A 50,104-nucleotide genomic window follows, 5' to 3' on the forward strand; every position below is an offset into this window, starting at 1 on the left:
GACCTGGCCACGGCGACGGAGCTGTCGCACCTGGTGGCGGGCACCAGCAAGAGCAACGAGCTGCGCATGTCGCTGGAGAACTACGTGCTGGCCGCCCGCTTGGAGCAGGTCGCGGCGGCGGCGGGCGCGCGCCTGCGGATCATGTCCGGCGGCCGGTACACCCTGGAGCACACCGACGCCCGCGTCCGCGGCAACGCCCGCTCCGGCCTGGGTCTCCAGGTCCTCGACTCCTGGACGGGCCTGTACCGCGACACCGCGACCCTCTCGGGCGGCGAGTCCTTCTTCGCCTCCCTCGCGCTGGCCCTCGGCCTCGCGGACGTCGTCACGGACGAGGCGGGCGGCATGCCGCTGGACACCCTCTTCATCGACGAGGGCTTCGGCGCTCTCGACCCGGACACCCTGGAGGAGGTCATGTCCGTCCTGGACTCCCTGCGCGAGCGCGACCGGGCGGTCGGCATCGTCAGCCACGTCGCGGAGCTGCGCGACCGCATCCCCCAGCAACTCACCGTCCGCAAGACCCGTTCCGGCTCCAGCCTCCGCCAGGAGCGGTGACAGCCGTTATCGTTCCCGAGGGGAGAACGCAGACGGGGGCGGAGTGATGGACGCGATCAGCATCGCGGTGGTGGTCATGGCGGGTGGCTACGCCGTCAACGGCGCGCTGGACCGGGTGCGCCGGATTCGGAAGGACCGACGCGAGGCGCAGGACCGCGCGCTGCGCGGCCCGGAGCCCCTCTGCGGCTGCGGGCACCACCTCGCCTACCACGACCTCCACGACGGCCGTTGCTACGCGGAGGTCAAGCGCAAGGGCGGCAGCGGCGAGGGCAAGCCGAAGGACGCGTCGCCCGCCCAGTGCACCTGCCGCCGCTATGCGGGGCCGGAGCCGCTGGCCACCCTCTACGCCCCGCCGCTGAACGCCGGCGCGAGCGCCGAGCCGCGCCCTGAGCGTCCTGAGCGCCCCGAACTGCCCGAACTGCCCGAGGGCTGAGCGCCGTTCGGGCCTAGCGTGCCGCGTAGCGGGTGCGGGTCAGGTCCAGGGCGGTGCGGGTCATCCGGTCGAACGGGGCGACGGAGCCCTCGGCGCGGCAGAGGACCTGGGCGCCTTCGAGCAGGGCGAGCAGGGTGGTGGCGAGGTCCGTCGCCGCGTCCGGGGCGAGGCCGGAGACCCTGAGGCGGGCGGCGAGGGCGTCGGTCCAGGAGGCGAAGGCCGTGGCCGCGACCTCGCGCAGGGAGGCGTTCTCCGCAGGTTCGCCGGAGGCGATGGTGACGGCGGCGACCGCGCAGCCCGAGCCGGTGGCGGAGCACTCGACGACGGGCCGGATCAGGGCGAGGAAGGACTCGACGAGGGCCAGCGGGTCGTCCGCCGGGAGCGCGGCGAGGTTCGCCCGCACGTCCCGCCCGTTCCTGCTCGCCGCCTCGGCGACCAACTGGCCCTTGCCGCCCGGGAAGTGGTGGTAGATCGCACCGCGCGCCGCGCCGCTGTCGCGCAGCACCTCGGTGAAGGACATGCCGGCCACGCCGCGCCGCCGCAGCGCCTCGACGGTCGCGTCGATCATCCGGTCCCTGGTGTCCCCGGCCATGGACGCCCCACCCTCCTCACGAAGGACTTGACTAGTACGGCCATCCTAGCGCAGGCTGGAGCCGTGGCTAGGACGTACGTACTAGCTAGCCAGCGGACGCATCGAAGGGACTCCTCATGCCCATCACCGTCACCGCCCCGCGCGGCGTGCTCACGCCCGCCGGGGAGCGAGAGATTCTGCCCCGCCTGACCGACGCCCTGGTCGAGGCCTCCGGGCTCACCGGGAACAAGACCTTCCTGTCCTTCGTCGGGGGAACCGTCCACGTCCTGCCGCCCGAGGACGTCTACGCCGGCGGCGTGAACCGGCCGGTCGTCATGGTCGAGCTGAAGCTGCCCAACATCGGCCTGCCCACCCCCGAGGCCCGCGCGGCGTTCGTCCACGCCGCGACCGCCGTCGTCGAGGAGCTGACCGGCCCGGGCCACGAACGGGAGAACACCTGGGTCAACATCCTCAACGCGCCCGACGGCGGCTGGGGCGTCGGCGGCGACGCCCTCACCGGCGAGCAGCTGGTCGAGCGGATCAGCGGCGCCGCCTGAGAGGCGCCTGAGAGGCAGCCGAGAGGGGACGACGGCCGAGCGGACGTCCCCTGGGCGAGGGGTGGCCCGGCCGCGACGGGTGGGGCATGGTGGAGGACGTGCCGACTTACGAGGACGCCCAGGGCAAGGCCACCCCGTGGTGGCGAAGCGCCGTCATCTACCAGGTCTATCCGCGCAGTTTCGCCGACGGGAACGGGGACGGGACCGGCGACATCGCCGGGTTGAGGGGGCGACTCGGACATCTGGCCGGGCTCGGCGTGGACGCGCTGTGGCTCTCCCCCTGGTACGTCTCGCCGCTCGCCGACGGCGGCTACGACGTCGCCGACTACCGCGACATCGACCCCGCCTTCGGGACCCTGGACGAGGCCGAGGCGCTGATCCGCGAGGCCCACTCGCTGGGCCTGCGGATCGTCGTCGACCTGGTGCCGAACCACTGCTCCGAGCAGCACCCCTGGTTCCAGGCCGCGTTGACGGCCGGGCCGGGCTCACCGGAGCGCGAGCTGTTCCACTTCCGGACCGGACGCGGCGAGGACGGGGAGCTGCCGCCCAACGACTGGCCCTCGCACTTCGGCGGTCCGGCCTGGAGCCGGACCGCCGACGGCTCGTGGTACCTGCACATGTTCGCGCCCGAGCAGCCGGACTGGAACTGGGAGAACCCCGAGGTCCGCGCCGAGTTCCTGTCCGTCCTGCGGTTCTGGCTCGACCTCGGCGTGGACGGCTTCCGGATCGACGTCACCGACCATCTGGTCAAGGAGGACGGCCTGCCCGACGCGGCCGGCCACCACCACCGGCCGCATCCCTGGCGCGACCAGGAGGGCGTCCACGAGATCTACCGCTCCTGGCGCAAGGTGCTGGACACCTACCCCGACGACCGCGCCTTCGTCGCGGAGCTGTGGGAGCAGGACCCCGGGCGCTTCGCCCGCTACCTGCGCCCGGACGAGCTGCACACCGCGTTCAACTTCCCGCTGCTGCGCTCGCCCTGGGACGCCCGCTCGTTCCGCGAGGTCATCAACGCCACGCTGCACGCGCATGCGCTGGTCGGCGCGCCCGCGACGTGGGTGCTGTCCAACCACGACACGACCCGGCACGTGACCCGCTACGGCCGCGCCGACACCTCCTACGGCTTCGATCGCGCGGCGCGGCACGGCCAGCCCGTCGACCTCGCCCTCGGCACCCGCCGGGCGCGCGCCGCCGCGCTGCTGATGCTGGCGCTGCCAGGCAGCGCGTACGTGTACCAGGGCGACGAGCTCGGCCTCTGGGAGGTCGAGGACATCCCGGACCACCTGCGGCAGGACCCGACGTGGCTGCGCAGCGGCGGCCTGGACCGGGGCCGCGACGGCTGCCGGGTGCCGCTGCCGTGGGAGGGCGAGGAGCGGCCGTTCGGCTTCAGCCCCGAACGCGCCTCGGCCGCGCCGTGGCTGGACGTCCAGCCGGACGGCTGGCGGGAGTTGACGGTCGCCGCACAGGCCGGCGACCCGGCGTCGCACCTGGAGCTCTACCGGGAGGCGCTGCGCCTGCGGCGGACCCTACGGGGACTGGGTGACGGCCCGATGCACTGGCACGCCTCCACGCCGGACGTCCTGGACTTCACCCGCCCCGGTGCGTTCCGCTGCGTCGTCAACCTCGGCCAGGAGCCGACGTCGCTGCCGACGGAGACGACGGTGCTGCTCGCAAGCGCGGAGCTGGTGGACCACGCGCTGCCGCCGGACGCGGCGGTCTGGCTGCGGGAGCACTGAAGCTCCGCAGAAAGGAGGCCCCTGCCGCACGGGGGGGACGGGAGGGGCCTCACGCATCATCCTACGAGCTGGAGGACCGTCAATCCGCCGAATCGGCACCAGGGATCACTGAGCCATCGATCACTGGCAAGGTTGACGGTTCCACCCGATCCCGCTACTTCGCCAGGCCCGCGCGACGCAAGGCGTCGGCCATGGCGCTGTTGACCGCGCCGCCGTCACGCGGCGCAGGAGGCCGCCGGTCGCCGCCGCGCTGGCCCTGACCACCGCCCTGGCCACCGCGCTGACCGCCCCCGCCCTGGCCGCCCTGGCCCCGCTGCTGGCCGCCACGCTGGCCGCCCTGGCCGCCGCGCTCCCCACGGTCACCGCGCTCACGACGGGGACCACGCTCGCCGCGCTCGCCACCACCGCCGACGGAGCCCGCCTGGGCGTCGTCGTCCAGACGCAGCGTCAGCGAGATGCGCTTGCGCGGGATGTCCACGTCCAGCACCTTCACCCGGACGATGTCGCCGGACTTCACGACCTCGCGCGGGTCCTTGACGAAGGTCTTCGACAGCGCCGAGACATGGACCAGACCGTCCTGGTGCACGCCGATGTCGACGAACGCGCCGAACGCGGCCACGTTGGTGACCGTGCCCTCCAGGACCATGCCGGGCTCGAGGTCGGCCAGCTTCTCGACGCCCTCCCGGAACTCCGCCGTACGGAACGCCGGACGCGGGTCCCGGCCGGGCTTCTCCAGCTCGGCCAGGATGTCCTTCACCGTCGGCACGCCGAAGGTGTCGTCGGCGAAGTCGGCGGGCTTGAGCGTGCGCAGCTTCGCGCTGTCGCCGATCAGGGTCTTCAGCTCGCCGCCGGTGGCGGTGAGGATGCGACGGACGACCGGGTAGGCCTCGGGGTGGACGCTGGAGGCGTCCAGCGGGTCGTCACCGCCGGGGATGCGCAGGAAGCCCGCGCACTGCTCGAACGCCTTGGGGCCGAGCCGCGCGACGTTCTTCAGCTCCTTGCGGCTGCGGAACGGGCCGTTGGCGTCGCGGTGGGCGACGATGTTGTCGGCCAGTCCGGCGCCGATGCCGGAGACGCGGGTCAGCAGCGGCGCGGAGGCGGTGTTCACGTCCACGCCGACGCCGTTGACGCAGTCCTCGACCACCGCGTCGAGCGAGCGCGACAGCTTGGTCTCGGAGACGTCGTGCTGGTACTGGCCGACGCCGATCGACTTCGGGTCGATCTTCACCAGCTCGGCCAGCGGGTCCTGGAGCCGGCGGGCGATGGAGACCGCGCCGCGGATGACCACGTTGAGGTCCGGCAGCTCCTGCGAGGCGAAGGCGGAGGCCGAGTAGACGGAGGCGCCCGCCTCCGAGACCACGGCCTTGGTCAGCTTCAGCTCCGGGTGACGCTTGATCAGGTCCAGCGCGAGCTTGTCCGTCTCGCGGGAGGCGGTGCCGTTGCCGATGGCGATCAGCTCGACGTTGTGCCGGGCGCAGAGCTTGGCCAGCGTCGCGATCGACTCGTCCCACTTGTTGGCCGGGACGTGCGGGTGGATGGTGTCGTAGGCGACGACCTTGCCGGTCGCGTCGACGACGGCCACCTTGACGCCGGTGCGGTAGCCCGGGTCCAGACCGAGCGTGGCGCGGGCGCCGGCGGGCGCGGCGAGCAGCAGGTCGCGCAGGTTGGCGGCGAAGACGCGGACGGCCTCGTCCTCGGCCTCGGTGCGCAGGCGCAGCCGCAGGTCGATGCCGAGGTGCACCAGGATGCGCGTGCGCCAGGCCCAGCGGACGGTGTCCAGCAGCCACTTGTCGGCCGGACGCCCGCGGTCGGCCACCTCGAAGCGGTTGGCGATCCGGGCCTCGTAGCCGCCGGGGGCCTCGGCGTCGGCCTCGTCGGCGTAGGGCTCCATGGTCAGCTCGAGCACGTCCTCCTTCTCGCCGCGCAGCATCGCGAGGACGCGGTGCGAGGGGAGCTTGACGTAGGGCTCGGCGAAGTCGAAGTAGTCGGCGAACTTGGCGCCGTCCTGCTCCTTGCCCTCGCGCACCCTGGCCACCAGGCGGCCGCGGCCCCACATGCGCTCGCGCAGGTCGCCGATCAGGTCGGCGTCCTCCGCGAAGCGCTCGACCAGGATCGAGCGGGCGCCGTCCAGCGCGGCGGCGGCGTCGGCGACGTTCTCGCCCAGGTACGCGGCGGCCTCCGCCTGCGGGTCGCGCGTCGGGTCGGCGAGCAGCACGTCGGCGAGCGGCTCCAGGCCGTTCTCGCGGGCGATCTGCGCCTTGGTGCGGCGCTTCGGCTTGTACGGGAGGTAGATGTCCTCCAGCCGGGCCTTGGAGTCGGCGGCGCGGATCTGCGCCTCCAGGGCCTCGTCCAGCTTGCCCTGGCTGCGGATGGACTCCAGGATCGCGGCGCGGCGCTCCTCCATCTCCCGCAGGTAGCGCAGGCGCTCCTCCAGCGTGCGCAGCTGGGCGTCGTCCAGCGACCCCGTCGCCTCCTTGCGGTACCGGGCGATGAAGGGGACGGTCGCCCCTCCGTCGAGCAGTTCCACGGCGGACTGCACCTGTGCGGGACGGACGCCGAGCTCCTCGGCGATGGTCTGCTCAATCGACAGGGTCACTCTTGGTTACCGCTCTCTCGCTGGATACGTGCGGCGCCATTCTGTCCCGCCGACAGCGGGGAGGAAAACCACCGCGCGGTCGGGCGGGTCGTGGTGGCAGGATCGCGCCATGCAGATCCGCGAAGCCACGGACGCCGACTGGGCGTCGATCTGGCCGTTCTTCCACGAGATCACGGCAGCCGGCGAGACCTTCGCCTACCCGACCGACCTGGACGAGCCGACGGCGCGCGCGATGTGGATGGTCCGGCCGCCGGGCCACGTCGTGGTCGCGGTGAACCAGTCCGGACTGGTGCTGGGCACGGCGAACATGTACGCCAACAAGATGGGCCCGGGCGCCCACATCTCAAGCGGCAGCTTCATGGTCGACCCCGAGCACCAGGGCCGCGGTGTCGGCGGCGCCCTCTGCCGCTACCTCCTCGACTGGTCCCGCGAGCAGGGCTACCGGGGCGTCCAGTTCAACGCCGTCGCGGCGAGCAACACCCACGCGGTGAGGCTCTACGAGTCCCTCGGCTTCGAGATCATGACGACGATCCCGGAGGGCTTCCACCATCCGACGCAGGGGTACGTCGGGCTGCACATCATGTACCAGAAGTTGTAAGCCACCTGCGCGCGCCGGCCGGGGCTGGGGCTTTGCGGCCCAAGGTTTCAGCCTTGCCGACGAGTCCCGGCATGGTGACGGCCTTCGGGTCACTGGCGGAGCAAGAATTCTGAACCGGGTGTCCGATCGGAGCGGGGGCGTTCGTAGTAAGGGTGAGAGGTCGCCCGCGAGGGGTGGCCGGGCACGCGGGAGATGAGCCGAGATGCAGTACCTGCTCAACGTGATCCATGACAGCGCCGAGTTCGCCACCGAGGAGGAGCAGGCGGCGATCGCGGTCTTCAACCAGCAGATGAAGGCCGACGGCTACTGGGTCTTCGCCGGGGGTCTCGGGGTGACCGACAACGCGACGGTGGTCGACAACCGCGGTGAGGAGCCGCTGGTCACCGACGGGCCGTTCGTGGAGTCGAAGGAGTACGTGGTGGGCTTCTGGATCGTCGAGGCGCCCGACCTCGACGTGGCGCTGAAGCTGGCCATCGAGGGGTCGAAGGCGTGCCACCGCAAGGTCGAGGTCCGGCCGTTCCTGTGACCGCGCGGGAGGCGGTCGCCCGGGCCCACCGTGAGGAGTGGGCCCGGGTCGTCGCCGCGCTCACGCGCCGATTCGGGGATCTCGACATCGCCGAGGAGGCCGCCGCCGAGGCGTTCGCGACAGCGGTGGAGCGGTGGCCGGCGGACGGCGTGCCGCCGAATCCGGGGGCATGGCTGACGACGACCGCGCAGCGCAAGGCGATCGACCGACTCCGGCGTGAGAGCAGACGCGAGGCCAAGCAGCAGGAGGCCGCCATGCGGCAGGACGCACCGCCCGAGCCGGTCGGCGCCGTCGAGGACGAGCGCCTGCGGCTGGTCTTCGTGTGCGGTCACCCGGCGCTCGCCGCGGACGCACGGGTCGCACTGACGCTGCGCATGGTCGGCGGGCTGACCGTGGCCGAGATCGCGCGTGCGTTCCTGGTGCAGGAGAGCACGATGGCGCGGCGGATCACCCGCGCCAAGACGAAGATCAAGGCGGCGCGGATCCCCTACCGGGTCCCGGACGCAGCGGACCTTCCGGGACGCGTGTCCGGGGTGCTCGCCGTCCTCTACCTGGTCTTCAACGAGGGCTATCTGGCGACCGGCCCGGACGCCGACCCGGTCCGCCAGGACCTGACCGCAGAGGCGATCCGGCTCGCCCGCCTGCTCCGTGCGCTTCTGCCTCAGGACGGCGAGGTGGCGGGGCTGCTCGCGCTGATGCTGCTCACCGAGGCCCGCCGCACGGCGAGGGTCTCGCCTGACGGCGGGCTGGTCGCCCTCGACGAGCAGGACCGCACCACCTGGGACGCGCAGCTGATCGCCGAGGGTCACCGGCTCGTGCGGGAGCGGTTGGACTCCGGCGAGGCGCCGGGGCGGTACCAGCTCCTGGCGGCGGTCAACGCGGTGCACACCTCCGCCCGCGACTTCCGGGACACCGACTGGTCGCAGGTCGTCGCCCTCTACGACCAGCTGGTGCGCCTCGACCGCTCGCCGGTCGTGGCTCTCAACCGGGCCATCGCGCTCGCCGAACTCGACGGCCCGGCGGTGGCGTTGGCGTCCGTCGACCGGCTCGCCGAACCGCTCGACGGCTACCACGCGCTCCACGCGGCCCGCGCCGAGCTCCTGCGTCGGCTGGACCGCACGGCGGAGTCGCGCGCGGCCTACGACCGGGCGATCGAGCTGGCGGGCAACGCCGCGGAGACCGCCGCGCTGACCCGCCGCCGGGATCAGCTGCGCTGATCAGCGCGGGACGACCGCGAGCTGGCGGGACTGGGCGACCAGGCGGTCGTTCGAGTCCCAGATCTCGCAGTCCTCCTCCAGGAAGCCGCCGGCGAGGTTGCGGGTGGAGTGCACGACGCGCAGCCAGCCCGGGGCCGGGACGGCACGGACGTGGACGGTGAGCTCCACCGTCGGCGTCCAGCCGAAGAGGCCGAGGTCGAAGGTGACCGGGGGCAGGGCGTCGACGGCGAAGAGCAGCAGCAGCGGGTCGGGCTCGTGGCCGTCGGCCATCCGGAGCCAGCCCTGGATGCGCCCCTCGCCGGAGGGCTTGCCCAGCGCCCAGCCCACGTAGGCCGGGTCGAGGCGCAGGTCCAGGCGCTGCAGCAGCTCCGCGGAGGCCAGGAACTGCGGCGGGGCCGCGTCCGTGCCGACGCACTGCTCGATCGGCGGGAGCTGCGGCGGCTTGGCGCTGGTGCGCACGTCCTCGTCCGCGCGGGCGAGGTCGCCGTAGCTGGCCAGCACCCGCAGGCGCTCGACGCTGCTGCCGTCGTCAGCGGTCTGGCGCAGGGTGGCCGCGCCGGTGGAGAGGGTGCGGCCGCTGCGGATCTGCTCGACGTGGACCTCGGCGGGGCCGGGGCGGGACGGCGAGACGTAGTAGCCGCTGACCGAGACGGGCTGGGGGTGGCCACCGGCCTCGCCGAGGTGGTCGCCGAGAGCCCGGCCGACGAGGGAGAGCAGCAGGCCGCCGTTGATGCCGCCGCCGATGCGCCAGCTCGCGTCCAGCTCGGCGTCGTAGACGCCGGGAACGCCCGCACGGCGCACCACGGCTGTCCCCTGCTCGAACTCGGTCATGCTGCGCTCCTGACTCTGACCACTGTCATAAGTTACTTAACGGTAGTTAAGCGCAGCGCTTCTTCCAACGTCAAGGTGCATCTGCTACCACCGCGACATGGTTGCCTTCGAAGCCTATGCACTCGACAAGCGGATCGCCGTCGTCACCGGCGCGGGCAGCGGCATCGGGCGCGCGACCGCGCGCGTCCTGGCCGACGCGGGCGCCCGCGTGGTCTGCGCCGACGTCGACGGCAGCGCCGCCGAGCGCGTCGCCGCCGAGATCGACGGCGTCCCCGCGCACGTCGACGTCGCCCGGCGCGAGCAGATCGTCGGGTTGGTCGAGGGGACGGCCGCGCGGTTCGGGCGGCTGGACATTCTCTGCAACATCGCCGGGATCATCCGCACCGGGCTGGTCGTGGACGTGCCGGAGGAGGACCTGGACGCGGTCTGGGCGGTGAACTTCAAGGGCACCTTCCACGCCTGCCAGGCCGCGGCGCGGATCATGTGCGCGCAGGGGAGCGGAGCGATCGTCAACACCGCGTCCGGCGCGGTGGACAGCGCGACGCCGGAGATCATGAGCTACAGCGTCTCGAAGGCCGCGGTGGTCCAGCTGACCAAGAACCTCGCGGCCGAGGTCGGCCGCTTCGGGGTGCGGGTCAACGCGGTGGCACCCGGCCTGGTGCGCACCGCGATGACCGCGCGTCACTACCTGCTGCCCGACGGCAGCATCGACGAAGCCGCTCGCGCGGCGGCGGAGAAGCCGCTGAAGCGGCTCTCCCCGCTCGGGATGATCGGCGAGCCCGAGGACATCGCGCACGCCGTCCACTACCTGGTCAGCGATGCCGCCCGGTTCGTGACCGGACAGATCCTGCGTCCCAACGGCGGCGTGGCGATGCCCTGGTGAGTCGGCGTCCCGCCTCCCGGATTACCGGCCGCGCAGCTCGCGGTAGCGGACGGCGAGACCGGCGGTCGAGGAGTCGAGCGCGTCGAGGCCCGTGCCCTCGACGAGCGACGGCTCGATCCGCTTGGCCAGCACCTTGCCCAGCTCGACGCCCCACTGGTCGAAGGAGTTGATGTTCCAGATCGCGCCCTGGACGAACACCTTGTGCTCGTAGAGCGCGACGAGCTGGCCCAGCACGGACGGGGTCAGCTCGCCGGCCAGGATCGTCGTGGTCGGGTGGTTGCCCTTGAAGGTCTTGTGCGGCACCAGCTCCTCGGCGACGCCCTCGGCGCGCACCTCCTCCGGCGTCTTGCCGAAGGCCAGCGCCTGGCCCTGGGCGAAGAGGTTCGCCATCAGCAGGTCGTGCTGCGCGACCAGGCCCGGGGCGAGGTCCGCGACCGGGCGGGCGAAGCCGATCAGGTCGGCCGGGATCACCTTGGTGCCCTGGTGCAGCAGCTGGTAGTAGGCGTGCTGGCCGTTGGTGCCCGGGGTGCCCCAGACGACCGGACCGGTCTGCCACTCGACCGGCTGCCCGTCCCGCTGCACGGACTTGCCGTTCGACTCCATGTCCAGCTGCTGCAGGTAGGCGGTGAACTTCGACAGGTAGTGCGAGTACGGCAGCACGGCGTGCGTCTGCGCGTCGAAGAACGCGCCGTACCAGACGCCCAGCAGGCCGAGCAGCAGCGGCACGTTCTGCTCCGGCGGCGCGGTGCGGAAGTGCTCGTCGACCAGGCGGAAGCCGGCCAGCATCTCCTCGAACGCCTCCGGGCCGATGGCGATCATCAGCGAGAGCCCGATCGCGGAGTCGTAGGAGTAGCGACCGCCGACCCAGTCCCAGAACTCGAACATGTTGGCCGTGTCGATGCCGAACTTCTCCACCTCGGAGGCGTTCGTCGACAGCGCGACGAAGTGCTTGGCCACCGCCTCCTGACCGGCGCCGAGCTGCTCCAGCAGCCAGCTGCGGGCGCTGGTGGCGTTGGTGACGGTCTCGATGGTGGTGAAGGTCTTCGACGCGACGATGAACAGCGTCTCGGCGGCGTCCAGGTCGCGCACCGCCTCGTGCAGGTCCGCGCCGTCGACGTTGGAGACGAAACGCACCGTCAGGTCGCGGTCGCTGAAGCTGCGCAGCACCTCGTAGGCCATCGCCGGGCCCAGGTCCGAGCCGCCGATGCCGATGTTGACGACGTTGCGGATCCGCTTGCCGGTGTGACCGGTCCACTCGCCGGACCGGATCCGGCGGGAGAAGCCCGCCATCTTGTCGAGCACGGCGTGCACCTCGGACACGACGTTGACGCCGTCCACCTCGATCACAGCGCCTCGGGGCGCGCGCAGCGCGGTGTGCAGCACGGCGCGGCTCTCGGTGACGTTGATCTTCTCACCGCGGAACATGGCGTCGCGCAGCGCCGCCACCCCCCGGACCTCGGCGAGCTGGCGCAGCAGGGTCAGCGTCTCCTCGGTGACCAGGTGCTTGGAGAAGTCGACGTACAGGTCTCCCACCTGGAGGTTGTACGCCTCGCCGCGCTTGGGGTCCTCGGCGAAGAGCGAACGCAGGTGCGTCTCCCCGAAGTCCGCGCGGTGCGCGGCGAGTGCGGCCCACTCGGGCAACTGGTCCAGACGGGTTCCTTGGGTCATCACGCGTCCTTCCAACACCGGCCCGCCCTCACGGGCCCTTTCGTCAGGGACGAGCCTATGCCCTTCGGGGAAACGGAAGGTTGCGGAACATCAGGGGCACGGCGAAGTCCCCCTGTTCAGAGGCCCGCGACCAGTTGCACTCTCCAGGGGCGCGAGGCTGTGCCGATCTGCGGCTCCGCCGCACGGGCGCGCTCAGTTGCGCTCCCCCGGGCGCGCGAGGAGCTGCGCGACAAGCCACCCACCAACGTGGCGCGCCGAACGAGCAGCGCCATCCGCATGCCGGTGGTTGCTCGCACAGAGCCTCGCGCCCCTAGGGAGTGCAACGAAAGGCGGAAGCGTCGCCGACCGCTCGCGCCCACGCGGCGAAGCCGCAGATCGGCACAGCCCCGCGCCCCCAGAGGAGTGCAACGAAAGGCGGAAGCGTCGCCGACCGCTCGCGCCCACGCGGCGGAGCCGCAGATCAGCGCAGCCCCGCACCCACAGAGGGGTGCAACGAAAGGCGGAAGCGTCGCCGACCGCTCGCGCCCACGCGGCGGAGCCGCAGATCAGCGCAGCCCCGCGCGCCCAGAGGAGTGCAACGAAAGGCGGAAGCGTCGCTGACCGCTCGCGCCCACGCGGCGGAGCCGCAGATCGGCACAGCCCCGCGCGCCCGGGTGCGCTACCGCGCGGCCGCGGTGAGGGGGAGGCTGAGGCGGATCTTGAAGCCGCCGTCCGCGGTGGGGCCGGCGGCGAGGGTGCCGCCGAGAAGGGCGGCGCGCTCGCGGAGGCCGACGATGCCGTGGCCGCCGCCGGGCAGCTGGAGCTGGGCGTCGTGGGGGGTCGGGGCCGCCGCCGGAGGCGCGGCGTTGGTGACCGCGACGCGCAGCGAGTCGTCGCGCAGCTCCACCCGGACGGTGGTCGCCGCGCCCGGCGCGTGCTTGCGCGCGTTGGTGAGCGCCTCCTGCACGGTGCGGTACGCGGCGCGCTCGATCGGCTCCGGCAGCAGCGGGAGGCCGTCGTCCCCGTAGCCGGCGATCTCCAGGGACGCGTCCGCCTCCGACTCCGCGACCAGGCGCGGCAGATCCGCGAGCCTGGGCTGCGGGGCCAGCTCCGTCGGCCCGGCCCCGGCCGCCCGCAGGACGAGGATCATGCTGCGCAGCTCCTCGAGCGTGGCGACGGCGAGGCCGCGCAGCGTGCCGGCGACCTCGCGGACGCCCGCGTCCTTCGCGGTGACCTGGAGCGCGCCGGCCTGAACGGCTATCAGCCCGGCCTGGTGGGAGACCACGTCGTGCATCTCGCGGGCGATCCGCGCGCGTTCGCGGGCGATGACCGTCTGCGCGTGCAGCTCCCGCTCGTGGTCGCGCAGCGTGGCCAGCTCGACGATGCGGGCCTGCAGCGCCTCGCGCGTCTGCAGCAGCAGGGCGAGCGCGGCGGGACCGATGGAGAGCATGACTGCGTAGATGAGCCGCTGTATGTGGTCGCTCGCGGACTCGGTCAGCTCCTTGCTGATCGGCCAGGGCAGGTAGAGGCCGACACCGACCACCGCCGCCGCGAACCAGGCCTGCCAGGCGACGCGACGCGACCGTGCGACGGTGTACAGCGCGACCATCGAGGCGACCAGCGCCGTTCCCGCGTACAGGCCGGGGAGCGTGCCGACCAGCACCAGCCGGGGGAAACGGCGACGGAAGAGCAGGACGGCGCAGGAGACCATGGACGCCCAGAAGGTCCAGTCCTTCGTGCCCGGGTAGTTCAGCCCGGCGTCCAGGAACGCCGCGGCCGTCAGCACGAGAGTGACGAAGGCGTTGCGGACGCGCTGAGGCAGGCGCGCCACGCGCATCCTCATCCAGCGGCAGAAACGGCCCGTCCGTCTGCCCGCTGCCGTGCCGATCCGCCGACCGATCCCTCGCCCCGGCCAGGACCTCACAGTTCGCTCTCCTCCAGCAGCCCGGCACGCTCCGCCAGGACCGCGGCCTGAATGCGGTTGGTGACGCCCAGCTTGGTCAGCACGGCGCTGACGTAGTCCTTCACCGTGGCGGCGCCGAGGTGCATGCGGGCGCCGATCTCGACGTTGGACAGGCCGCGGCCCAGGAAGGCCAGCACCTGACGCTCACGCTCGGTGAGGGTGTCGACGGCCGCGGCGGCGGGGTGGCCGCCGGCCCGGCGGTTCTGGCCGAGGCGCCGCAGGACGGGCGTGGAGAGGCAGCCCGCGCCGGTCGAGACGGCCCGCACCGAACGGGCGAGCACGTCCGGCTCGGTGTCCTTGAGCAAGAAGCCGCTGGCGCCGAGCCGCAGTGCCTGGTCGAGGTACTCGTCGGTGTCGAAGGTGGTGAGCATGGCCACGTACGGGGCGTCCGGCAGCTCGCGGATGCGGCGCAGCAGCGTGAGTCCGTCGACGTCGGGCATCCGGATGTCGAGCAGGACCACGTCGGGCAACAGGCGGCGCACCTCGGCGACGGCCTCGACCCCGGAACAGGTGCCGACGACGTCGATGTCCGGCGCGTTGCCGAGAATCATGGCCAGACCCGACCGGATCAGCGCCTCATCGTCGACGATCATGGCTCGGATCGGACCGCTCGCTTGCGTTGGAACCACGCGCCTGTTTCCTACCTGTGTGTTCCGGCATGCGCCACAGCGCACCTCGCGCGACCGTACCTCAGGGCACAACCTTATGAAAATCGAACCCCCGATCGGAGGTCTGCCAACCGCCTCATGGGGGTGCCGACTCCGGTTCGAGTACAACCATGATGGCCGGACCGCACGGCAACGTGCCTGGTGGCGGGCACTACGGGGGGGTGCCCGTTCACCGGAGGCCGTGACGGGGGACGCTACGGAAGCGAAATTTCCGAATTCTCCGCATTTGTAGGATCCGGTGGATCCGACTGCCTCCGCCCGAAGCGAAACCGCTCTCCGCCGGCGCCCGCAGCGCGCGGATCACCTTTCCGCCGGTCCGCCCCGCGCCCGGTCGGGCCGCACGGTGACGGCCGTGATGCAGAGCGTGTCCGGCGCGCCGGAGCTTAGCGGGTCGTGCAGGACGAAGGCAGGCCGGCCGCCCCGGAGCGCCTACCCGGCCCGCGCGTGGAGGTCGGGAAGGCGGGCGGTGGTGACGACCCGGGCATGGCGTCAGCCTTGCAGGCCCGCCAGGAAGTCCAGGAGCGCGGTGTTGACCTCGGCCGGGCGCTCCTGCTGGGTCCAGTGGCCGCAGCCCGGGAGGATGAGGGACGGCTGGAGGGTGGGGTACGCCTGCGGGAGAGCGCCCCTGACGTCGTCCATGCCGGGGAAGCTCATGACGAGGTCGCGGTCGCCGTGCACGTACAGGCCGGGGACGCGGAGCGGCAGGCGGTCCCAGGCGGCCGAAAGCTCCCAGTTGCGGTCGAGGTTCCGGTACCAGTTCAGGCCGCCGGTGAAGCCGTTCTTCGCGTACTCGGCGGCGAAGACGGCGATGTCGTCCTCCGTCGCCCAGGACGGGATCCGCTGGGTGTCGTCCAGTGAGCCGAGGAAGGTCCCGTCCGGCTGCGTGAGCGGCTGCGGCGGCCGGGGATCGTTGCGCGGGTTGTCCCCGCTCGCGCCGTAGAGGAAGGCGCGGAAGGTGCGCTCGGGATCCGCGGCGAACTCGGCGTCGGCCAGGCCGCGGCGGTTGAAGTAGTTCCAGTAGAAGCGCCCCTGGAAGAGCACGTCCATGACCGCGAGCGGCGGGGTGTCGCCCTGGCGCGGCAGCGGCGGCGCGACGCTGAGGCCGACGACCCCGCGGACCAGGTCGGGACGGAGCAGCGCGGTCAGCCACGCGACGGGCGCGCCCCAGTCGTGCCCGACGACGGCGAAGCGCGAGGCACCCAGCGCGCGGGTGAGGGTGACGACATCGCCGACCATGTGCGGCAGTGTGTAGGCCTCGACCGGCTCGGGCGCGTCGCTGCGGCCGAAGCCGCGCTGGTCGGGGGCGACGGCGCGGTAGCCGGCCGCGGCCAGGGCCGGGAGCTGGTGGCGCCAGGAGTACCAGCACTCGGGGAAGCCGTGCAGCAGCATGACCAGCGGCGCGTCGGGATCCCCCGCCGCCGCGTAGTGCAGCGTGATGCCGTTGACCCGGACGTCATGGTGCTCGATCGCGAACAAGGCCCGCCCCCTTGCGGCTGCTCTGAGTGCTCCGTCAATCCGCCTACACCTTAAGCGGATTGACGGAGCATGAGACAGCGGATCGGACGGATCGGGCGACGGATCAGGCCTGCCATCCGTACAGGTGCATCAGCCGGGCGGCGACGAGCGTGAAGCGGTCGAGATCGAGGGAGGCCGCCTCGCGGCGCATGCCGCCCGGGTGGACGCGGAAGACGCGCTCGAGGTTGACCCAGGAGTCGCGGGCGTCACGGTCCCAGGGGCCCTGGCCGAGGGCGACCCACTCGGCGACGTCGTCGCCGGTGCTGCGGTCGTGGCGCTTGCTGGTCAGCTCGACCGCCAGCAGCGTGCCGGCGTGCTCGCGGGCGACGATCAGCACCGGGCGGTCCTTGCCACGGCCGTCGCGTTCTTCGAAGGGCACCCAGGTCCAGACGATCTCGCCCGGGTCCGGGTCGCCGTCGTGCCGCGGCGCGTAGCTCATGTGCACGATGCGCAGACCGCGCGGCTCCACCTCGATCGTCGCGGTGGAGCCGTTGCGGCCGGGATTCTCTTCGTACTCGTGGTGGTGAGTGCCACTCAGACCGATCATTCGGACAGGCTATCGCCGACCGGGACCCCCGGCTTCGGCAGGCTCACCCCTTGATCGAACTCAGGCGTTCTTGTTCTTGACCAGCGAGATCTCGAACTCGAGCACGATCTTGTCGCTGACCAGGACGCCACCGGTCTCCAGCGCGGCGTTCCAGGTGATGCCGTAGTCCTTGCGGCTGATCGCGTACTGGCCCTCGAAGCCGAGGCGGTCGTTGCCGAACGGGTCGGTGGCCGCGCCCTCGAAGGAGAACGGGACGGTGACCCGCTGGGTGACGCCGCGCACCGTCAGGTCGCCGGTCAGCTCGAGCGTCTCGCCGTCGAAGGCGGCGTCGGTGGAGCGGAAGGTGATCGTCGGGTGGTTCGCGACGTCGAGGAAGTCGTTGGTGCGCAGGTGGCCGTCACGGTCGGCGTTGCGGGTGTCGATGCTGTCCACGTCGATGGTGAGCTCGACCGACGAGTCCTGGGGCTTCTCCGCGTCGACGGCGACCGCGCCGTCGAAGCTGTTGAACGAGCCGCGCACCTTGGTGACCATCGCGTGGCGGGCGACGAAGCCGATGCGGCTGTGCGCCTGGTCGATGGTGTAGCTGCCGTTCAGCGCGGGGGTGATGGTGGTGGTGCTCACGATGACCTCTTCCAAGTGGTTGATCCGTCATCTACAGAGTGCACCGATCTGGATGACATGTCAACCAAAGAGGTAGGATTTCTTTCATGACCAGCACATCCCGTCCTTCCCCCACCCCGACCGCCTCAGTCGACCCCACCGAACCGCGCTGGCTGACCCCCGCCGAGCAGCATCTGTGGCGCACCTTCATGCGGATGCGCCAGCAGCTCGACGCACAGCTCGCCCGCCAGATACAGGCGGAGTCCGACATCTCCATCGCCGACTTCTCGGTGCTGGTGGTCCTCACCGACGTGCCCGAAGGGCGAGTCCGGGTGCTGGAGCTGGCACGCAACCTCCAGTGGGAGAAGAGCCGGCTCTCGCACCACCTGGCCCGTATGGTCAAGCGCGGCCTGATCGAGCGCGCCGAGTGCACCGAGGACGGCCGCGGCTCCTTCGTCGTGATCACCGACGCCGGCCGCCGGGCCATCGAGGCGGCGGCGCCCCGCCACGTCGAGTTGGTCCGCACGCTCTTCTTCGACCCGCTGAGCGAGGAGCAGGTCACCCAGTTGACGCAGATCTCCGAGCGGATTCTCGGCGCGATGGAGGGTTGCCCCGAGGCCCTTTCGGAAAGCTGAACAGGAAGTCTCACAGCGGACGGACGGGACACGCGTGACCGGTGCCTCGACCGGGAAGATCCTGGAAGGGAGCGCGGACGATGGCGCAGAAGACGACGTCCCTGAAGTCGACGTCGCAGAAGTCGCAGAAGTCGGCCTCGCACAAGGCCCGCAGGACGACGGCACGCCGGCCTGCGGAGCCGGTCGGGCACGTCGAGCGGGAGCGCAAGTACGAGGGCGACGCGGCAGCGGCCCTCCCCTCGCTCACCGACGTCCCGCTGAGCGCCGGTGAGCACGGCGGACCGGGCGGCAAGACGGCCGCCGGGACGAACGGGCTGCTCACCGCCGTCTCGGCCGACTCCGAGAGCCTGCGGGCCGTCTACTACGACACGCCCGACCTGCGCCTGCTCGCCCGCCGGATCACACTGCGCCGCCGCACCGGCGGCCACGACGCCGGCTGGCACCTCAAGCTCCCGACCGCCGACGGCGCCCGACTGGAGCTGCACCTGCCCCTCGACGCGTCGACGTCCACCGCCGATCCGGACGCGCCGCCGCACGTCCCGGCGGAGTTCCTGGCCCGCGTCCGCGCCTACGTCCGCGACGGCCGCCTGGCGCCCGTCGCGCGGCTCGCCACCGAGCGACGGCGCACGCTGCTGACGGACGGCGCCGAGCGCACCCTGGTCGAGCTGGCCGACGACTCGGTCACCGCCCAGGCCCTGGACCCCGCCGGAGCCGTCCGGCACGCCGAGAGCTGGCACGAGGTCGAGGCCGAGCTCGTCGACGGCGACCTCCCGCTGCTCGACGCCGTCGAGCAGCGGCTGCTGGGGGCCGGTCTGCGGCGCAGCGCCAGCGCGTCCAAGCTCGCCCGCGCCCTCGGGCCGACGGCCCCGACGCAGCCGGAGGCGGGCCGGACGACGGACTCCTCGCCCGGCAGCATCGGCGCGCTGCTCACGGCCCTGCTCCGGCAGCAGGTCGGCCAGCTCCTCGCCCAGGACGCCGAGGTCCGCCGCGACGCGCCCGACGCCGTGCACCAGATGCGCGTCAGCGCCCGCCGTCTGCGCAGCACGCTGCGCGTGCACGAGCGCCTGCTGCGGGTGGACGAGGTGGCGACGCTGGAGGAGGAGCTGCGCTGGCTGGGGCACGCTCTCGGCACCGCCCGCGACCGCGAGGTGCTGGGCGAGCGGCTGCTGCGGGACCTGGACACCCTCGAGCGCACCGAGCACCCCGGCCCGATCCGCCGCCGGCTGCGGAACTGGTCCCGGCAGGGGTACCGCACGGCCTGGCGGCAGACCATGCGTGAGCTGGAGGGGCCGCGGTACTTCGCGCTGCTCGACACCCTGGACGCGCTGGCCGCCCACCCGCCGCTGCGCGGGCGCGCCGAGCGCCCGGCCGCAGGGGAGGTGCGGCGGCTGCTCACTCGCGAACAGCACCGTGCCTGCCACCGCGTCGCCGCGGCCCTGGACCTCACTCCTGGGACGGCGGAGCGGGACGACGCCATGCACGCCGCCCGCCGCGCCGCCAAGCGGGCCCGCTACGCGGGCGAGGGGGCGGCGCAGCCGCGCTTCGCCAAGGCCATGAAGGACCTGCAGACGGTGCTCGGCGAACGCCAGGACGCCTTCATGGCGGCGCAGGCCCTTCCGGGCCTGGCGGAGGCCGCGCACCTGGCGGGCGAGCCCGGCTTCGGCTACGGCGTCCTGTACGCCCGCCAGCGCGAGGCGATCACCGCCGCCGAGGCGGCCGTCCCCGCCCTTCAGGCAGCGGCGAGTGCCATCCGGGTGAAGTGACGGGAACCGACCTGACATGCTCCGCACCATCGGTGGAACTGCTGGTGAACTCCCGCGGGAACAGGCCTTTTCTGCCTTAGTGTCGCTTCACAGGCAGCGCACAAGCTGGCCCCCGTAGAGACACGGAGCCTCCCATGCTGGTGGATTCCTTCTCCTTCACCCACGACGAGACCGCCGCTTCCGTCGACTCCCAGGCGCATCTGCTGGTCGAGGCCGGCTGGCAGCTGCCGCGTCCGCGGCGGCAGGCCGCCAGGCCGTGCACCGGTCCGCACAGCTGCGGGCGGGTGCACGACGAGGACGAGCTGGTCTTCGACGACACCGAGCGCACCGGCTACTGAGCCCCGGCGGGTCCGCGTCCCGGCCCCGACGGTCTCCCGGCGTCTGCGTGGCGGCCCGCTATCGCGCGGGCGCGGTTGTGGTGTACACACACATGTCGACGGAGCTGCTCCGCTCCTAGGTTCCGGGTGGCCACTCCCCCACCCCAGGAGCCCGACATGTCCGCTCCGATGTCCCCCATGACGTCCGCCACGCGCAGACGGAGAACGCTGCTGGCGACGCTCGCCGCCGCCGTGCTCGCCGTCGTCGGCCTGATCGCCGTGCCCGGCGCCGCGACCGCGAACTCCGGCTCGCTCACGCAGGTCGGCTCGTTCGGCAGCAACCCCGGCAACCTCGCCATGTACGAGTACGCCCCGGCGGGCCTTGCGAGCGGCGCGCCGCTCGTCGTCGCCCTGCACGGCTGCACCCAGACGGCGACGAACTACTACGACGACTCCGGCTGGGCGCAGCTCGCCGACACCTACGGCTTCGCCGTCGTCTTCCCGCAGACCAACAGCACCAACAACGCGCTGTCCTGCTTCTCCTGGTTCGACTCGACCAAGGACACGCGCGGCAACGGCGAAGCCGCATCGGTCAAGGCGATGGTCGACTACGCGCTCGGCCAGTACCACTCCGACACCAAGCGGGTCTTCGTCACCGGCCTGTCCGCGGGCGCAGGTATGACCGCGGACCTCCTCGCCGACTACCCCGACGTCTTCGCCGGCGGCTCCGTCGACTCCGGTCTGGCCGCCCAGTGCGCCACCAGCCAGAGCGCGGCCTCCGGCTGCCAGCAGAACAACCAGAACCTCACCCCCGCCCAGTGGGGCGACAAGGTCCGCAGCTCCGACCCCGGCTGGACCGGCCCGTGGCCGCGCGTCGCAATCTGGCAGGGTACGGCGGACTACACCGTCTACCCCGTCAACTCGACGGAGCTGCGCGACCAGTGGACGAACGCCTGGGGCATCCCGCAGACGGCCTCCAGCACGCAGTCGCTGACCGGCGGCACCACGGAGAGCGTCTACGACGACGCGAACGGCAACCCCGCCGTGGAGCTGTACAGCATTTCCGGCATGGGCCACGGCCTCGCCGTCGACCCGGGAACGGGCAGCACGCAGTGCGGGCAGACAGGGGCGTACTTCCTCGGCTACATCTGCTCGTCGTACTACACGGCGCAGTTCTGGGGCATCACGGGCGCGGGCCCGTCGCCGTCACCCTCCGCGAGCGTCAGCGCGTCCGCGTCGCCGACGCCGACGCCGACTGCCACGTACACGCCGAGCTGCTACCCGGGGTCGAACTACGCCCAAGTGACCGCGGGACGCGCCCACGACGTGGGCGGCATCGCCTACGCCAACGGCTCCAACGCGAGCCTCGGCCTGGACAACGTCTTCTACACCCACACCCTGGAGGAGACGGCGCCCGGCTACTACGTCATCGCCGACTCCGGCTGCCCCGCCTGACCGCGCCTCTGAGCGGCCCACCGGCCTCGCGCACGGTCACCCCCAGCGCGACGGCGAGGGCCGGGGCGAGCTCCAGCAACTGCGTCGGCGTGACCGCCGCCCCGCGCAGCGAGTCGACGCCGTCGGCCAGTTCGAGCGCGACCGCCTCGCGCAGGTCCACCTCCGTCAGTCTCGCCTGGTGGAGGTGGACCTGCTCCAGACGGGAGCCGGGGAACGAACACTCCGTCAACGCGGCACCGGAGAGATCCAACTCCCGCAGGACGCAGTCGTGGAACACCACCTCGTGCAGCTTGGCCCCGCGCAGGTTCAGCGAGTCGAACTTGCAGCCGTGGAACACCACGCGGCGCAGGCCCGCCCCGTGGACCTCGAGCCCGGCGAAGACCCCGCCGACGGCCTCCACGTCCAGCCAGTTGCTCTCCGCGAGATCGCAGCCGACCATCCGCACACCCTGCATCCACACGTCGTTGAGCCGCGCCCGCCGCATCCGCACACCCTCGAACGAGGCGGCGGACAGCGCCGCCTCGACGAAGCTCGCCTCCTCGACCCGCTCGTCCGCGAAGTCGACTCCGTCGATGTGCACGGTGTCGAACGCACCCCCGCGCAGACGCCCGCCGGCGAACCGGCGCAGGTGCGGAGCGAAGGGCAGCTCGTCGAGCTCACGGGGTGCAGGGACCTGGGTAGCCATACCCGCAGGCTAACCCCAGCCACCGACAACCTCGGGGGCGCGCCCGGCGCCCTGCGCCCCTGGACAGTGCACCTATCCGTCGTTGCGCTTGCGGTACAGGACGAAGGACTCCAGCGGGGTGATCGAGCCGTCCGGCTGGCCGACGTTGTAGTAGGTCACGTGCATGCGGGTGGTGTCACCCGCATGGCGGCCGGGGTCGACGGTGAACGCCGCGAAGCCGTAGGCGTGCTCCGCGTCGCGGAACGCCGACCAGGGGGTCTGCTCGAAGACGTAGACCGGCGGACGCTTGCCGTTGGAGCCGACGGGGCCGACCCCGGTGAGGACCTTGGCCTTGTCCGGGGTGAACAGCTTGCCGTTGGACGGGGCGGAAGTGCCGCCACCGCCGAGCACCATGTGGACGGTGCCGAGCGAGGTGTCGATCGATTCGGTCGCGTCGGAGACGGGGTTCGGCGTGAGGGTCTCGGTCCCGCTGACGACGCCGCGCACCGCGAGCGAGCGCTCGTAGTGGTGCTCGTGGCCGCAGACGACGAGGTCGACGCCGTAGCGGTCGAACAGCGGGCCCCAGGCCTGACGCAGGCCGAGATCCGCGCCGTTGGCGTCGGCGGAGCTGATGATCACCTGGTGCATGCAGACGACGATCCAGTCGATGTCGCTGTCGGCCCGGGCGCGCCGCAGGTCCTTCTCCAGCCAGGCCGCCTGCGCGCCGCCGCTGTAGCCGTGGACGTAGTTGTCGCCGCCGTCCTGGTAGGCGACGTCATCGTTCTGCAGGACGACCACGTGCACGGAGCCGGCGGTGAAGGAGTACCAGAGGCCGGCCGTCTCCGGGTCGGTGGAGCCGTTGCGGGGCAGCGCGAAACGGGCCTGGTAGGCGGAGTAGCCGATCGGGCCGTTGGCGTGCTCGTCCTCGTGGTTGCCCGCGGCCGGCATCCAGGCGCGGAAGCGCGCGGAGCGGGAGTTGTTGGCGTGGAAGCCCTTCCAGGTGGCCAGCCGGTCGGCGCTGATGTTGGCGTAGCAGAGGTCGCCGTTGAGGAGGTGGAACAGCGGGTCCACCTGCTCGACGCCGCCCACGATGTCGGCGGCGGCCGGGGAGCCGATGCCGGCGTCGACGACCTTGAACCCGCCGTTGCCGTCTGGCTGCCAGACGGTGTTCGGGACGGCCTGGTCGCCGAAGCTGGTGAAGGTGAGGGGCCGTCGGCCGCGCGGGGCGGTGCGGAAGGTGCCCGCGTCGGGGCGGGCACCGCCGTGCATCGCGGCGTAGGTGTAGAAGGTGTCGGGGCGCAGCCCCTCCAGCCGGGCGTGGTGGACGTACACCGTGCGGTTGCTGACGCCGTCGACGTAGGTGACGGTCTCGGCGGCGACGCCGCGGCCGAAGCCGCCCTCGAATGTGCCGTATTTCACCTGCGGGTCGCGGACCGGGCCCTCGCTGGTCCAACTGACCGTCATCTGCGTGGCCGGGTCCTCGCCGAAGGTCAGGTGCAGGCCCTCCACCGGCGGCGCGCCGAGCGTCTCGGGGGCGGTGAGCAGCATCGGGGAGCCCGCGGACGGCGTCGTCGCGGTCGCGGCGCGCGCGGCCGGCGCGCCGATCAGGCTCGCGCCGACGGCGAGTGCGCCACCTGCGCCGGCCAGGCGCAGAGCGGTGCGGCGGTCAATGACCGTTGACGTTGCGTCAGTCTGTGTTGACGATTCGTCGGCCGTACGGGGCATGGACGGTGTGGCGTCGTTCACCGGGACTCCTGTGGGCGCGTCGTGGACCGGCAGGACCCGCCCACGCTAGGGGCGGCACCTGCCCCGCGCCGGTACGCCGAGGCGACGTCCGGGTGAACGCCGCATGGCGCGCGACACGCGTGCAGCACACCGATAGCGCCTCGGCCGCCGAGCCCGAATGCCCGACACGCCGGGCCGAATGATGATCCGAGAGGTGGTACGTTGACGTTCCGCCTGACACTCCAAGCGCTTTGCCCTATGTGTCCAATTCGCTTGATTCGCCTGATATATTCCTCAGCGAGTTGGACGACGACACGGGCGGCCCTCGGGCGACACGGAAGGTCAAGGCCGGTGCCGGACAACGGGGGTGGACCGCCCGCCCCTCGCTGTTCGCGACACCTTCGGCGCCTCGCGATCACCGCGTCGACCCCAGGCCGCCCGCTGTTGTCGCACCGTCCGAGGCGGCCCTCCCCTAGCACGGCTGAGCTGGGACGTTAGGCTGATCCCATGCGACGCAGGCACCACGCTCCGCCCTCGCCGCTGCCGCAGCGCAAGGGCATCGACCCGGTCCGCATGCGGCTGCCGGTCGAGGGCGCCTGGCCGACCGTCCGCGCCTACCTCGCCGACCGCCTGCCCGCGGTCCCCGCGAGCCACTTCGACGCCATGCTGGCCGCCGGTGAGATCCACGGCGAGGCCGGCCCGCTCGCGCCCGACACGCCCTACCGGCCCGGCAGCTGGCTCTGGTTCCACCGCGAACTGGCCCCCGAGACAACGGTCCCGTTCGCGCTGGAGGTGCTCCACCGCGACGAGCGGATCCTCGTCGTCGACAAGCCGCACTTCCTGGCGACCACGCCGCGCGGCAGCCACGTCACCGAGACCGCGCTCGCCCGGCTCCGGCACGACCTCGACCTGCCGGAGCTCAGCCCGGCGCACCGGCTGGACCGGCTGACCGCCGGGCTCGCGCTGTTCGTCGTCCACCCGGCCCACCGCGGGGTCTACCAGAGCCTCTTCGCCGACCGCCTGGTCCGCAAGGAGTACCAGGCGGTCGCCCCCTACCGGCCGGAGCTCGCGCTCCCGACGACGGTCCGCAGTCATATCGTCAAGGAGCGCGGCGTCATCGCCGCCCACGAACTGACCGATGCCGCACCGAATGCGGAAAGCCGCGTCGAACTGCTGGAGCACGCGGGCGGCCTCGGCCGGTACCGGCTGCTGCCGGCCACCGGCCGGACCCACCAGTTGCGCCTGCACATGAGCGGGTTGGGCATTCCGATCCTCAACGACCCGGTCTACCCCGTCGTGCTGCCCGAAAGCGCCCCGGACGACTTCTCCGACCCGCTGCAACTGCTCGCCTCGGTGCTGGCGTTCACCGACCCCGTCAGCGGCGAGGAACTGCGCTTCACGACACGCCGGACGCTTGCGGCGTGGCCCCCTGCGGACGCGTGAGCCTGAGCTCTCCGAACGCCCCCGCCGGGACGGCCGGATGCCGCGGCCACGGCCACCGGGACGGCGAGGCCGACCGCCTGGCCGCCGCGTACCCGCACCTGACCGCCTTCCCACTGGGCATGGCCCTGATGACCGCCCGGGAGTTCCCGCTGCCGGTGCTGGGGCTGGTCCATCTGGCCAACCGGATCGAGCAGGTGGGCCCGGTCGCGCCCGACGCGTCGCTGGACCACCTCCTGCGCGGCACGGCCCCCGTCGGCACAGCAAGGGCCGGGTCTTCGAGGTCGTCGCCGAGGCCCGGCCGACCGGCTCCGCCGCCGCGCCGGTCTGGCGGCCCGTCAGCACCTACCTGCATCGCGGCCCCGGCGAGGGCCCGGCCGCGCGCAACGTGGCCGGGGAGCTGCCGCAGCCCGCCCGGCTCGACGAGGAGTGGTCCTCCCCGGCGACCTCGGCCGCCGCTACGGCGCGGTGATCCGCTGGAAGGTCGGCGCCGACGGGGACTGCTTGTCCGAGACCGCCATCGAGCAGGGCGTCTGCACCGTCACCGAGGGCCGCAGCGAGGCGACGCCCAAGGTGACGCTGGTACTGGGCGACACCGAGTTCCCGAACCTGGCCTCCGGCAACGCCAACCCAATCACGCTGTTCATCTCCCGCAGGCTCACGGTCGTCGGCGACCTGACCCTCGCGGCCCGGCTGACGCACTACTTCGACATCCCGAAGGCCGTAGTCCCTGTGCTCGGGGCGGCGCGGGACGACGCGTCCGCCCTGGCCCGCGGATTCGGGCGCGGACTCGGGCGCGGGGGCGGTCGCGGTGGGCGGCACGACGACGGCGAGCAGCGCCGGGTGCGCGTCCAGGACGGGGCGCAGCGCGGGCGGGCAGGCAGGATGCGTGATCACGGCCTTCGCGTCGATCTCGGCCACAATCGACGGGCTAGATAGATGTAGAGGACACGCATATAGTTGGAGCATGCAACAGACCGCCGAGGCGCACGGCAGCGCCAGTCCCTTCAAGCAGCCGAAGGCCGTCTTCGCCGTTGCCTTCGCCTGCGTCGTCTCCTTCATGGGCATCGGGCTGGTCGACCCGATCCTCCCCGCGATCTCCAACCAGCTGCACGCCAGCCCCAGCCAGGTCACCCTGCTCTTCACCAGCTACCTGGTCGTCACCGCCGTGGCGATGCTGGTCACCGGCTGGGTCTCCAGTCGGATCGGCGCCAAGAAGACGCTGATCGTCGGGCTGGCGATCATCGTCGTCTTCGCCGCGCTGGCCGGCTCGTCCCACAGCATCGGGCAGATCGTCGGCTTCCGGGCCGGCTGGGGCGTCGGCAACGCCCTGTTCATCGCGACCTCGCTGGCGGTGATCATCGCCAGCGCCAGCGGCGGCTTCGTCGGCGCGATCATCCTCTACGAGACCGCCCTCGGCCTCGGCATCGCCGTCGGCCCGCTGCTCGGCGGCCTCCTCGGCGAGGTCAGCTGGCGCGGCCCGTTCTACGGCGTCGCCGTGCTGATGGCGATAGCCCTGCTTGCCACCGTCACGCTGGTGCGCCCGATGCCGCTGCCGGAGCGGCGCACCGGCCTGCTCGAACCGCTCAAGGCCCTGCGCCACCGCGGCCTGCTGACCATCTCGCTGGCCGCGCTCTGCTACAACTGGGCCTTCTTCACCGTCCTCGGCTACGCCCCGTTCCCGATGCACCTCGGCGCGATCCAGCTCGGCTGGGTCTTCGCCGGCTGGGGAGTCCTCGTCGCGGTCTTCGCCGTCTTCGGCGCCCCGTGGGTCGAGCGCCGCCTCGGCACCGCGAGGACCCTCTACGCCAACCTGGCCCTGTTCGCGGTCATCGTCCTCGCCATCGGCATCTGGACCGACCACCCGACCGTCCTGGTCATCGCCGTCATCGCGGCGGGCATCCCGATCGGCATCAACAACACTGTCACCACCCAGGCCGTCATGAGCGTCTCCCCGGTCGAGCGCCCGATCGCCTCGGCGGCCTACGGCTTCGTCCGCTTCATCGGCGGCGGCCTCGCGCCCTTCGCGGCGGGCAAGCTGGTCGAGCACTACAACGTGCACGTGCCGTTCTACCTGGGCGCGGGCGTGCTCGTCGTCGGCATCGCGATCCTCTCGACCGCCCATGGCCTGCTCGACCGCGCCACGGCGGGCGAGCTGGAGGGCGAGTCCGACGGCGAGTACGGCCTGGAGCACCCGGCCGAGGTCGACGCGTAACGGGGCTCGCCGGACCGGCGGTTCGCCGGTCACCGATACTGGACCGGTGACCAGCGAACCCGCCCAGCCCTCGGCCGCCCAGCCTGCGAGCACCCAGCCCGCGACCGCCCAGCCCGCGAGCACCGGGCCCGCGTCGACCCGGCCCGCGTCGACCGAGCCCTCGGCAGCCCAGCCCGCGTCCACGCCGACGCCTTTCGCCGACCGCGCGGACGACCGCGACAGCGCACCGCAGTACGTACTGCCGCTGGTCATCCGCGTCGAGAAGGCCGACCCGCCGGGCCACACCGACGCGCTGGAGACCGCCGCGCGTGCCGTGCTGAGCTTCCTCAGCGACGAGCGCGTGACCGCGCCGGAAGGCGAGTGGGCGGCGGCCGTCGCCGCCTGGGAGGACGCCCGGATCCGCAAGGTCGTCCGTCGGGCCCGCGGCGCGGAGTGGCGCAAGGCGTCCGAGCTGCCGGGCCTGACGACGACCGGCAAGGCGGCGGAGGTGCGGGTCTTCCCGCCGATCCCGTTGGACGGGTGGCCGAAGGAGCTCTCCAAGCTCCAGGTCTCCGGCACCGAGCTGACCGACGACACCCCGCCCGCCCCGGCCGACCCGGTCACCCCCGTGCTGTGGCTCAACCCCGAGCTGGAGATGTCCACGGGCAAGTCCATGGCCCAGGTCGGCCACGCGGCGCAGCTGGCCTGGTGGGCGCTGGACGCCTCCGCCCGTGCGGCCTGGAAGGCGGACGGCTTCCCTCTCGCCGTCCGTCCGGCGGCGCCGGCCGCATGGGCCGAGCTGACGACCTCCGGCCTCCCGCTGGTCCGCGACGCGGGCTTCACCGAGATCGCCCCGGGCTCCTGCACCGTCGTCGCCGACCACCCGGCGCTACGGCGCCAGCAGCGCTAGCGGCGCGTAGCGCCCCGGGTGGGCGAGGCTGTACGGATCTGCGGCTCCACGGCGCGTGGGCGCGACAAGCCACCCTCCCTCGGACAAGCCACCCTCCCTCGCTTGAGGTCCCAGGCGAGCGGGGCCATCCGCACAGGGTGGGTACTGCTGCGACTTCTCGCGCGTCTGAACCGCTACCGCGGTTCGCCCGGGTAGGTGCCGAAGGACCAGCGGTTGCCCTCGGGGTCGCGGGCGGCGAAGTCGCGGGAGCCGTAGTCCGTCTCGTGGAGCTCGCTGGTGATCTCCGCGCCCGCCGCCTTCGCGCGGGCGTGGACCGCGTCGGGGTCGGCGGTGACGACGTACGCGCCGAACGAGCCTGGGCGCAGCGGCCAGGCGTCCGCGTCGGACTCCCGCGCGGAGCCGAGCATGATGCCGCCGCCCTCGGGCCAGGACAGCTGGGCGTGGTGGACCATGTCGCCCTCGCCGTAGACGACGGTCTCCTCGAAGCCGAAGGCGTCCACCAGGAAGCGGATCAGCGCACGGGCGTCCTCGGCCCGCAGCGTGGGCCAGACCTGGGGCGCGGGCGGGGCCTTCCGGACAGCGGGTTGGGTACTCATCGGAACTGCTCCTCGCTCTCTGACTGCGACGACTGAGCTGACTGCTGCCTCAACCCTCCGCCCGGCGGATGGTGACCGGCTTGGATGTTTCGGAACTCCTCCGCGAGCCACGCGGTCGGCGCGCACCCGGCCAGGGCGGTGAACTCGCGGTCCAGGTGGGACTGATCGGCGTAGCCGTGGTCCGCGGCGAGGCCCGCAAGGTCCGGAGCGGTCGCGCGCTGCGCCAGCCGTCGTCGCGCGAGGTCGAAGCGGATCACCCGGGCCGCCGCCTTCGGCGTCAGGCCGACTTCGGCCACGAACCTGTTGCGCAGGTGCCGCTCGCTCCAGCCGACTTCCCCGGCCACCGCCGCTACCCGCGCGCGTCCGCCGGAGGCCCGAAGCAGACGCCACGCCTCAGCGACCTCGGCCGGCAGCCGTACGCCCCGCAGGTCCGCGTCCCGCAACCGGCCGAGCAGCCAGGCGTCCAGGACGGCGAACCTGCCCGGCCAGTCCACCGCCTGCCGCAGTCGCTCCTGCGCGTATCGCGCGCCCGCGCCGAGGACGTCCTCCGCGTGGACGTCGATCCCGGCCAGACCGCCCGCCGGCAGGCCCAGCAGGGCGCGGGCCCCGAGCGGGCCGAGGGCCACCTGGACGCCCGACTGGCGGCCCGGCACCTCGATGAGCGCCGGGGCGGTGTGCAGGCCGCCGAGCAGGACGAGGTAGTCGCCGGGAGGATCCCGCAGATCGGGGTGCGCGGCGATGCTCAGCGGCTCGTCGAGGGTGAGGATCAGGGTCAGGTACGGGGACGGCAGGCCGCGGTGGCGTCTGCGCTCGACGCCGCGCTGGCGGTAGCCGGAGTACCAGGCGACCAGGCCGCGCAGCGGCGGCGCGGGCACGCCCCGCACCGCCTCGTCGAGCACGGCGGTCGCGTCCGCCACGCCTGCGTCCACCCTCACATTCTCGCGTCCTTGCCCGGGCCCGTCACTCGGGGAGAGGCTGTCCGCGGCAAGCAGCGCAGGCAACGGCAGGCAACCGCACCAGGGAGGCGATCGGCGCGATGACGCAGCAGTTCGGCGACTACCAGAACGAGATCTATTTCAACGGCCTCTTCGGGCGACTGCCCGCCCTGCCGATGGACTTCGCCGAACTCGCGCGCCGCGCCGAGGCCGCGCTGCCGCCGTCGGTCTGGTCCTACGTCGCGGGCGGGGCCGGCGACGAGCGGACCCAGGACGCGAACGTGGCCACGTTCGACGGCTGGGGCCTGGTCCCGCGCATGCTCGTCGGGGCGACGCAGCGGGACCTGGGCGTGGACCTGTTCGGCCTGCGCCTGCCCACGCCGCTGTTCATGGCGCCGGTCGGCGTGATCGGGCTCTGCGCCCAGGACGGTCATGGCGACCTCGCCACCGCCCGCGCCGCCGCGCGCACCGGCGTGCCGATGGTCGCCTCGACGCTGACGGTCGACCCGATGGAGGAGGTCGCCAAGGAGTCCGGCGACACGCCCGGCTTCTTCCAGCTCTACACCCCCACCGACCGCGAGCTCGCCGCGAGCCTGGTGCGGCGCGCCGAGGCGGCCGGCTACGCCGGGATCGTGGTCACCCTCGACACCTGGGTGACCGGCTGGCGTCCACGCGACCTGTCGACCGGCAACTTCCCCCAGCTGCGCGGCCACTGCCTGGCCAACTACTTCTCCGACCCGGTCTTCCGCTCCCTTCTGGCCAAGACCCCCGAGGAGGACCCGACCAGTGCCGTCCTCGCTTGGACCCAGATCTTCGGCAACCCGCTGACCTGGGACGACCTGGAGTGGCTGCGCTCGCTCACCCGGCTGCCGCTGATCCTCAAGGGCATCTCCCACCCCGACGACGCGCGCCGCGCCAAGGACGCGGGCGTCGACGGCCTGTACTGCTCCAACCACGGCGGCCGCCAGGCCAACGGCGGACTGCCCGCGCTCGACTGCCTGCCCGGCGTCGTCGAGGCGGCGGACGGCCTGCCCGTCCTGTTCGACTCCGGCGTTCGCTCCGGCGCGGACGCCGTCAAGGCGCTGGCCCTCGGCGCGACGGCGGTCGGCATCGGCCGCCCCTACGCGTACGGCCTGGCCCTGGGCGGAACGGAGGGCGTCGTCCACGTCCTGCGGACCCTCCTGGCCGAGGCCGACCTCATCATGGCCGTGGACGGCTACCCGACCCTGGCGGACCTGCGCGCCGAGGGCGCGCTGCGGCGGGTCGCGCAGTAGCTCGCGAGCTAGGGAATCCTGGACCGCGTAAGCGCGTTGACCCGATGCGGTGTGTGTCCGTCGTCACGGGGGTGGATGACGGCCGCGACCGTCCGCGCTGACGGCATGTCACCCACCGCCCGCGGTAACGGACATGCCGTCGGCGCGCGCCGCGCACTACGGGCGCGGCAGCACGATCACAGCGATTTCCGCGACGGTCACAGGCAGGTGACACGGCATCAATCCGCGTGCACTCCTCGGTGACACGGACTCAGAACCAGGCGTAGCCCGGGAGCGTGTGCAGGCCGATGGCCGCGCCGAGGGCGCGGGTGAGGTGGTCGGTGCCCAGTTCCTCGCGGGTGCCCACGAGGGTGGCCTCCGGGCGGTGCGCGGCGCGCGCCTGGGCCAGGCGCTCGCGTCCGTCGGCGATTCCGTGCTCGATGGCGAGCTCCGCCCCCGCCGGGAGGTCGCCCGGCTCGAACTCCCCCGGCCTGACGCCGATCCCGACGGCGGCAAGCCGCTCGCGCAGCACGGCCTCCAAGGGCAGCACGGGGCAGAAGCCGAGCAGGAAGTCGAGCACGGCGAAGAACTCGATCGTGTCGAGGGCTTCGTCGCGCCAGACCGGCCAGGTGGGCTCGGGGGCGGCGGGAGGCGCGGTCCGACCGAGGTGGTCGCTCAGGGCTTTCAGCCCGAAGCCGCCGCGGAAGGCGGCGAAGGCCGTCTCCGTCCCCGCCTCCACCGGGGCGGTCCGGCCGGTCACCCCCACCAGCGAGGTGTCGGCGCGCAGGACCTCGGCGATCCCGTCGGGCACGCGGCCCTGCCAGCCCGGTGCGGCGATCAGGTGGTGTCCCCCCTGGCCTGAGGTGGTGCGGGAGCCGACGAAGCCCACGTAGCTGGTGTCGAGGTCGTGCACGGCGAGGACGTAGGCGCGCTCGCTGCTCGGCACGGTCAGCACCCAGGGCTCGGCGCGCAGGTCCAGCCACGCCCACGCCGACGGCGGCCCCTCCGGCCCGGCGGGCGCCTTCTCGAACTGGAACGCCCCGAACGGCGCTCCTCCCTCGACGACCTGGTCGTAGAGCACGTGGTAGTTCTGCAGCAGGGCATAGCCCCAGATCCAGCCCTCCGCGGCGGTCCGGCGGATCTCCTCGACGGGCGGGAATGCCATGGCGCCCCTCTCCTCACGGCAGGCCGTGACGGCGTCGGCCCGTCCTCCGAGAGTGCGCCACCGGACGGCCCGACGCCAGCCGAAGGAGACCACCGGAGTTTCCCCCACGCGGCCGCCGGACCTCACCACACGCCGGAGCGCGCGGGCCCTCCTTCCCTGCCGTCACACGGCCGCGCCCCTGGGCGGCGCGGGCACGAAGACGCGGGCACGAAGAGCGGGGCTTGGTCCTCGTCCGCGGTGCGGCGATCGGCCTCGATCCGTCGGCGACCCCGGCTCGCGGGCGCCTGGCCGGTGTGGGCGGGTGGCCTGGCGGGTGGCTGAGAGCCGCGCGCCGGTCGCCCGGCTGGAGCGTCAGCAGCGCCGCCGCGGCGGGCGTCGCCCGCCCGGCCTGCCAGTGCCCTGACGAAGCGGTGCCCTCCCGGCCCCGGCGGGCCGCGACTCGAGGCGCTGCGGCGTCACCACGGCCGCAGGCCAGGCGGTCGGCACCGGCAGCAGGCACCGGCAGCAGGCAGCCGACGAGGCGGACCTGAGCGAGCGGCTCGGGTCGCCCCGCCGGGCCCAGCCGGGGCGATGCGCGTCAGCGGGACGGGAGGATGCGGCCCGTCACCTCGCCGAAGCCCAGGCGGGTGCCGTTCGGGCCCGGGGCGGTCGCCGTGATGCTGACCTCGTCGCCGTCCTCCAGGAAGGCGCGGCTGCTGCCGTCGGCCAGCTCCGCCGGGCGCTCCCCGTTCCAGGTCAGCTCGATCAGCGCGCCCTCGGTGCCGCGCTCGGGGCCGCTGACCGTGCCGGAGGCGAACAGGTCTCCGGGACGGACGCTCGCGCCGTTGACGGTCATGTGGGCCAGCATCTGCGCCGGCGTCCAGTACATGCCGGCGAACGGCGGACGGGAGATCAGGGTGCCGTTGACGCGGACCTCGAGGGCGAGGTCGAGGCCCCACGGCTCCTTCGCGTCGCGGTCGTCGAGGTACGGCAGCGGCTCGACGTCGCGCGCGGGCGGCGTCACCCGCGCCGACGCCAGGGCGTCCAACGGGACCACCCAGGGCGAGACCGACGTCGCGAAGGACTTGCCGAGGAAGGGGCCGAGCGGCACGTACTCCCACGCCTGGATGTCGCGCGCCGACCAGTCGTTGACCAGGCAGACGCCGAAGACGTGCGCGGCGAAGTCGGCCATCGGGACGGGCGTGCCCAGCTCCGAGCCCGCGCCGACGACGAAGCCGACCTCGGCCTCGATGTCGAGGCGGCGGCTCGGTCCGAACGTCGGGGCCGCGTCGGCGGGGGCCTTGCGCTGGCCGCTGGGGCGGACGACGGGCGTACCGGAGACCACTACGGTGCCGGAGCGGCCGTGGTAGCCGATGGGCAGGTGCTTCCAGTTGGGCGTGAGCGGCTCGCTGCCGGGCCGGAAGAGGCGGCCGAGGTTGCTCGCGTGGTGCTCGGACGCGTAGAAGTCGACGTAGTCGCCGACGGTGAACGGCAGATGCAGCGCGACCTCGGCCCGCGGCACCAGACAGGGCTCGATGACCGGGCGGAACGCCGGCTCGGTGAGCCAGCGGGTCAGCGCCTCGCGGACCCGCGTCCATGCCGGGCGGCCGGCGGCCAGCAGCGGGTCGAGCGTCGCGGCCTCCAGCAGCGGGTCGGGCGAGCCGACGGCGCGGGCCGCGGCGCCCGCGTCGAGCACCTGCTCCCCCATCGCCACGCCGAGCCGCCGCCGCTGCGGGTCCCCGACGGTCGAGAAGACCCCGTAGGGCAGGTTGTCGATGCCGAAGAGGGTGTCGGCGGGCAGGTCGAGCCAGGTCACAGATGCTCCATCAACGTCGTTCGCTCAGTGCCGGGAGACCGGCTGGAGGCAGTCGGGCAGGCTCAGGCCGGCGGCAGCAGGCCGAGATCGGTCAAATCCTCCAGCGGCTCCAGCACGCTGCAGGTCCCGTACGCGGTGAACGCCCTTCGCGCACGCTCGACCTGATCGTCCGTCAGGTCGGCGGCCACCGCCGCGAGCCCCTCCGCGCCGTGGTCGGCGAGGACCTCGGCGACGGCGACGGCGTCCGCCCCCTGCACGGCGAAGTGCGTCGCCAGCAGGATGTTGAGGAAGCCGTGGTGGGTGAAGCCGGTGGCCGGGTCCACGTGACGGACGGCGTGGTGCAGGCCGGCCGTGCACTTGAACGCCAACTCCCGGCCCGCGCAGGCCGTGATGAACGCGGCCAGCTCCTCCGCGCTCGGAAAGGCCTGCGGTTCGAGACCGCCGGTGCGGTACTTGGCGCGGTACGGCGAGGCGGCGACCACGTCGAGGGCCAGCTCCATCGCGCCCCGGTCGCGCTTGTCGGCCTTGCCCCCGGAACCCGCGTGAGCCGGATCACGACGCAACTCGACCGCACCGAAGACGTGTTGGCCCGGCAGCTCGCGGTCGAGCGCCGCACAGCCGCGCGCGGCCGCCTCCGCCACCGAGCCGTCGCCGTCCGGGCCGAGCTCGACGCCGACCAGGCGCAGGCCCGGCCACTTGACCGTCTCCTCGATCGCCGCAGCCAGCCCGGCCGGGCCGCCGCGTACCACGAGCGTGACGTCGAGCGGCAGTCCCGCGCCGCCGGTCTCCTCCGCGGCCGCGCCGACCTCGGCGATCCGGTCGGCGCCGACCAGGAACGGCCCGACCAGCGGCGCGTACCAGGCGCTGCGGTGGTTGCGGTGCCCGGGCACGGCCTCGGCCACCGGCGCGTCGCCCGGAGGGAACAGCGCGGCGTCGTCGCACAGCCCCGCGAAGAGCGGCGGGACGAGATGGGCGGGCCTCACTCCTGCCCCTCCCCCGCGGTCCGGGGGCCGTCCTGGTCCGCGGCGTCGGCCTGCTCGGCGGTCTCGACCGGTCCCCGGCCGCTCCAGGTCCACGCGTAGCGGCCGTCGTCGGTGGCGCGGGCGCCCTCGGCGAGCTCCAGCGGGCGGAAGGTGTCGACCATGACCGCGAGCTCGTCGAAGAACTCCACGCCGATGCTGCGCTCGTACGCGCCCGGCTGCGGGCCGTGGGTGTGGCCGCCGGGGTGCAGCGAGACGCTGCCCTGGCCGATGCCGGAGCCCTTGCGGGCCTCGTAGTTGCCGCCGCAGTAGAACATGACCTCGTCGCTGTCGACGTTGGCGTGGTAGTACGGCACCGGGATCGAGAGCGGGTGGTAGTCCACCTTGCGCGGCACGAAGTTGCAGATGACGAAGTTGTTGCCCTCGAACACCTGGTGCGCCGGCGGCGGCTGGTGGATCCGGCCGGTGATCGGCTCGTAGTTCTCGATGTTGAAGGCGTAGGGGTAGAGGCAGCCGTCCCAGCCCACGACGTCGAAGGGGTGGGTGGGCATCACCATGACGGTGCCGCCGACCGAGCCGCCAACGCGGTGCTTGACGTAGACCTCGACGTCCCCGTCCTCCTCGACGACCAGCGGGCCGACGGGGCCGCGCAGGTCGCGCTCGCAGAAGGGCGCGTGCTCCAGCAGCTGGCCGAACTTGGACAGGTAGCGCTTGGCCGGCGTGATGTGGCTGTTCGCCTCGATGGCGTACAGCCGCAGCGGCGCGTCCCCGGTGGGCAGCCAGCGGTGCGTGGTGGCGCGCGGGATGACGACGTAGTCGCCCTGGTGGACCTCGATGACGCCGAAGACCGTCTCGACGACGCCCGTGCCGGACTCGACGTAGACGCACTCGTCCCCTATCCCGTTGCGGTAGAGGGGAGACGGCAGCCCGGCGGCGACGTAGGCGATGCGCACGTCCGCGTTGGCCAGCACCACGCGCCGGTCGCGGACCGGGTCGGCCTGCCGCCACGACGCCCCCGGGAAGAGCTCGTGCAGCTTGAAGTGGAACGGCTTCAGAGGGTGGTTCGGCTCCGGCTTGCCGTCGTCGGTCCGCCACACCCGGCTGTCCACCATGGCCGACGGGATGGCGCGGTGGTAGAGCAGCGAGGAGTCGGAGGAGAAGCCCTCCTCCCCCATCAGCTCCTCGTAGAACAGGGAACCGTCGGCCGCACGGTGCTGCGTGTGCCGCTTCGGCGGGACCGAGCCCACGCTGCGGTAGTAGGCCACCTTCGTCGCCTCCCGGGCTGCTGTGCCCTCGGCACCCGGCCGGTCGGCCCGATGCCCTGACAGGACCAGTATTGACGATCAGCAGTACAGGGCCTAGCTTCGCTCGCTGACAATATCCGGCGATCGAGATGCGCAATCTGCCAAGCTTGGTCTCGGAGGAGAGGCGGCGAGATGGAAGCTCAGCGCAGAAAGCCCGACCAGCTGGACGTCCTGCTGATCCGCGCGCTCGCGGAGAATCCGCGCGCCGGATTCCTGGAGCTGTCCCGCCTCACCGGCGTCTCCCGCGCCACCGTCCAGGCACGCATCCAGCGCCTGGAGGCGGACGGCGTCATCACCGGCCACGGCCCGGACGTGGACCTGGCGGCGGCCGGCTTCCCTGTGCTGGCCTTCGTGAACCTGGAGATCTCCCAGGGCAGCCTGGAGGAGCTCTCGGTCGAGCTGGCCAAGGTCCCGGGCGTCCTGGAGGCCTACGGCACCACCGGCGCCAGTGACGTCCACTGCCGCGTGGCGGCGACCTCCCACGACGGGCTGCAGCAGACGTTGATCGAGATCAGCCGCATCCCGTGCGTGGCACGGTCCACCAGCGTGATCGCCCTGTCCAAGGTGGTCTCGCCGCGCTACCTGCCGCTGCTGGAGGCGGAGGACCGCCCCCGCCCGAGCCGCGTCCCGGCGACGGGCATGCCGCCGCGCGACTGAGCACCGGGCTCTCGCTGGGGGCCGCGGAGCCAACGCGCGGCACGTCCTCTCGCCGCCGGCCCCGCCCTCTGCTCGGCAGGCGAGGTCCCTCGGGGTGCACGCGGTCCGCTCCTCGGTGCGCGCGGTCCGGTCCTCGGCAGGCGTAGCCCTCTCCTCGGTGCGCGCGGTCCGCTCCTCGGTGCGCGCGGTCCGCTCCTCGGTGCGCGCGGTCCGCTCCTCGGTGCGCGCGGTCCGCTGCACGGCAGGCGTGGCCTACTCGCCGGCAGGTGGCCTACTCCGCGGCGCGTGCAGTCCCCACGCCGGAGGGCGCGGGGCTCCTCCGAGCCCCGCGCCCTCCGGGTGTCGCGCCTACCGGCCTGCTACCACTTCGGGCGCAGGTTCACCGTGAGGATCGTGCGGTACTCGGCCGGCTGCGCGGCGCCGACCGTGTACAGCGCGGCCGGGTTCGTGCCGTAGACCGAGCCGACGGACGGCAGCGGCTTCGGCGTCGAGTAGCCGGCGAAGACCATGGTGACGGAGCCGTCCTGGTTCGGGACGACCGTCGGGTCGTACACACGGCCGGAGTAGTAACCGGAGACGTCCAGCGCGCCGCCGTTCGCGTCGAGGTCGTGCAGCGCGGAGAAGTCGTAGTCGGTGCCGATCAGCTTCTGCGGCGCGGACCAGTGGACGCCGTCGCGCGAGGACGCGTAGAAGATCTGGTTGAACGCGTCGCTGTCGCCGTCCGAGGCGTACGCGCCGGACAGGAAGAGGCCGAGGCTGCCGTCGCGGTTCTTCACGACCGTGCCGCGCGAGCCGACCCAGCGCAGGGTCGTGTCGCTGTTGGACGTCGGGTCGTTCAGGCCGGAGACCTGGCCGAGGTCGGTGAAGTGCAGCCCGTCGGTGGTGTAGGCGGCGCGGACCACGGTGTAGTCCTCGTTGTTGCCGTACAGCGACTTGGCCTTGTTCTTGCCCTCGCCGATCTTGGACAGCGTCGCGTAGGGGGCGACCGCCGCGCCGGGCGCGCCGACGGCGCTGCCCTTGGCGACCGAACCCGTGCCGCCCGTGCAGCCGGTGAGGTCGGTCGTGTCCTCGCCGGTGCAGGTGACCTGGACGATGCCCGCTGCGGTGCCGAGGCTGACGGTCACCTGGCCACCCGTCAGCGGCAGCGCCGCCGTGCTGCCGACCGGGATGGTCGCGGCCGGAAGGTTCACCGCGGCCGTGGTGGCGGTCGGGGCGTAGTAGTTGACGATCTTCTCGGTGTACAGCACGCCGACGCTGCCGCGCGGGGCGCCCGCGAGGTGCGGGACGGTGCTGATGATGCCGTCGGGCGAGACCAGGCCGGAGGTCTGGTCGGCGCCGGCCGGGATCACCGAGTCGGCCGTGACGGCGTCGCCCGCGTTGATCCGCACGCCGCCCGCGTCACGCGTGGTGCAGCCGGTGAACGCCGTCGCGGTGGCGTTGGCGTCGTTGCAGTCGACGATATGGCCGTCGACCTGGAAGTGGCCCGGCTGCTCGAACTTCGAGGTGTCGCCGACCGTCACGGTGACGCCGTTCCCGCCCGGACCGGCCGGGACGGAGACCGCGGCGGTGGCGGTGGTGCCGCCGCCCATGCCGACCGGCTCGGCCGACGGCAGACCCGCGAGCGGGTCGTCGCCCTTCGGCGTGAGGTGGTGGACGATCAGGTTCACACCGGGGTTGTCGCCGCTCGGGCGGCTGAGTGTGTACAGGTACTCCTTGCCGTGCACCGAGAGCGTGAAGGCGTGGCCCTGGCCGTCGTCGTTGGTGTTGCCGTTCGGGCACAGGCCCTGGTTCTGCTCCAGCGCCTCGCCCGTGTACTTCCAGCTGCGGCCGTGGTCGTGGGAGACGGCCGAGACGACGGCCTCGTCCCCGTCCTTCGGCCGGTAGTCGAACAGGCCGGTCAGGGTGCGGCCGTGGTCGGTGCCGGTGACGAACGGGAAGTAGTAGGGCTGCATCGGCAGCGTGGTGTGCGCGGGCTGGCGCACGACCGTGCCGGTCTCGGGCGTCGGGCCGCCGCTCGCGCAGTAGCCGGGCAGCGGGCCGGGGGTGCCCGTGACGCCGCTCTGCGCCAGGACCGCCCCGGACGCCGCCGGGTCCACGGCCAGGTTCGGGTACGTCACGCCGCCGACGGTGACCGTGCCGACGCCGCCTGCGGTGAAGGTCGGCAGGCTGCTGCCGTAGGACGGACCGGCCGTCAGGTCGCCCTGGGCCAGCGTCCAGGGGCCGCCCTTGACCGTCGCGACGACGGGCGTCCCCACGGTCCAGCCGACGAGGCCACGGTGGTGCGCGGGCTGGTCGCCTGCGGCGACGGCGGACTGGGCGATGGCGGGCTGGCCGAAGAGCAGCGCGCCTGCGGTCAGGCAGACGACTCCGGTGGCGGCGACCGTCGCGGTGCGACGACGTGACATGGGCGGTCCTTCCGGGAGCGGTACGGGAACGCGCGCGCTCAGGGCAGGGTCGGGCGCCCGAAGCGCGGTCGGCCGTGATCCTGGCTCATCGGAAGGACCCACCGGGAGTGGTCTGGTCCACTGTTCACCGAGCGTTCGACCGGCGTCTGCCGTCGGGTCGCCATCCAAACGGCCCTCCTCGGACGGGACGTGACGGATGGTCGGTCGCTGCCGCCCACCCGTCCACCCGCCCGTTTCTGCACCCGCCCACTCACTCGGTGTCGGGGGAGGGACGGGACGCCTACCAGCGACCCGTCTGCGGGTACTGGCCGAGCGCCATCGCGTCGATGACCTCCTTCGCCTGCCGCAGTCCCGCGCCCGTCCGCTCGCGGTAGGCCTTGATCGCCTGGATCTTCCGGCCCTGCCGCACCAGCTCCAGGATCGGCTCGAGCGACGGGTCGACGTAGGGCGCGGGGGCCGGGGCGGCGTACGCACCGGCGACCGGCACGGCGTACGGGCCCGCGGGCGACGCGGCGTACGGGCCGGCGACCGGCGCGGCGTACGGGCCGGCGGCCGGAGTGCCGTAGGGAGTGGCAGCCGAGGCGCCGGACGGAGAGGCGGCCGAGGTGGCGTACGGCCCGGTGTTGCGCTCCACGTAGTCCAGCGGCGCGCGGTCCAGGAGCCCCGGATCCAGCGGCGTACGGTCCTGCGGGATCCGGTCCTGCGGCCCGCCGTCGCCCGCCCCGAGGCCGGGACCGCCACCCGGCGCCAGGCTGTCCAGCCTGGCCAGCACCATGTCCAGCTTCGCCTCGATCGCCGCCAGGCGCTGCTCCACCGTCACCCTGTCCACCGGTTCCATGCGATGACGATATTGTCTGCGTCCAGCCCCCGTCCCCGCCTACCCTGCGGGTCATGATCTCCACTCGCGACGACGGCCTCCGCCTGGACACCGATCCTTCCCGCATCGACGTGGACCGCGTGCACCACTGGCTCAGCACCGACGCCTTCTGGGCGCTGGACCGCAGCCGCGAGACGGTCGCCCGCTCGATCGAGAACTCCCTCGTCTTCGGGGTGTACGCGGCGCGCACGGCAGGGGACGACGAGAACGGCGGGGGCTCCGGGGGCGCAGAGGGCCCGGAGGGCGCAGAGGGCGGCGGCCACGGCGAACAGCTCGCGTTCGCCCGCGTGGTCACCGACTACGCGACCTTCGGCTGGCTGTGCGACGTCTACGTGGCCCGCGAGGCGCGTGGGCGCGGCATCGGGACGTGGCTGGCCGAGTCGGTCGTCGCCGAGCTCGCGCCGTTCCGGCTGAAGCGGCTGATGCTGGCGACCGTCGACGCGCACGAGGTGTACGCGCGGGCGGGCTTCCAGCCGATCCCCGCCCCGGAACGGCTCATGATCGTCTTCGGTGCCGACGCAGGTCCGGCTGTGGGCCACGCCCCGGCGGGGTCCCCGGCCACAGGGGGCCGGAGGGGGTCTGCCTAGACTCGTCGCCGTGACGAAGTTCTTCCTGATCCTGCACATCCTCGCCGCCATCGTGGCCATCGGCCCGGTCGCCGTGGCTGCCAGCATGTTCCCGCCGGTGGCGCGCAAGGCCCTGGCCGCGGGGCCGGACAGCCTGGAGGACACCACGACGCTCGGGGTCCTCAACCGGATCTGCAAGGTCTACGCCCTTGTCGCCCTGGCCGTCCCGATGTTCGGCTTCGCCGCAGCCGGGGTGATGAAGGTCACCGGCCAGACGTGGGTGGTCGTCTCGATCGTGCTGACGGCGATCGCGGCCGTCCTGCTCGCCGTGCTGGTCCTGCCCCGACAGGCCGAGCTGCTGGCGGGCAAGGGCCCGCGCGGCCGCGAGGTCGGCGTCAAGGACACCAAGCAGCTGGCCATGTACACCGGCATCTTCAACCTGCTCTGGGCGGCCGTGACGGTCATCATGATCGTCCGCCCCGGTTCCACGCTCGGACACTGAGGAATTCGAGGAATGCGCCGGGCGCGGCCGGGGTTGTCGTCACCATGAGCGACACCACGGAGACAACGGCCACCGGCGCAGCGGCGCCCGCACCCGCACCGCTTCTGCAGATGCTCCAGCTCACCGGTCTGCCTGGTCTGCCCGAGACCGACGGCGACGCCGCTCCGGTCTGCGGGCCCGACGGCTGCGCCGTCGTGGTGCGCGACCAGCAGTAGCGTCAGCAGTAGCGCAGCCTTGGCAAGGCGGCTCACGCGCGCGTCGGCCGGTCCGTTCAGTCGGGCACGGTGAGCACGATCTTGCCGCGAACCGTGCCGGTACGGCTCAGCTCCACCGCCCTGTCCGCCTCGGCGAGCGGGTAGTCGCGGCTCACGTGCACGCGCAGCGAGCCCGCCTCCGCGAGGGCGTTGAGCGCCCGCAGGTCCGCCCCGGAGGGGTGCACCCACACATAGCGCCCGCCGAGCGCCTTCACCGAGCCGTCGACGACCGAGACGATCCGCGCCCGGTCCCGCACCACCTCGGCGGAGACGGCCACCGAGTCCCCGCCCAGGAAGTCCAGCGCCGCGTCGACGCCCTCGGGCGCGAGCTCCCGCACGCGGTCCGCGAGCCCCTCCCCGCTGAGCACGGGCTCCGCACCGAGCTCCCGCAGGAAGGGAAAACTCTCCGTGCGCGAGGTCGTCCCGAGCACCCGCGCGCCGCGCGAGGCCGCGATCTGCGTCGCGAAGCCGCCGACGCCGCCCCCGGCGGCGTGGACCAGCACGGTCCCGCCCCCGTTCACGTGCGCCGCCGCCAGCGCCTGATAGGCCGTCAGCCCCGCCAGTGGCAGACCGCCTGCCTCCTCCCAGCTCATGGCCGGAGACTTGGGCGCGAGGGCGCGCAACGGCACCGCCGTGAACTCGGCCCACGTGCCGAACTGCGCGAAGTCCTGCCGGTTGTAAGCAATCACCTCGTCCCCCTCGGCGAACTCGGTGACCGCGACCCCGATCCGCTCGACGACCCCGGCCACGTCCCAGCCCATCGTGAGCGGGAAGTAGACGTTGAGCAGCGAGTCGGCCGCGCCTCCGGCCACATGCCAGTCGACGGGGTTCAACCCGGCCGCCTTGACCCGCACCAGCACCGAGTCCGGCCCGACCTTAGGCAGCGGCTGCTCGGTGAGCCTGGGCGTCTCGCCGTATGCGTCGACGGTGACGGCCTTCATCTGCGTCTCCCTGCTCGCGTCGCGCTGCGCCTGCCCCGCCCCTCGCCGTCGATCCTCTCCCGCGCCCGGGCCCCGGGCACCTGCCCCCGGCAGGGGGCTCCGCCGTTCGGGGGACACCGCGACCGCCGGCCCTCGTCTTCGTTCTCGTCCCGACGGTGCGCTCGCCCCGGCCGTGCGCCGGCCCGGAGCGTATGCCGGCCCTGAGCGTATGCCGGCCCCGAGCGTACGCCGGCCCTGAGCGTGCGCCGGTTCTGAGCGTGTGCCGGCGGCCCCAACCGTGGGCCCGTCTCAGCCGTGAGCCGTGGGCCCGTCTCAGCCGTGAGGCTGGAGGACCTCCGCCAGTGCCGCGAAGATCAACGCGGTGGAGGTCGCACCGGGGTCCTGGTGCCCGATACTGCGTTCACCCAGGTAGGAGGCCCGGCCCTTGCGGGCCTGGAGGGGAGTGGTCGCCCGCGCACCTGCCTCCGCCGCGTCCACCGCAGCGTGCGCGGCCGCACCCAGATCGCCGCCCGCCGTGATCGCCTCGCCGAACGCCGCCACGGCTGGGGCCAGCGCGTCGACCATCGTCTTGTCTCCGGTGGTGGCCCCGCCGAGCGCGCGGACCGCGTCCAGGCCTGCCTGGAGCGCGAGCGTCAGCTGGTGGCCGTCGGCCTCCGGCGTCGTCAGCTGTCGGCCCAAGGCACGGAACGCGGAGCCGTAGAGCGGACCCGACGCGCCGCCGACCTTCGAGATCAGCGTCATGCCGACCTTGCCCAGCAACTGCCCGACGGTCTCCGGCGCGTAGCCGAGGCCGCCGATCGCCGTCTCGACGGCCGCGAAGCCGCGCTGCAGGTTCGCGCCATGGTCGGCGTCGCCGATCGCTGCGTCGAGCTCCGTCAGTTCGTCGCGGTGCGCCGTCACCGCGCGCGCGACGGCGTCGATCCACGCACGCGTCGTCGGGATGTCGAGCGTGTCGACCCGGTCCGCGCCAGCTCCGTGGCTGCCCGTGTTCACGCCTGCTTCGTCTCCCCCATCAGTCGGGACCGGTCCTTGCGTTCAAAGCCCCCAGCGCAGCGCCGGTGTGTTCACAGGCGCGTCCCACAGCTCCAGCATCTCGTCGTCGACCCGGCAGAGCGTGAACGACGCGCCCGCCATGTCGAGGCTCGTGACGTAGTTGCCGACCAGGCTGCGAGCGATGGTGACGCCCCGTCCGGCCAGCACCCGGGACACCTCGTTGAAGAGGATGTAGAGCTCCGACAGCGGCGTCGCCCCGAGACCGTTCACCATCGCGATCACCTCAACAGGCCCCGCGCCCACCGCTCCCGCGGCTCCCGCCGCGTCGAGCGTCACCGCCGCGTCCGCCGCTCCTGACGTGTCGAGCGTCGCCGCCGCGTCCGCCGCTCCTGACGCGTCGAGCGTCGCCGCCGCGTCCGCGAAGACGGACTCGGCCAGGATCGCGTCGAGCGCGAGCTCCGCGACCTCGCGCGCCGTGGCGAGCTTCTCGCGCCGTCGACCCGGCTCGCCGTGAATGCCGACGCCGACCTCCATCTCGTCGTCCGGCAGCAGGAAGCCGGGCTTCCCGTTGGCCGGCGTCGTGCACGCCGTGAGCGCGACCGCGAACGAGCGCGCGCTCGCGTTCACCCGGCGGCCCATCTCCGCGACCGCCTCCAACTTCGCACCGCGCTCCGCCAGCGCCCCCGCGATCTTTTCGACCATCAGCGTCGCACCCGTGCCGCGCCGCCCCGCCGTCCACGTCGAGTCCTGCACCGCCACGTCGTCGTCGACGAGCACCGTCTCCACCGCGATCCCAGCGTCCCCGACGGCCAGCTCCGCCGCCATCTGGAAGTTGAGCACGTCGCCGGTGTAGTTCTTCACCACGAACACCACGCCCGCGCCGGAGTCGACGGCCTGCGCGGCGGCCAGCATCTGCCCTGGCACCGGGGAGGTGAACACCTCGCCGGGACAAACCGCGTCGAGCATGCCGACGCCCACGAAGCCCGCGTGCAAGGGCTCGTGGCCGGAGCCACCCCCGGAGACGAGCGCGACCTTGCCCGCCCGCGTCGGGGTCGTGCGCCGCACGAAGCCTCCGCCGCCGCCTCCGTCGCTGTCTCCGTCGCCGTCTCGGTCTCCGGTGACGACCGTCAGCAGCGGATGCGCGGCCGCGAACCCGGCCAGGCTGTCGGCGACGTAGGAGTCAGGGGTGTTGAGGAACTTCTTCACAACGGCAGCCCTCCAGTGGAACCCGCACTACCGCGTCGGCGGATCCGTGAACCGCGCAACGCCACGCGCGCGCCCGCGCTTGTGCTTTCACTTCGGCGAGCCGCGAATCTAGCATCGCGGACATGACCGAGAGCAGTAACGCGCCCACTGATCGTGTCCGCTTCGCGTCCGCAGCGGAAGAGGCCGCGCCCGCCCGAACGCCCGCCCGGAACGGCGGCTCCGACGCCCGGCGGGGGCAGGCGGGAATCGTCGGGCTCGTCCTCGTCTCGCACAGCGCGCGGCTCGCGGGCGGGCTCCGGGAGCTGCTCGAACCGCTGGGCGGCGGGCTGGTGCCGATCGCCACCGCGGGCGGGTCGGAGGACGGCACCCCCGACGGCGGACTGGGAACCAGCTACGAGCGGATCGAGGCTGCCGTCACCGCCGCCAACGCGGGCGCCGGCGTGCTGCTGCTCCCGGACCTCGGCAGCTCCGTGCTGACCGCCCGCCTGGTCCTCGCCGACCTCGGGCGTGACGACGCCGTGCTCGTCGACGCGCCCTTCGTCGAGGGCGGCGTCGCCGCCGTGGTCGCTGCGTCGACCGGCGCGTCGCTGGCCGACGTCGCCGCGGCGGCGCGCGAGGCGCGCACCGTCCCCAAGTTCTGAACCGCCCCTCAGCCGCATACGCGCCCGCACCCTGGGAGAATGCAACTGGTACCGATCGGCACGAGCGCACGACGAGTACGGCCCGTCGCGCGTGACAGGAGAGTGAGGGCTCCGTGGGCAGTCCCGTCGACCAACTGGTGGACCTGCTGGATCTCGAGCAGATCGAGGTCAACATCTTCCGCGGACGCAGCCCCGAGGAGTCGCTCCAGCGCGTCTTCGGCGGGCAGGTCGCCGGCCAGGCCCTGATCGCGGCCGGCCGCACCGTCGCACCGGACAGACCGGTGCACTCGCTCCACGCGTACTTCCTACGTCCGGGCATCCCGGGCATCCCGATCGTCTACCAGGTCGACCGGATCCGCGACGGCCGCTCCTTCACCACCCGCCGCGTGCTCGGAGTGCAACAAGGACGGACGATCTTCGCCCTGACCGCCGACTTCCACCTGCCGGAGGAGTCGCCGTTCGAGCACCAGACCGTGATGCCCGACGTCCCGGCGCCGGAGGGGCTCCCCTCGGCGCTGGAGGAGGTCGGCTCGGTCCTGGGCGAGCTGCCGCCCTTCATCAGCCGCCGTCAGCCCTTCGACCTGCGCTACGTCGAGCGCGTGCGCTGGACGGAGGAGGAGCTCAAGGGCGTCGAGGCGCGCAGTGCGGTCTGGCTGCGCACCAACGGCGCCCTCCCGGACGACCCGCTGATCCACACCTGCGCGGTCACCTATGCCAGCGACATGACCCTGCTGGACGCGGTGCGCGTCCCGGTCGAGCCGCTGTGGGGCAAGCGGCACTTCGACATGGCCTCGCTGGACCACGCCATGTGGTTCCACCGGCCGTTCCGGGCGGACGAGTGGCTGCTCTACCAGCAGGAGTCCCCGGTGGCGGTGGGCGGCCGGGGGCTCGCGCGCGGGCAGATCTTCGACCGCCAGGGCTGCCTGGTGGTGTCGGTAATGCAGGAGGGCCTCTTCCGCCGCATTGCCTAAGGGCCCTTCCGTCCCCGCCTCCGTCTCTCCCCTTCCGGAGCACACAGCCGGATGGGGGAAGATGACCCGTGCCCATAGAACAGCAGTCCGACTCAGCCCCCGCCGCGAAGGCCGCCGCACCCGCCTCATCCACCGCTCCCGGCTCGCCGGGCGCGCCGGGAGCGCCTGGCGGGCCTGGCGGGCCGATCGGACGGCTCGGCCGCGCCGTCCGCGGCTCGCTCGCCGACATCACGCCGCTGCGCGAGCACCCGCCCTACCGGCGGCTCTGGTTCGGACAGGCCGTCTCCGGCATCGGGCAGCAGATGACCGCGCTGGCCGTCTCGGTGCAGGTCTACGCGCTGACGCACTCGGCCCTGGCCACCGGCCTGATCGGCCTGTGCTCGCTGCTCCCCCTGGTCGCCTTCGGCCTCTACGGCGGCGCGATCGCCGACCGCGTCGACCGCCGCAAGCTCGGCCTCGCCGGCGCGAGCGGTGCCGCCGTCCTCTCCGCGGGTCTCGCCGTCCAGGCGCTGCTGGGCCTGCACGCGGTCGGCCTGCTGTACGGGATCGTCGCCCTCCAGGCGGTCTGCTTCGCGATCAACGCCCCGGCCCGCGCGTCGATGATCCCGCGCCTGGTCCCGGCCGAGCAGCTCCCGGCGGCGAACGCGCTGGGCAGCCTCAGCATGAACCTGGGCCTGACGGTCGGCCCCATGGTCGGTGGGGTCTTCATCGGGATCTGGGGCTTCCAGGCGGCCTACCTCGTCGACGCGGTCGCCTTCGGCGCGTCTCTGTACGCGATGTGGCGGCTGCCCGCGATGCGGCCCGAGGCGTCCTCGACCGGCAAGCGCGTCTCGGTCCTGGAGGGCCTGCGCTTCCTGCGGGAGCGGCCCAACCTGCGGATGACCTTCCTGGCCGACATCGCCGCCATGGTCTTCGGCATGCCGCGCGCCCTCTTCCCGGCCCTCGCGGCCACCCTCTACGGCGGCGGCGCCGGTACCGTGGGCCTGCTCGCGGCCGCCCCTGCCGTCGGCGCGCTGATCGGCGGCCTCTTCTCCGGCTGGGTCAGCCGGGTGCACCGCCACGGCTTCGCCACCTCCCTGGCCGTCGCGGCCTGGGGCCTGGCCTGCGCTGGCTTCGGCCTCGCCCACGACCTCTGGCTCGGCCTGCTCCTCCTCGCCTGCGCCGGCGCGGCGGACACCGTCTCGATGATCTTCCGCAACACCATGCTCCAGGCCGCCGCCCCGGACGACATGCGCGGCCGTCTCCAGGGCGTCTTCATCGTCGTCGTGGCCGGCGGCCCCCGCCTCGGCGACTTCGAGTCCGGCGTCGTCGCCCAGCTCAGCACCCCCGCCATCTCCGCCACCACCGGCGGCCTGGCCTGCCTCGCGACCCTCGCCCTCCTCCTCGTCCGTTACCCGTCCTTCCTCCGCTACGACTCCCGCACCCCCACCCCATGATCGCCTTCCCCGCCCCTCCCCCACCCGCACCACTGTGACCTGCACGCATCTCCACAGAAACCAGTGCACGAGCACGGCCCCGGATCCTGTATTGTTCTTCCTGTGCCCGGGAGACCGGGGACGGACCGCGAGGCCGCAAGGCAGAGCAGTCACGGGACGTGGCGCAGCTTGGTAGCGCACTTGACTGGGGGTCAAGGGGTCGCAGGTTCAAATCCTGTCGTCCCGACTCGGACGCTAGTCCAGAGTCGCAGGTCAGAGCCGGTGTCTGATGAATCAGACACCGGCTCTCGACGTTTTTCAGCCCACTTCAGCTGGGAGCAGATTGGGAGCGAAGCTGGGAGCACTCGGCTCCCAATCCGCTCCCAGGTCAATCCACGTTGACCGCTATCACCCACAACGGTCGAGATGCCCAGAATTCTTTCGTTCCGGAGCCCCGAGCGCCACGAGATCAGGGCCCCTGCCCCGCCATTTTGACGAAGCGCCATATGTTGTCGACTCCACAGGGACTGACTCGCGCGCTTGACGATGCGGGCAACGGTGCAGCTTCGTACTCCCAGCTGTTCCGATGCATTTCACAACACCGACTCGTAGCGTCGCCCCGGGAACGCGCACACACTGGGCCCGCGGAACCCCAACACCGTCCCACCCAGGAAGCCGCACGTCAGCCGAACGTCATGAATCGGGCGACAAGGTCGCACAGGGCGCGCTGGTCGATGCCGAGCTGCAGTTCCTGGGCGTGGAGCAGGCCGGGCCGGTGCCGGCGCCGCCACTCCACGTAGAGCTCGTCGGCCTCTGGCTCATCGCGACCAGGTCCGGCGCGTTGCCCGGGGCGTCGCAGGCTTCGCACCAGGCGGTGATGTCTGCCTTGGCGGGCGGCGTGACGGCGTTCTCGATGCGTGACACCTTCGCCGCGGAGACACCCATGCGGGCGGCCAGCTCGCGGACCGTCAGGCCCGTGCTGGACCGCAGCTCGTGCAGGCGCGCGGCCACTCGGTCGCGCGCCTGCTGAGCCGACGAAGAGGGTGATCTCGACATGCCGTTCTAGTGGATCTCGTACTCCTCGTGCGGGACGCCCCGGCTCCAGACGCTCTCGAAGGCGTCCAGGCAGAGTTTGATGACCTCGGGCTGTTCCCGGTACTGCGGCTCCAGTGGGACGCCGTCGCCGGAGAACTGGCCGAACCGGACGAGCGTGTCGTCGAAGACCCAGAAGTCGGAGCCGGGCAGCGCGAGGTCGACGGCGTTCGCACGGGGCAGCCAGCGGACACGCTCGCCGGCCGCGAGGTTCGCCGGTGTGATGGCGTGCAGCCATCGGGTGTAGCGCGTCACCGGCTCGGACACGATGCGGGCCCTGCGGACTTGGACGCCGCGGGCAACTGCGTCGCGGATGATCCTCGACCAGCCCGCCCACCACTCGGAGTCCGGGTCCGTGTCCGCTACGCCGGTGGCCTCCCAGCGGGCAATCGGGTCGTCTTCGCTCGGGGCGGCGTAGTGGTCGCGCATCTCGAGGTGGACGGCGGAGTGCTGGGCTTTGGCGAACAGGTCAGCCCAGTTTGTCGGCGGCATCGCAGGCCTTTCGGATGTTCGGGATCATGCTGAACGGCAGGCGGACGCGTACTCGTGGTCCGGGATCCCGGGAGTGTGGTCGGGGGCCGGGTTGTCGTGGATCTGCTGGAGCAACTGCTCGTCGGGCTTGTAGCCCTGGACCACCAGCTCCCGGCGTTCGTCGTCAACCCAGACGGTCGGAGACTCGCCGTGTCCGGTGTTCGGGTCGACTCCGCTGAAGCGCAGCGCCATGATCTCTCCGTCGTCAGCGCATGGATCGGTCCCGGACACCGTCGTGCGGCAGCGGACACTCCGTCAAGAGCTCAAAGAGGTGCGCCCGGCCAAGCCGCCCGGGGATCGGGCTCTCCCCCTGGCGCGGAAGCGAGGTGCCGGGCGAGCATTTGCCAGGGTTCGCCAGGGTGCGCCAACTGTCTTACTTCGGGTGAGCGGTAGTGAAGTAGGAGAGGACCGCCCGCGGCGCTGGAAACGATGCGGGCGGCCCAGTGCACTCAACCCTGCTCAGGATGGAGGCATTGTTCACT

Annotated in this window: 48 protein-coding genes, 1 tRNA gene and 1 pseudogene; 25 read left to right on the forward strand and 25 right to left on the reverse strand. The window is 72.7% G+C overall.

Annotation, left to right across the window (positions count from 1 at the left end; all coding sequences use genetic code 11):
* Nucleotides 1-552, forward strand: a 552-nt coding sequence (locus TR48_RS18965; RefSeq protein ID WP_042368828.1) for an SbcC/MukB-like Walker B domain-containing protein, incomplete at its 5' end; no start/stop codon positions are given.
* A gap of 46 nt (nt 553-598) precedes the next feature.
* A complete protein-coding gene (locus tag TR48_RS18970) occupies nt 599-985 on the forward strand; it encodes a hypothetical protein (protein WP_052442780.1) in 387 nt (128 codons plus the stop codon).
* Between the two features lie 13 nt (nt 986-998).
* On the opposite strand, the gene TR48_RS18975 is transcribed toward TR48_RS18970, so the two are convergent.
* Complete coding sequence (locus tag TR48_RS18975; RefSeq protein WP_042368830.1) at nt 999-1,577, reverse strand: TetR/AcrR family transcriptional regulator; 579 nt, start codon at nt 1,575-1,577, stop codon at nt 999-1,001.
* Between the two features lie 116 nt (nt 1,578-1,693).
* On the opposite strand from TR48_RS18975, the gene TR48_RS18980 reads away from it, so the two are divergent.
* Together TR48_RS18980 and TR48_RS18985 are read left to right on the forward strand one after the other, a co-directional pair.
* Entirely contained in the window at nt 1,694-2,113 is a 420-nt protein-coding gene (locus TR48_RS18980) for a tautomerase family protein (protein ID WP_042368838.1), read from the forward strand.
* 86 nt (nt 2,114-2,199) lie between these two features.
* A complete protein-coding gene (locus tag TR48_RS18985; RefSeq protein ID WP_042368840.1) occupies nt 2,200-3,849 on the forward strand; it encodes a glycoside hydrolase family 13 protein in 1,650 nt (549 codons plus the stop codon).
* A 154-nt stretch (nt 3,850-4,003) separates the two neighbouring features.
* On the opposite strand, the gene TR48_RS18990 is transcribed toward TR48_RS18985, so the two are convergent.
* On the reverse strand, nt 4,004-6,445 hold the full coding sequence (locus TR48_RS18990) for a Tex family protein (RefSeq protein WP_042368843.1): 2,442 nt from the start codon (nt 6,443-6,445) through the stop codon (nt 4,004-4,006).
* A 109-nt stretch (nt 6,446-6,554) separates the two neighbouring features.
* Between TR48_RS18990 and TR48_RS18995 the strand changes: the two genes are divergently transcribed.
* The 3 genes from TR48_RS18995 (at nt 6,555) to TR48_RS19005 (ending at nt 8,786) form a co-directional block, all read left to right on the forward strand.
* The gene (locus TR48_RS18995) at nt 6,555-7,043 is read left to right on the forward strand and encodes a GNAT family N-acetyltransferase (protein ID WP_042368845.1); all 489 of its coding nucleotides are present in this window, start codon (nt 6,555-6,557) and stop codon (nt 7,041-7,043) included.
* A gap of 202 nt (nt 7,044-7,245) precedes the next feature.
* Nucleotides 7,246-7,569, forward strand: coding sequence for a YciI family protein (locus tag TR48_RS19000; protein ID WP_042368847.1), 324 nt, complete (start codon nt 7,246-7,248; stop codon nt 7,567-7,569).
* Nucleotides 7,566-8,786, forward strand: coding sequence for an RNA polymerase sigma factor (locus tag TR48_RS19005; RefSeq protein ID WP_042368849.1), 1,221 nt, complete (start codon nt 7,566-7,568; stop codon nt 8,784-8,786). Before TR48_RS19000 ends, TR48_RS19005 begins: the two co-directional genes overlap by 4 nt.
* Here TR48_RS19005 and TR48_RS19010 read toward each other — a convergent pair whose 3' ends face one another.
* Nucleotides 8,787-9,617: a thioesterase family protein gene (locus TR48_RS19010; protein WP_042368852.1), complete on the reverse strand. Its 831-nt coding sequence runs from the start codon at nt 9,615-9,617 to the stop codon at nt 8,787-8,789.
* A gap of 97 nt (nt 9,618-9,714) precedes the next feature.
* On the opposite strand from TR48_RS19010, the gene TR48_RS19015 reads away from it, so the two are divergent.
* The gene (locus TR48_RS19015) at nt 9,715-10,500 is read left to right on the forward strand and encodes an SDR family NAD(P)-dependent oxidoreductase (protein ID WP_042368854.1); all 786 of its coding nucleotides are present in this window, start codon (nt 9,715-9,717) and stop codon (nt 10,498-10,500) included.
* 21 nt (nt 10,501-10,521) lie between these two features.
* Here TR48_RS19015 and pgi read toward each other — a convergent pair whose 3' ends face one another.
* From pgi to TR48_RS19045, 6 genes are all read right to left on the reverse strand, one after another.
* A complete protein-coding gene (gene pgi, locus TR48_RS19020) occupies nt 10,522-12,168 on the reverse strand; it encodes a glucose-6-phosphate isomerase (RefSeq protein ID WP_042368855.1) in 1,647 nt (548 codons plus the stop codon).
* A gap of 658 nt (nt 12,169-12,826) precedes the next feature.
* Complete coding sequence (locus TR48_RS19025; RefSeq protein WP_161789861.1) at nt 12,827-13,978, reverse strand: sensor histidine kinase; 1,152 nt, start codon at nt 13,976-13,978, stop codon at nt 12,827-12,829.
* 89 nt (nt 13,979-14,067) lie between these two features.
* On the reverse strand, nt 14,068-14,703 hold the full coding sequence (locus tag TR48_RS19030; RefSeq protein WP_042368858.1) for a response regulator: 636 nt from the start codon (nt 14,701-14,703) through the stop codon (nt 14,068-14,070).
* A 564-nt stretch (nt 14,704-15,267) separates the two neighbouring features.
* Nucleotides 15,268-16,254: an alpha/beta fold hydrolase gene (locus TR48_RS19035; RefSeq protein WP_236652218.1), complete on the reverse strand. Its 987-nt coding sequence runs from the start codon at nt 16,252-16,254 to the stop codon at nt 15,268-15,270.
* A 103-nt stretch (nt 16,255-16,357) separates the two neighbouring features.
* On the reverse strand, nt 16,358-16,840 hold the full coding sequence (locus tag TR48_RS19040) for a type II toxin-antitoxin system PemK/MazF family toxin (protein ID WP_042368859.1): 483 nt from the start codon (nt 16,838-16,840) through the stop codon (nt 16,358-16,360).
* Between the two features lie 60 nt (nt 16,841-16,900).
* Complete coding sequence (locus TR48_RS19045) at nt 16,901-17,461, reverse strand: YceI family protein (RefSeq protein WP_042368959.1); 561 nt, start codon at nt 17,459-17,461, stop codon at nt 16,901-16,903.
* A gap of 86 nt (nt 17,462-17,547) precedes the next feature.
* On the opposite strand from TR48_RS19045, the gene TR48_RS19050 reads away from it, so the two are divergent.
* From TR48_RS19050 to TR48_RS19065, 4 genes are all read left to right on the forward strand, one after another.
* Nucleotides 17,548-18,075 (forward strand): MarR family winged helix-turn-helix transcriptional regulator, encoded by a 528-nt coding sequence (locus TR48_RS19050; RefSeq protein WP_042368862.1) that lies wholly within the window; start codon nt 17,548-17,550, stop codon nt 18,073-18,075.
* Nucleotides 18,076-18,155: 80 nt separating this feature from the next.
* On the forward strand, nt 18,156-19,838 hold the full coding sequence (locus TR48_RS19055) for a CYTH and CHAD domain-containing protein (RefSeq protein WP_052442782.1): 1,683 nt from the start codon (nt 18,156-18,158) through the stop codon (nt 19,836-19,838).
* A 134-nt stretch (nt 19,839-19,972) separates the two neighbouring features.
* Complete coding sequence (locus TR48_RS19060) at nt 19,973-20,176, forward strand: hypothetical protein (RefSeq protein ID WP_042368870.1); 204 nt, start codon at nt 19,973-19,975, stop codon at nt 20,174-20,176.
* A gap of 177 nt (nt 20,177-20,353) precedes the next feature.
* The gene (locus TR48_RS19065) at nt 20,354-21,610 is read left to right on the forward strand and encodes an extracellular catalytic domain type 1 short-chain-length polyhydroxyalkanoate depolymerase (RefSeq protein ID WP_042368962.1); all 1,257 of its coding nucleotides are present in this window, start codon (nt 20,354-20,356) and stop codon (nt 21,608-21,610) included.
* Here the strand turns inward: TR48_RS19065 and TR48_RS19070 are convergent.
* Nucleotides 21,582-22,295 carry a pentapeptide repeat-containing protein gene (locus TR48_RS19070; protein ID WP_042368872.1) on the reverse strand — a complete coding sequence of 238 codons (714 nt, stop codon included), beginning with the start codon at nt 22,293-22,295 and terminating at the stop codon, nt 21,582-21,584. The genes TR48_RS19065 and TR48_RS19070 overlap by 29 nt on opposite strands.
* A 72-nt stretch (nt 22,296-22,367) precedes the next feature.
* Nucleotides 22,368-24,020 carry a purple acid phosphatase family protein gene (locus tag TR48_RS19075; protein ID WP_369405591.1) on the reverse strand — a complete coding sequence of 551 codons (1,653 nt, stop codon included), beginning with the start codon at nt 24,018-24,020 and terminating at the stop codon, nt 22,368-22,370.
* Between the two features lie 486 nt (nt 24,021-24,506).
* On the opposite strand from TR48_RS19075, the gene TR48_RS19080 reads away from it, so the two are divergent.
* From TR48_RS19080 to TR48_RS19095, 4 genes are all read left to right on the forward strand, one after another.
* Nucleotides 24,507-25,442 (forward strand): pseudouridine synthase, encoded by a 936-nt coding sequence (locus tag TR48_RS19080; RefSeq protein ID WP_042368875.1) that lies wholly within the window; start codon nt 24,507-24,509, stop codon nt 25,440-25,442.
* 426 nt (nt 25,443-25,868) lie between these two features.
* On the forward strand, nt 25,869-26,378 hold the full coding sequence (locus TR48_RS38995) for an SCP2 sterol-binding domain-containing protein (protein WP_052442783.1): 510 nt from the start codon (nt 25,869-25,871) through the stop codon (nt 26,376-26,378).
* Between the two features lie 28 nt (nt 26,379-26,406).
* Nucleotides 26,407-27,654: an MFS transporter gene (locus TR48_RS19090; protein ID WP_042368876.1), complete on the forward strand. Its 1,248-nt coding sequence runs from the start codon at nt 26,407-26,409 to the stop codon at nt 27,652-27,654.
* A gap of 238 nt (nt 27,655-27,892) precedes the next feature.
* Nucleotides 27,893-28,543 carry an aminoacyl-tRNA hydrolase gene (locus TR48_RS19095; RefSeq protein ID WP_042368966.1) on the forward strand — a complete coding sequence of 217 codons (651 nt, stop codon included), beginning with the start codon at nt 27,893-27,895 and terminating at the stop codon, nt 28,541-28,543.
* A gap of 173 nt (nt 28,544-28,716) precedes the next feature.
* On the opposite strand, the gene TR48_RS19100 is transcribed toward TR48_RS19095, so the two are convergent.
* Together TR48_RS19100 and TR48_RS19105 are read right to left on the reverse strand one after the other, a co-directional pair.
* A complete protein-coding gene (locus TR48_RS19100; RefSeq protein WP_042368879.1) occupies nt 28,717-29,139 on the reverse strand; it encodes a VOC family protein in 423 nt (140 codons plus the stop codon).
* A complete protein-coding gene (locus TR48_RS19105; protein ID WP_236652219.1) occupies nt 29,136-30,068 on the reverse strand; it encodes an AraC family transcriptional regulator in 933 nt (310 codons plus the stop codon). Before TR48_RS19105 ends, TR48_RS19100 begins: the two co-directional genes overlap by 4 nt.
* A gap of 107 nt (nt 30,069-30,175) precedes the next feature.
* On the opposite strand from TR48_RS19105, the gene TR48_RS19110 reads away from it, so the two are divergent.
* Nucleotides 30,176-31,348 (forward strand): alpha-hydroxy-acid oxidizing protein, encoded by a 1,173-nt coding sequence (locus tag TR48_RS19110; RefSeq protein ID WP_042368882.1) that lies wholly within the window; start codon nt 30,176-30,178, stop codon nt 31,346-31,348.
* A 250-nt stretch (nt 31,349-31,598) separates the two neighbouring features.
* On the opposite strand, the gene TR48_RS19115 is transcribed toward TR48_RS19110, so the two are convergent.
* From TR48_RS19115 to TR48_RS19130, 4 genes are all read right to left on the reverse strand, one after another.
* Nucleotides 31,599-32,492, reverse strand: coding sequence for a DUF1254 domain-containing protein (locus TR48_RS19115; protein WP_042368971.1), 894 nt, complete (start codon nt 32,490-32,492; stop codon nt 31,599-31,601).
* Nucleotides 32,493-33,069: 577 nt separating this feature from the next.
* Nucleotides 33,070-34,287, reverse strand: a complete 1,218-nt coding sequence (gene fahA / locus TR48_RS19120) for a fumarylacetoacetase (protein ID WP_042368883.1) — start codon at nt 34,285-34,287, stop codon at nt 33,070-33,072.
* A 62-nt stretch (nt 34,288-34,349) separates the two neighbouring features.
* A complete protein-coding gene (locus TR48_RS19125) occupies nt 34,350-35,270 on the reverse strand; it encodes a hypothetical protein (RefSeq protein ID WP_042368885.1) in 921 nt (306 codons plus the stop codon).
* Entirely contained in the window at nt 35,267-36,532 is a 1,266-nt protein-coding gene (locus TR48_RS19130) for a homogentisate 1,2-dioxygenase (protein WP_084729555.1), read from the reverse strand. The genes TR48_RS19125 and TR48_RS19130 overlap by 4 nt, the downstream gene beginning before the upstream one ends.
* A 171-nt stretch (nt 36,533-36,703) precedes the next feature.
* Here TR48_RS19130 and TR48_RS19135 point away from each other — a divergent pair, with 171 nt between their 5' ends.
* The gene (locus TR48_RS19135; RefSeq protein WP_042368888.1) at nt 36,704-37,228 is read left to right on the forward strand and encodes an Lrp/AsnC family transcriptional regulator; all 525 of its coding nucleotides are present in this window, start codon (nt 36,704-36,706) and stop codon (nt 37,226-37,228) included.
* A gap of 359 nt (nt 37,229-37,587) precedes the next feature.
* Here TR48_RS19135 and TR48_RS19140 read toward each other — a convergent pair whose 3' ends face one another.
* Together TR48_RS19140 and TR48_RS43375 are read right to left on the reverse strand one after the other, a co-directional pair.
* Nucleotides 37,588-39,633 carry a hypothetical protein gene (locus tag TR48_RS19140; protein ID WP_042368890.1) on the reverse strand — a complete coding sequence of 682 codons (2,046 nt, stop codon included), beginning with the start codon at nt 39,631-39,633 and terminating at the stop codon, nt 37,588-37,590.
* 280 nt (nt 39,634-39,913) lie between these two features.
* Nucleotides 39,914-40,471: a hypothetical protein gene (locus TR48_RS43375; protein ID WP_161789862.1), complete on the reverse strand. Its 558-nt coding sequence runs from the start codon at nt 40,469-40,471 to the stop codon at nt 39,914-39,916.
* A 53-nt stretch (nt 40,472-40,524) separates the two neighbouring features.
* Between TR48_RS43375 and TR48_RS19150 the strand changes: the two genes are divergently transcribed.
* Genes TR48_RS19150 through TR48_RS43380 form a run of 3 tightly spaced genes read left to right on the forward strand, consistent with a single transcriptional unit; the run spans nt 40,525 to nt 41,793 of the window.
* Entirely contained in the window at nt 40,525-41,097 is a 573-nt protein-coding gene (locus tag TR48_RS19150; RefSeq protein ID WP_042368895.1) for a GNAT family N-acetyltransferase, read from the forward strand.
* Between the two features lie 10 nt (nt 41,098-41,107).
* Nucleotides 41,108-41,578: a membrane protein gene (locus tag TR48_RS19155; protein ID WP_042368897.1), complete on the forward strand. Its 471-nt coding sequence runs from the start codon at nt 41,108-41,110 to the stop codon at nt 41,576-41,578.
* A 44-nt stretch (nt 41,579-41,622) separates the two neighbouring features.
* The gene (locus TR48_RS43380) at nt 41,623-41,793 is read left to right on the forward strand and encodes a hypothetical protein (protein ID WP_161789863.1); all 171 of its coding nucleotides are present in this window, start codon (nt 41,623-41,625) and stop codon (nt 41,791-41,793) included.
* Nucleotides 41,794-41,849: 56 nt separating this feature from the next.
* On the opposite strand, the gene TR48_RS19160 is transcribed toward TR48_RS43380, so the two are convergent.
* The 3 genes from TR48_RS19160 to dhaK form a co-directional block, all read right to left on the reverse strand.
* Nucleotides 41,850-42,773, reverse strand: coding sequence for an NADP-dependent oxidoreductase (locus tag TR48_RS19160; protein ID WP_042368899.1), 924 nt, complete (start codon nt 42,771-42,773; stop codon nt 41,850-41,852).
* Nucleotides 42,774-43,085: 312 nt separating this feature from the next.
* Nucleotides 43,086-43,766 (reverse strand): dihydroxyacetone kinase subunit DhaL, encoded by a 681-nt coding sequence (dhaL, locus tag TR48_RS19165; protein WP_170183544.1) that lies wholly within the window; start codon nt 43,764-43,766, stop codon nt 43,086-43,088.
* 42 nt (nt 43,767-43,808) lie between these two features.
* Nucleotides 43,809-44,972 carry a dihydroxyacetone kinase subunit DhaK gene (dhaK, locus tag TR48_RS19170; RefSeq protein ID WP_042368900.1) on the reverse strand — a complete coding sequence of 388 codons (1,164 nt, stop codon included), beginning with the start codon at nt 44,970-44,972 and terminating at the stop codon, nt 43,809-43,811.
* A gap of 122 nt (nt 44,973-45,094) precedes the next feature.
* On the opposite strand from dhaK, the gene TR48_RS19175 reads away from it, so the two are divergent.
* From TR48_RS19175 to TR48_RS19190, 4 genes are all read left to right on the forward strand, one after another.
* Nucleotides 45,095-45,613, forward strand: coding sequence for a PTS-dependent dihydroxyacetone kinase phosphotransferase subunit DhaM (locus tag TR48_RS19175; protein WP_084729556.1), 519 nt, complete (start codon nt 45,095-45,097; stop codon nt 45,611-45,613).
* 113 nt (nt 45,614-45,726) lie between these two features.
* Nucleotides 45,727-46,584 carry an acyl-CoA thioesterase gene (locus tag TR48_RS19180; RefSeq protein ID WP_042368902.1) on the forward strand — a complete coding sequence of 286 codons (858 nt, stop codon included), beginning with the start codon at nt 45,727-45,729 and terminating at the stop codon, nt 46,582-46,584.
* 185 nt (nt 46,585-46,769) lie between these two features.
* The gene (locus TR48_RS19185; protein WP_042368979.1) at nt 46,770-48,020 is read left to right on the forward strand and encodes an MFS transporter; all 1,251 of its coding nucleotides are present in this window, start codon (nt 46,770-46,772) and stop codon (nt 48,018-48,020) included.
* A gap of 152 nt (nt 48,021-48,172) precedes the next feature.
* Nucleotides 48,173-48,246, forward strand: a tRNA-Pro gene (locus TR48_RS19190).
* 605 nt (nt 48,247-48,851) lie between these two features.
* Here TR48_RS19190 and TR48_RS45625 read toward each other — a convergent pair.
* The 3 genes and pseudogenes from TR48_RS45625 to TR48_RS19205 form a co-directional block, all read right to left on the reverse strand.
* A pseudogene (locus tag TR48_RS45625) lies at nt 48,852-49,055 on the reverse strand (helix-turn-helix domain-containing protein); the annotation flags it as partial.
* 6 nt (nt 49,056-49,061) lie between these two features.
* Entirely contained in the window at nt 49,062-49,583 is a 522-nt protein-coding gene (locus TR48_RS19200) for a DUF6879 family protein (protein ID WP_042368905.1), read from the reverse strand.
* A 24-nt stretch (nt 49,584-49,607) separates the two neighbouring features.
* A complete protein-coding gene (locus tag TR48_RS19205; RefSeq protein WP_369405592.1) occupies nt 49,608-49,814 on the reverse strand; it encodes a hypothetical protein in 207 nt (68 codons plus the stop codon).
* Between the last annotated feature and the right edge of the window lie 290 nt (nt 49,815-50,104).

Origin of the sequence: Streptacidiphilus neutrinimicus (assembly GCF_000787815.1) — a bacterium.
Taxonomy (GTDB): Bacteria; Actinomycetota; Actinomycetes; order Streptomycetales; family Streptomycetaceae; genus Streptacidiphilus; species Streptacidiphilus neutrinimicus.

What these genes read in the sequence shown, in the direction of transcription:
- TR48_RS19040 (WP_042368859.1), bottom strand. Translation starts at nt 16,840, where the DNA reads ATGATCGGTCTGAGTGGCACTCACCACCACGAGTACGAAGAGAATCCC.
- TR48_RS19080 (WP_042368875.1), top strand. Translation starts at nt 24,507, where the DNA reads ATGCGACGCAGGCACCACGCTCCGCCCTCGCCGCTGCCGCAGCGCAAG.
- TR48_RS19090 (WP_042368876.1), top strand. Translation starts at nt 26,407, where the DNA reads ATGCAACAGACCGCCGAGGCGCACGGCAGCGCCAGTCCCTTCAAGCAG.
- TR48_RS19100 (WP_042368879.1), bottom strand. Translation starts at nt 29,139, where the DNA reads ATGAGTACCCAACCCGCTGTCCGGAAGGCCCCGCCCGCGCCCCAGGTC.
- TR48_RS19200 (WP_042368905.1), bottom strand. Translation starts at nt 49,583, where the DNA reads ATGCCGCCGACAAACTGGGCTGACCTGTTCGCCAAAGCCCAGCACTCC.
- TR48_RS19135 (WP_042368888.1), top strand. Translation starts at nt 36,704, where the DNA reads ATGGAAGCTCAGCGCAGAAAGCCCGACCAGCTGGACGTCCTGCTGATC.
- TR48_RS43380 (WP_161789863.1), top strand. Translation starts at nt 41,623, where the DNA reads ATGAGCGACACCACGGAGACAACGGCCACCGGCGCAGCGGCGCCCGCA.
- TR48_RS18975 (WP_042368830.1), bottom strand. Translation starts at nt 1,577, where the DNA reads ATGGCCGGGGACACCAGGGACCGGATGATCGACGCGACCGTCGAGGCG.
- TR48_RS19010 (WP_042368852.1), bottom strand. Translation starts at nt 9,617, where the DNA reads ATGACCGAGTTCGAGCAGGGGACAGCCGTGGTGCGCCGTGCGGGCGTT.
- TR48_RS43375 (WP_161789862.1), bottom strand. Translation starts at nt 40,471, where the DNA reads ATGGAACCGGTGGACAGGGTGACGGTGGAGCAGCGCCTGGCGGCGATC.
- TR48_RS19140 (WP_042368890.1), bottom strand. Translation starts at nt 39,633, where the DNA reads ATGTCACGTCGTCGCACCGCGACGGTCGCCGCCACCGGAGTCGTCTGC.
- TR48_RS19015 (WP_042368854.1), top strand. Translation starts at nt 9,715, where the DNA reads ATGGTTGCCTTCGAAGCCTATGCACTCGACAAGCGGATCGCCGTCGTC.
- TR48_RS19055 (WP_052442782.1), top strand. Translation starts at nt 18,156, where the DNA reads ATGGCGCAGAAGACGACGTCCCTGAAGTCGACGTCGCAGAAGTCGCAG.
- TR48_RS19065 (WP_042368962.1), top strand. Translation starts at nt 20,354, where the DNA reads ATGACGTCCGCCACGCGCAGACGGAGAACGCTGCTGGCGACGCTCGCC.
- TR48_RS19110 (WP_042368882.1), top strand. Translation starts at nt 30,176, where the DNA reads ATGACGCAGCAGTTCGGCGACTACCAGAACGAGATCTATTTCAACGGC.
- TR48_RS19070 (WP_042368872.1), bottom strand. Translation starts at nt 22,295, where the DNA reads ATGGCTACCCAGGTCCCTGCACCCCGTGAGCTCGACGAGCTGCCCTTC.
- TR48_RS19030 (WP_042368858.1), bottom strand. Translation starts at nt 14,703, where the DNA reads ATGATCGTCGACGATGAGGCGCTGATCCGGTCGGGTCTGGCCATGATT.
- TR48_RS19060 (WP_042368870.1), top strand. Translation starts at nt 19,973, where the DNA reads ATGCTGGTGGATTCCTTCTCCTTCACCCACGACGAGACCGCCGCTTCC.
- TR48_RS19175 (WP_084729556.1), top strand. Translation starts at nt 45,095, where the DNA reads ATGACCGAGAGCAGTAACGCGCCCACTGATCGTGTCCGCTTCGCGTCC.
- TR48_RS19160 (WP_042368899.1), bottom strand. Translation starts at nt 42,773, where the DNA reads ATGAAGGCCGTCACCGTCGACGCATACGGCGAGACGCCCAGGCTCACC.
- TR48_RS19205 (WP_369405592.1), bottom strand. Translation starts at nt 49,814, where the DNA reads ATGGCGCTGCGCTTCAGCGGAGTCGACCCGAACACCGGACACGGCGAG.
- TR48_RS19150 (WP_042368895.1), top strand. Translation starts at nt 40,525, where the DNA reads ATGATCTCCACTCGCGACGACGGCCTCCGCCTGGACACCGATCCTTCC.
- TR48_RS19050 (WP_042368862.1), top strand. Translation starts at nt 17,548, where the DNA reads ATGACCAGCACATCCCGTCCTTCCCCCACCCCGACCGCCTCAGTCGAC.
- TR48_RS18980 (WP_042368838.1), top strand. Translation starts at nt 1,694, where the DNA reads ATGCCCATCACCGTCACCGCCCCGCGCGGCGTGCTCACGCCCGCCGGG.
- TR48_RS19115 (WP_042368971.1), bottom strand. Translation starts at nt 32,492, where the DNA reads ATGGCATTCCCGCCCGTCGAGGAGATCCGCCGGACCGCCGCGGAGGGC.
- TR48_RS18970 (WP_052442780.1), top strand. Translation starts at nt 599, where the DNA reads ATGGACGCGATCAGCATCGCGGTGGTGGTCATGGCGGGTGGCTACGCC.
- TR48_RS18995 (WP_042368845.1), top strand. Translation starts at nt 6,555, where the DNA reads ATGCAGATCCGCGAAGCCACGGACGCCGACTGGGCGTCGATCTGGCCG.
- TR48_RS18985 (WP_042368840.1), top strand. Translation starts at nt 2,200, where the DNA reads ATGGTGGAGGACGTGCCGACTTACGAGGACGCCCAGGGCAAGGCCACC.
- TR48_RS19000 (WP_042368847.1), top strand. Translation starts at nt 7,246, where the DNA reads ATGCAGTACCTGCTCAACGTGATCCATGACAGCGCCGAGTTCGCCACC.
- pgi (WP_042368855.1), bottom strand. Translation starts at nt 12,168, where the DNA reads ATGACCCAAGGAACCCGTCTGGACCAGTTGCCCGAGTGGGCCGCACTC.